Raw genomic sequence first — 55202 nt, 5'->3', positions numbered from 1 at the left:
TTTCGTTCCACGATCCTCTCCGGGTCCCCTCCGGATCCCTTCCCGGTATTTCTCGCTTTCCCGCCAGCGGAGGTTTCTGTTCCATGAAGCTCACCGTCGTCGGCTGCTCGGGGTCGTTCCCGTCCGCGGAATCGGCCTGCTCGAGCTACCTCGTCGAGGCCGACGGCTTCCGGCTGCTGCTCGACATGGGCAACGGCGCCCTGGGCGAGCTGCAGCGCCACTGCGGTCTCTACGACCTCGACGCGATCTTCCTGAGCCATCTGCACGCCGACCACTGCATCGACATGTGCGCGTACTTCGTGGCGCGCTACTACCGGCACGACGGCGGCCGCTGCGACCCGATCCCGGTCTACGGCCCCGAGGGCACGGAACACCGCCTCACCACGGCCTACGCCGACACCCCGTCGGCCTCCTCCATGAGCGAGGTCTTCGACTTCCACACCGTCAAGCCCTCCACCTTCGACATCGGCCCGTTCACGGTGCACACCGAGCGCGTGGCCCACCCCGTCGAGGCGTACGGCATCCGCGTCGAGCACGGCGGCAGATCGCTCACCTACTCCGGCGACACCGGCGTCAGCCCCGTGCTGGAGGAACTCGCTCGCGACACCGACCTGTTCCTGTGCGAGGCCGCCTTCACGCACGGCAAGGAGAACATCCCCGACCTCCACCTCAACGGCCGCGAGGCGGGCGAGGCGGCGGCCAGGGCGGGCGCACGCAAGCTCGTGCTGACCCACATCCCCCCGTGGACCGACCCCCAGGTCAACCTGGCCGACGCCCGCACGGCGTTCGACGGCCCGGTGGAACTGGCGGCGCCGAGAGCGACGTACGAGATCTAGACCGCACGACGGCTGCGGCCGGACCGCACGAGATGCAGGCCGTACGAGGTTCAGGCGTACGGCACAGGAAAGGCCCCCGGGGTTTCCGGGGGCCTTCCTCGTGCTCGGGGTGTGACCGGGCGCGGTGTGGGCTATGCCTTCGTGAGGTCCTCGAGCTCCTCCTCGGGCTCGCGGCCCGGGGTGGGGAGGTCGAACTTGGCGATGGCGAAGCGGAAGACGGTGTAGTAGATCGCGGCGAAGACCAGGCCGATGGGGATGATCAGCCAGGGCTTGGTGGCCAGGTTCCAGTTCAGCGCGTAGTCGATGAAGCCCGCGGAGAAGGTGAATCCGGCGTGCACGCCGAGGGCCCAGGTGATCGCCATGGACAGGGCGGTCAGCACCGCGTGGATCGCGTAGAGCACCGGGGCGATGAACATGAACGAGAACTCGATGGGCTCGGTGACGCCGGTGACGAAGGAGGTCAGGGCGAGCGAGATCATCATGCCCAGGACGGCCTTGCGGCGCTCGGGGCGGGCGGAGTGCGCGATGGCCAGGGCGGCGGCCGGGAGGCCGAACATCATGATGGGGAAGAAGCCGGACATGAACTGACCGGCGGTCGGGTCGCCCGCGAAGAAGCGGTTGAGGTCGCCGTGGACGACGTCGCCGGCCGAGTTGGTGAAGTCGCCTATCTGGAACCAGGAGACGGTGTTCACGAACTGGTGCATGCCGACCGGGATCAGCGCGCGGTTGATGAGACCGAACAGAGCAGCGCCGAACGCGCCGAGACCGGTGATCCACTCGCCGAAGTTCGAGATGCCCTCGCCGATCGGCTCCCAGATCAGGCCGAAGAAGACGCCCATGAGCGTGCCGACGAACGCCATGATGATCGGCACGAGCCGGCGGCCGTTGAAGAAGCCGAGCCAGTCGACCAGCCGGGTGCGGTGGAAGCGCTGCCAGATCACGGCGCTCAGCAGACCCATCACGATGCCGCCGAGGACACCGGGGTTGTTGTAGGTCGCCGCGAGGTCCGCGCCCGTCTGGACCTTCGCCTCGGTGACCGGGAACGCCTTGAGCACGTTGCTGTAGACCAGGAAGCCGACCAGGGCGGCCAGCGCGGTGGAGCCGTCCGACTTCTTGGCGAAGCCGATCGCGACGCCGATACAGAAGAGCAGGGGCAGGTTGTCGAAGATCGCGCCGCCGGCCGTGGCGAACACCGCCGTGACCTTGTCGGGCAGGTTCAGCTTGTCGTGGACGTCCTGCTGGCCGAAGCGGAGCAGCAGGCCCGCCGCAGGCAGCACGGCGATGGGCAGCTGAAGGCTGCGGCCGACCTTCTGCAGACCCTGGAACAGGCCGGATCCCCACTTCTTCGCGGGGGCCGCCGTAGGCGCGGTGGCGGTGCTCATAGACTTCCTCCATCGGGTGGTGGTCTACACCACTCAGTGGTGTAGACCTGTTGTACACGATGGAGCCGATATAAGGAACCCGTCAAAATCGCAACCGGAGCGCTACGCGCCGTGCCGGATCTTGAGGGTGGGAGACGGGCCCGAACCCGGCCCGAAGCGGGAGCGGTTCAGGCCTTGGTGACGTCCTCGTGCTCGCCCTCCGGCTCGCGCCCCGGAGTCTTCAGATCGAACCTGGTGATCGCGAAGCGGAACACGACGTAGTAGACGGCGGCGAAGCACAGCCCGATCGGGACGATCGCCCAGGGGCGCGTCGCGAGGTTCCAGTTGATGACGTAGTCGATGAGCCCGGCGGAGAAGCTGAAGCCGTCGTGCACCCCGAGCCCCCAGGTCACCGCCATCGAGACGCCGGTCAACAGCGCGTGCACCGCGTACAGCAGGGGCGCGACGAACAGGAACGAGTACTCGATCGGCTCGGTGATGCCGGTGACGAACGACGTCAGCGCCACCGACGTCATCAGCCCGCCCACCTCCTTGCGGCGGCTCGGCCGGGCGCAGTGGGTGATGGCGAGCGCGGCCGCGGGCAGCGCGAACATCATGATCGGGAAGAAGCCCGACGTGAACTGCCCCGCGCTCGGGTCGCCCGCCAGGAACATGTTGATGTCGCCGTGCACCACGGTCCCGTCCGGCTTGGTGTAGCTGCCGAACTGGAACCAGATGGGCACGTTCAGGAACTGGTGCAGGCCGATGACCAGCAGTGCGCGGTTGGCGACGCCGAAGACGCCCGCGCCCCAGGAGCCCGCGTCGCTCAGCCAGTCGCTGAAGCTCTCCAGTCCGTCGCCGATCGGCGGCCAGATCCACAGGCACAGGGCCGCGAAGGCGATCGCCGCGAACGCCATGATGATCGGCACGAGTCGGCGGCCGTTGAAGAAGCCGAGCCAGTCGACCAGCTTGGTGCGGTGGTAGCGGGCCCAGAAGAACGCGGCCATCAGACCGATGACGATGCCGCCGAAGACCCCCGGGTTCTCGTAGGTGAACGCCGTCACCGTCCCGTCCGTCACCACACAGCCCGTGGCGACCGGCTTCGAGCCCTCCGCGCAGTCGTCGGGGAACTGGCGCAGCACGTTGAAGTAGACGAGGAAGCCCGCGACGGCCGCGAGCGCGGTGGACCCGTCGGCCTTCTTCGCCATGCCGATCGCGACGCCCACGCAGAACAGCAGGGGGAGACCGAGCGAGCCGTCGAGCAGCGCACCGCCCGCGCCCACCATCACCTTGGAGACGTCCGTCCACCCCAGCCCGTCGTCCCCGAACACGTCCGGCTGGCCGAGCCGGGTGAGGATGCCGGCGGCCGGCAGGACGGCGATCGGGAGCTGCAGACTGCGACCCATCTTCTGCAGGCCCTGGAACGCGGTGTTCCAGCGCCGGCGTGCGGGGCTGATCCCGAGCTCGGCACTCATGGTTTGGCGACCGCCTGTCAGGTGGTGTAGACCAGCTACGACGATGTGTTGCCGTGACGTCATCTTTCGTTACATGCAACGCAATCGCTAGCGAAGTTGGTCCAACTGTGGGTTACTGCGACAGAGCGGTTCATATCGGGGCTCGCGTCGGTTCGCAGCAGGGATTTCAGGGAGACGGAACATGGCCAGCAAGGCTGAGAAGATCGTCGCCGGGCTCGGTGGCATCGACAACATCGAAGAGATCGAGGGCTGCATCACCCGCCTGCGCACCGAGGTCTCCGACCCCTCGCTGGTCGACGACTCCGCCCTGAAGGCCGCCGGCGCCCACGGCGTCGTCAAGATGGGCACCGCCATCCAGGTCGTCATCGGCACGGACGCCGACCCGATCGCGGCGGAGATCGAAGACATGATGTGAGCGACGCGAGGTGAGCCCCGCGCCCCCTGGCCGGGCGCTCACTCTTCAGGGGCCCTTTCCGGCGCGGGAGGGGCCCCTTCCGCAGGTGACGCTAGGCTCAGCGCCATGTCACGCATCGACGGCCGAACCCCCGAACAGCTCCGCCCCGTCACCATCGAACGAGGCTGGAGCAAGCACGCCGAGGGCTCCGTCCTCGTCTCCTTCGGCGACACGAAGGTCTTCTGCACCGCCTCCGTCACCGAGGGCGTCCCTCGCTGGCGCAAGGGCAGCGGCGAGGGCTGGGTCACCGCGGAGTACTCCATGCTGCCCCGCGCCACCAACACCCGCGGCGACCGCGAGTCCGTACGCGGCAAGATCGGCGGCCGCACCCACGAGATCTCCCGCCTCATCGGCCGCTCCCTGCGCGCGGTGATCGACTACAAGGCGCTGGGCGAGAACACCATCGTCCTGGACTGCGACGTCCTGCAGGCCGACGGCGGCACCCGCACGGCCGCCATCACCGGCGCGTACGTCGCCCTCGCCGACGCGATCACCTGGGCCCAGGGCAGGAAGCTGATCAGGGCCGGCCGCCAGCCGCTCACCGGCACGGTGTCCGCGGTGTCGGTGGGCATCGTGGGCGGAGTCCCCCTGCTCGACCTCTGCTACGAGGAGGACGTCCGCGCCGAGACCGACATGAACGTCGTCTGCACCGGCGACGGCCGCTTCGTCGAGGTCCAGGGCACCGCCGAGGCCGAGCCGTTCGCCCGCGAGGAGCTCAACTCCCTGCTGGACCTGGCGGTTTCCGGCTGCACGGAACTCGCTGTGCTACAGCGCACGGCACTTGATACGGTCCTGGAAAAGTAAAGAGCACGCCAAGGGCGGCGCCGTGCGGGGGCAACCCCGCCGCCGTTCGCGGCGTCTTGGGCAGTAACGCAGTGCGTCGAGGCGGCACATCGGCACCGTGCACCAGCACAGTGCCGGCACGGAGCGCATCGACGCGGTGCATCGACGGGGTGCATCGACGGGGGGCCTCCTGGGGCCTGACGAGGGAGGAACACAGTCATGGCCGAGATGGCCGAGCACGTGCCCGTGAGCCGACGCCAGGGCCGAGGTCGGGGCCGAGGCCGCCGCAGCGCCGTCGCGGCGGCGGTCGCAGCCGTCGCGCTGACCGTGGGGCTGACCGCCACCGGCTGCGACGCCGTCAACAAGGCGCTGGACTGCGTGCAGACCGCCGACGCGATCGCCGACAGCGTCACCGACCTCCAGCAGGCCGTGGAGAACGCGGCGAACGACCCGACGCAGACGCAGGAGTCGCTCACCTCCATCGAGAACAACCTCGACAAGATCGGCGACAAGACCGACAACGCCGACGTCAACAAGGCGGTCGACGACCTCCAGAAAGCCGTCTCCAACGTCCGCAAGGCCGTCGACAACGGCGACAACACCCCCGACCTCAGCCCGGTCACGGACGCGGCGGGCGAACTGACGAAGGTCTGCACGCCGTAACGGGCTCCGGGAGGAATGTGGGGATGGGGATACTGGGCGCATGACCCGCCTGATCCTCGCCACCCGTAACGCCGGAAAGATCACCGAACTGAGGTCGATCCTCGCCGACGCAGGTCTGCCCCACGACCTCGTCGGCGCGGACGCCTACCCCGACGTCCCCGACGTCAAGGAAACCGGCGTGACGTTCGCCGAGAACGCCCTGCTGAAGGCCCACGCCCTCGCCCAGGCCACCGGCCTCCCGGCGGTCGCCGACGACTCGGGCCTCTGCGTCGACGTCCTCAACGGCGCCCCGGGCATCTTCTCGGCCCGCTGGTCCGGCGCCCACGGCGACGACAGGGCCAACCTGGACCTCCTCCTGGCCCAACTGTCCGACATCGCCGACGAACACCGCGGCGCGCACTTCGCCTGCGCCGCGGCCCTGGCCCTCCCGGACGGCACGGAACGCGTGGTCGAGGGCCGCCTCACGGGCGTACTCCGCCACACCCCCACCGGCACGAACGGCTTCGGCTACGACCCGATCCTCCAGCCGGAGGGCGAGACACGGACCTGCGCGGAGTTGTCGGCGGCGGAGAAGAACGCGATCAGTCACCGGGGGAAGGCGTTTCGGGGATTGGTGCCGGTGGTGCGGGAGCTGCTGGGCTGAGCCAACGGAAAAGCCCCGCACCTTTGAATCCAAGGTGCGGGGCTGTGCGGCCGGTGGGATTCGAACCCACACGGGTTTTCACCCAAGGGCTCCTAAGGCCCTCGCGTATGCCATTTCGCCACGACCGCGCAGCCGACATGCTACCGGTCGCGCGGGGCTCGGTTACGCGGACTTTCGCGCTCCTCCTCGACACCACGTACTCGTGATCGCGTGACAGTTGGGGCACAGCAACCGCAGGTTCTCCTGCCGGTCGTCGCTCCAGTCCCCGTTGATGTGATCGACCTCCAGGGTCATGGGCTTGCCGAGCCACTCGGGGCCGATCTGGCAGCCTGCGCACTGCTCCGGTCGGCCCACCTCCATGAGCGCCCGACGCAGGAGATGGGTTCTCGTCCGGCGACTGCCGTCGTGCTGGACCAGGATGTCCGCAGCGCACCGGAACGGCACAGTGCCCGGCCCTCCCCGCTGGTGTGCTTGGCCCAAGAAGTGGGAGGTGTCGAGCCCCTCCTCCTCGACCCAATGGCGGAGCAGGGTGCGCAGCTTGCTGTTGTAGGGCTCCATTCCCATAGCGCGGAGCGCACCCGCGATGGAAGTCGCCTCCTCGACCGCGCGGCGCAAATCCTCGGCGGCCGGCCTGGCAGGTACCGTCCTCGCACCCCTGCTCATGACGCGCGCCCCTTGCCGCGTCCACGGTAACTATCGGTTGTCGAATGGCAGTTGGGACACAGGAACCGCAGGTTCTCCATACGGTTGTCGCGCCAGTTGCCATCGATGTGATCGACCTCCAGCGGCAGTGGATGTCCTTGCCATGCTGCTTCGATCCCACACAGACCGCACTGTTCCAGTACGCCGACGGCGGTCATCGCCCACTTCAGGCGATCGCTCGGGATGCGCCGGGCGGCTCCGCGAGGCTGCTCGACGAGCAGCCCCTCAGGTGTCCGAGGACGCCACGGTTTACCGCGCCGGGTCGGCCCCTGAAAATGCGACGTGTCGATCCCGTACGCCTTGACCGGCGGCTGATGTGCGTGTGGTGGCCGCCGACGACCTCAAGTCCGAGATGCCGCAACACCTCGCACATGTTCGTCGAGGCGGCCGCCGCCGACTCCAGGACCTCCCTCGTCCACTTCACCCCCTCCCGCTCGAAGTGCGACGTATCCACCCCGAGCTTCCTCATTCGCTCCCGGACATAGCCCCGCGTCGAACTCCCCGGTTCCACTCCGAGCCTCCCCAACGCCTCCGACAACGTCCGAGCGCCCCGAGCCGCCTCCTCCAGTCGTTCCCTGGTGTATGCGCTCGCCCCCATCGAAACCCCCTCCGTTCCCCGGCCGCCCGTTCGCAGCCCGTACGGAGTAACGAACCGCTTATCGGACAGTCACGCCCGAAACGTAAAGCGGTCCACGTCGGGGCACTCCGACGTGGACCGTCAGCCGGCGGAGACGGGTTTCAGATCCCCAGGTCCTTGATGATCTTCGCTACGTGGCCCGTCGCGCGGACGTTGTACAGGGCCCGTTCGACCTTGCCCTCCTCGTCCACGACGATCGTGGAGCGGATGACGCCCAGGTACGTCTTGCCGTAGTTCTTCTTCTCGCCGAAGGCGCCGTACGCGTCGAGGACCTTCTTGTCGGGGTCCGCGAGGAGGGTCACCTTCAGGGACTCCTTGTCGCGGAACTTGCCCAGCTTCTCGGGGCTGTCCGGGGAGATGCCCAGGACGTCGTACCCGGCGCCGGTCAGCAGTTCCAGATTGTCGGTGAAGTCGCAGGCCTGCTTCGTGCAGCCGGGGGTGAGGGCCGCGGGGTAGAAGTAGACGATGACCTTGCGGCCTTTGTGGTCCGACAGGGACACCTCGTTGCCGTCGGCGTCGGGGAGGGTGAAGGCGGGGGCCACGTCCCCGGGCTCGAGTCGCTCGCTCATCGGTCCAGCGTAACCGGGGGTCCTGACAGTGCGGGCGCGGCTGGAGCTGACAGACTGTCCAGAACAGGCATCAGCAACCCAGCAACAGGCATCAGCTGACTTCGGAGGCCGTACCGTGGCGGAGACGTCGGACACCAGAACCCCGGCGCAGATCGAGGCGGACATCAGGGCCCGCCGAAACGTGCTGGCGGAGACCTTGGACGAGATCGGGGTGCGGGTGCATCCCAAGACCATCGTCGGGGACGCCAAGGCCAAGGTCGTCGCCAATGTCGACCACACGCTCGGCAAGGCCTACGTCCAGGTCAACCGGGTCGTCAGCGATGTGAGGGCGCAGTTCGTGGACGAGGAGGGCGCGCCCCGCCTGGAGCGGATCGTGCCGGTGGCGCTGGTCGCCGTAGGGCTGGTCGGGCTCCTCGCGTTCGGCGCGCGGCGGCGCAAGAGCTGACCCGGCGGATCTCTCGCGGGGCTGAGACAGGTAGGTTCGAGGCGTGAGCGGTAACAGAAGCGACCACAGCGCCCCCCAGCACGACAAGCTGCCCATCCGGATGCTGCACGACCGCGTGCTCGTGCGGCAGGAGACCGGCGAGGGCGAGCGGCGCTCCGGCGGCGGCATCCTGATCCCCGCCACGGCGGCCGTGGGCCGGCGTCTGGCGTGGGCGGCGGTCGTCGCCGTGGGGCAGAACGTACGGACCGTGGAGCCGGGCGACCGGGTGCTGTACGACCCGGAGGACCGCGCCGAGGTGGAGGTGCGGGGCGTCGCCTACGTGCTGATGCGCGAGCGCGACCTGCACGCCGTCGCCGCGGACCGCTTCGAGGGCTCGGAGGACACGACGGGCCTGTACCTGTAGTTCAGCGCAGTAAAAGGGGCTGGTGACCGTTGTCACCAGCCCCTTTCTCCTGCCCACCTGTTTTCCTGCTCTTTGCTACGTTGGTGAGGAACCCGACGAGACGCGCCGTACCGGGACGCAGGCAAAGACGACTCAACGCCGTCAGTCCACGTCTTGAGTTCCCGTCCCGGAGGTGCCGTCATGGCCTGGGTTCTGCTTCTTCTCGCCGGTCTGCTCGAGGTCGGCTGGTCCATCGGCCTGCTGTGTTGAACTGGGGGACACCCCCAGACCCCCGTACACCCACGGATTCACCCGGCTCGTCCCCAGTCTGCTCACCGGCGGCGGCATCGTCGCCAGCATGCTGCTGCTGTCGCAGGCGGCCCGCACCCTGCCCATCGGCACCGCGTACGGCGTGTGGGTGGGCGTCGGGGCGGCCGGGGCGGCGGTGTACGGCATGGCGGCGCTGGGGGAGCCGGCGACCGCCGCCCGGATCTTCTTCGTGTGTCTGCTGCTGGTCGCCGTGGTGGGGCTCAAGGCGACCTCGGGTCACTGACCTGTGGCTCTGCGGCTGGTGAGCTGGGGTCCTGTGCTGGTGCCGGTGGTCGTGCCCGTCGTACCGCCCGTGGTGCCCGAGCTCGTGGTGCCGTCGGTCGTCGTCCCTCCGTCGGTGGCGCCGCCGTCGGTGGTGGTGCCGGTGGTGGTGCCGCCGTCCGTGGTGGTGCCGCCGTCGGTGGTGGTGGTGCCGGTGGTGGTGCCGCCGTCCGTGGTCGTCGTGCCGCCCGTGGTGGTCGTGCCGCCGGTGGCGCCCCCGTCGGTCGTGCCGCCCTGGGTCTGTCCCTGGGTCTGGCCCTGGTCGGCGTCGCCGGTCGTGGCGTCGTCGCTGGGGGCGTCGCTGGTTTCGTCGTCGGCGGGGGCGGAGGGGTACGCGGACTCCTCGGCGCCGTCCTGGAGCTGGAGGCTGAAGTCGTTCGCCGGGGTGCCCTTCAGGGCGTTCTCGGTGAACTGGGCCCAGATCTCGGTGGGCGCGCCGCCTCCGTTGATGCGGGGCAGGCCCATCACGCCGTTGAGGGACTTGTGGGCGGCCGTCACCGGGTCCTGGCCCATCACCGCGACGACCGTGGCGAGGTCGGGGGTGTAGCCGGCGAACCAGGCCGCCGTGTCCTCCTCGGCGGTGCCGGTCTTGCCGGCGGCGGGGCGGCCCGCGGCCTGGGCGGCGGTGGCGGTGCCGTTCTCGACGACGCTCTGCAGGACGGAGGTCGTGGTGTCGGCGGACTCGCGGCTGACGACCTGGGAGGCCTTGCGCTCGGGCAGGTCGACGACGTCGGCGCCGTCCTTGGTGACCTTGTCGACCAGGGTGTACACGCCGTGCCGGCCGTGGTTGGCGAGGGTGGCGTAGGCCTCCGCCATGTCCAGGACGCTGGCGGTGGCCGTGCCCAGCGCGATGGAGGGGTAGGGCTGGAGGTCGGGGGTGTCGGTGGGCAGGCCGAGCTCGATCGCGGTCTGCTTGACCTTCGTGGGGCCGACGTCGACGGCCATCTGCGCGTACACCGAGTTCACCGACTTGTCGGTGGCGGTGCGCACGCTGATGTCGCCGTAGTTGACGCTGTCCTCGTTCTCGGGGGCGTACGCGCCGCCGCTCCAGCCCTGCACGGGACGCCTGTTGGTGCCGTCGTAGATCGTGTTCGGGGTGATCAGCCGGCCGTCATTGGTCTCGGAGTCGTTCTCGACGGCCGAGGTGAAGACGAACGGCTTGAAGGTGGAGCCGACCTGGAAGTCCTGGCGGGTGGCGTTGTTCGTGTACTGCTTGACGTAGTCGATGCCGCCGTACATCGCGAGGACTTTGCCGGTCTTCGGGTCGACGGCCGCGCCGCCCGCGCGGACGTAGGTGTCGACCTTGCGGTTCTTCTTGTCGAGCTTGTCCATCAGCTTGTCGTTGACGGCGTCGACGAAGGCGTCCTGCTTCTTCTTCTCCAGGCTGGTGGTGATGCGGTAGCCGCCGGCCTCCAGCTCGTCGGAGGTGACGATCTTGTTGTCCTTGAGGTAGTCCTTGATCGCCTGGACGATGTAGCCGCGCTGTCCGGACATCCCGGTGTCGGCGCCGGACGTCTCCTTCGGCGTCGGGAACTTCATGCCGGTGCGCTTGGCCTCGCTCAGCCAGCCCTTGGTGACCATGCCGTCGAGGACGTAGTTCCAGCGGGCCTCGGCGGCCGACTTGTTCTCGGGGTGGGCGATCACGTCGTACTCGCTGGGCGCGTTGAGCAGTGCGGCGAGGTAGGCGCCCTGGGCGGGGGTGAGTTCGGCGGCGTCGACGCCGTAGTAGGCCTGGGCGGCGGCCTGCATGCCGTAGGCGTTGCGGCCGAAGTAGCTGGTGTTGAGGTAGCCCTCGAGGATCTGGTCCTTGGACTCGGTGTGGTCCAGCTTGATCGAGATGAAGAACTCCTTCACCTTGCGCGTGACCGTCTGCTCCTGCGCGAGGTAGTAGTTCTTCACGTACTGCTGGGTGATCGTGGAGCCGGACTGCTTGCCCTTGCCGGTGGCGGTGTTCCAGCCGGCGCGGAGCATAGCCTTGGGGTCGATGGCGGACTCGGAGTAGAAGTCGCGGTCCTCGGCGGCCAGTACGGCGTGCTGGGCGTCCTTGGAGATCTGGGCGAGGGTGACGTTCTCCCGGTTGACCTCGCCGTCGCGGGCGATCTCGGTGCCGTCGGCGTAGAGGTAGACGTTGCTCTGCTTGGTGGCGAGCGCGTTGGCCGGCGGGATCTCGACCATGGAGTAGCCGAGGAAGAACAGGCCGGCGAGGACCGCGACGCCGAAGACGAAGGCGCCGAGCACCATCCGCCAGGTGGGCAGCAGTCGTCGCAAGCCCGTGCGCTTGGGCCGCTTGCCCTTCTTGCCGCCCTCCGCCATACCGCTCTCCTCCTGGCCGCCCACCCGCGGGCCGCTTGCCTCCGGGCGGTTGCGCTCCGGGCTGCCGGCCTCCGGGCTGCCGGCCTCCTGGCCCCTGTGCCCCGGGCCGCTGTGCCCCGGGCCGTTCGTCTCCTGGCCGTTCGCCTTCGCGCCGCTCGTCTCCCGGCCGCTTTGCTCGGGGCCGTTCGCCTCCCGGCGGTTCTCCTGCTGGCTGCTCGCCTCTCGGCTGCTCGCCTCCGGGCCGCCTGAATCCCGGCTGCTCGCCTCCCGGCTGCTCGCTTCCGGGCTGCTCGCCTCTCGGCCGCTGTCGTCCGTGCCGCCTGCCTCGGGGGGGTTGCCGCTCTCCTCGGGCTTGCCGCCTTCCTCGGGCTCTGTGGCTGCCGGGCCCTTGGTCGGCTGCTGCGGCTGCGGCTCGTCACTCATGTGTTGCTCGGACTCCTGATTCGCGTCGTACGTTCCCGTACGGCCTCATACACCTCAAACGCCTTCTGCGCCCCCTGATGAAGACTCTCGCACCAAGCGTTCCGTTCCCGACAATCGGCGCGCGTTCCGTCACACGTCGTGCCCGGAAAACGGTTGGCACCCGACGGCGGCGCAGGACTAGGCTCCTGCGCTTCGGTGTCTAAAGGCGGATCGGGCGTCGCAGAGGCGGAGAGGACGGTTGCCGTGGGTTCGGCGCGGTTGTACGCGGCCGTCGCAGCGGGGGGTTTCAGAAGGTACGCGACCTATCGGGCGGCCACGGCCGCGGGGGTGTTCACCAACACCGTTTTCGGCCTGATCCTCGTCTACACATATCTGGCGTTGTGGGACGAGCGGCCCCAGCTCGGGGGCTACGACCAGGCGCAGGCCGTCACCTATGTGTGGCTGGGGCAGGCGCTGTACGCGACGCTGGCGATCCAGGGCGGCGGTTTCGAGGCCGACCTCATGGAGCGCATCCGCACGGGCGAGGTCGCCGTGGACCTGTACCGGCCGGCCGACCTCCAACTGTGGTGGCTGGCGACGGACTTGGGCCGGGCGCTGTTCCAGCTGCTGGGCCGCGGGGTGATCCCCTTCGCCTTCGGCGTGCTGTTCTTCCCCACTGCGCTGCCCGACGATCCACTGACCTGGCTGGCCTGTCTCACGGCGGTCCTGCTGGCGATGGTCGTCAGCTTCGGGATCCGCTATCTGGCGGCGCTGAGCGCGTTCTGGCTGCTGGACGGCACCGGTGTGCTCCAGACGCTGATGGTCACCGGGATCTTCTGCTCGGGGATGACCCTGCCGCTGAACGTCTTCCCGGGCGCGCTCGGCGAGATCGTCCGCGCGCTGCCCTGGTCGGCGCTGCTCCAGATGCCCGCGGACGTGCTGATGGGGAAGGCGGACCCGTTGCCGACGTTCGCCTTCCAGGCCGGGTGGGCGGTGGCGCTGCTGGCGGCGGGCCGGCTGCTGCAGTCGGCCGCGACGCGCCGGGTGGTGGTCCAGGGTGGCTGAGCACGGCTGCGACCAGGTGACCGCGTACGGCCCTGCCCGGGTGACCGAGTGCGGCGACGGCCGCGTGACCGCATACGGCCGGGCGGCGGAGGGGCTGCGCGCCTACGGACTCATCGCCGGGATGTGGATCCGCTCCACCATGGCCTACCGGGTCTCCTTCGCGATCACCGCGTTCGGCGCGCTGCTGGTGACCGGGCTGGACTTTGTCGCGATCTTGCTGATGTTCTCGCGGGTCGACGCGCTCGGCGGCTACGCGCTGCCCGAGGTGGCCCTGCTCTACGGCCTGTCCGCGACCGCCTTCGGCCTGGCCGACCTGGCGATCGGCTCGATGGACCGGCTGGGCCGACGGCTGCGCGACGGCACCCTGGACGTTCTCCTGGTGCGTCCCGCGCCGGTGCTCGCGCAGATGGCCGCGGACCGGTTCGCGCTGCGCCGCCTCGGCAGGATCACCCAGGGCGCGCTGGTGCTCGGGTACGCGCTGGCGAACGTGGACGTCGACTGGACCGTGCCCAAGCTGTTGTTGCTGCCGGTGACGGTGGTCAGCGGCGGGGCGATCTTCGGCGCGGTGTTCGTGGCGGGCGCGGCCTTCCAGTTCGTGGCGCAGGACTCGGCGGAGGCGCAGTCCGCGTTCACGTACGGCGGGCAGACGCTGTTGCAGTATCCGCCGACCGTGTTCGGCAAGGAGCTGGTGCGGGGGGTGACCTTCGTGCTGCCGCTGGCGTTCGTCAACTGGGTGCCCGCGGCCTATGTGTTGGGGCGGCCGTATCCGCTGGGCCTGCCCGAGTGGACGGCTTTCGCGCCGCCGTTGGTGGCGGTGGCGAGCTGTGCGCTGGCCGGGCTGGCGTGGCGGGCGGGACTGCGGTCGTATCGGAGCACGGGGAGTTGAAGGAGTCGGGGACGGCCATGGAGAGGGAGCCGGGGACGGCCACGGAGAGGGGGCCAGGGATGGCCGCGGAGGCGGAGCCGGGGACGGCCGGGGAGTCGGAGTCGGCGTTCATCGAACTCGACCGCGTCGAGAAGGTCTTCGACGTGCGCAGGAAGACCGGTTTCCTGAAGCGGGAGCGGCGGCAGGTGCGGGCGGTCGACTCGATCTCCTTCCGGGTGGCGCGCGGCGAGATGGTCGGCTACATCGGGCCGAACGGAGCCGGGAAGTCGACGACGATCAAGATGCTGACCGGGATCCTGGTGCCGAGCGGCGGCCGGCTGCGGGTGGCGGGCATCGACCCGTCCCGGGAGCGGACCCGGCTGGCGCACCGGATCGGGGTGGTGTTCGGGCAGCGTACGACGCTGTGGTGGGACCTTCCTCTCATCGACTCCTACCGGCTGATGCACCGCATGTACCGCATCCCGGACGCCCGTTACCGCGAGAACCTCGACCGCCTGGTCGAACTCCTCGACCTGTCCTCCCTGTTGGACGTGCCCGTACGGCAGCTCTCGCTCGGTCAGCGGATGCGCGGGGACATCACGGCGGCCCTGCTGCACGACCCCGAGGTGCTCTACCTCGACGAGCCGACGATCGGCCTGGACGTCGTCTCCAAGGCCCGGGTGCGGGAGTTCCTGCGCGAGCTGAACGCCGAGCGCGGCACGACGGTCCTGCTGACCACCCACGACCTCCAGGACATCGAACAGCTCTGCTCCCGGGTGATGGTCATCGACCACGGGCGACTCGTCTACGACGGGGGTCTCGCCGGACTGCACGAGGCGGGCGAAGGGGAGCGGACCCTGGTGGTGGACCTGGAGCGGGAGCTGCCGCCGATCGAGGCGGGCCCGGCGGCCCGGGTGGTCAAGGTGGACGGGCCCCGGCAGTGGCTGGCGTTCCCGGCGTCGGCGTCGGCGGCCCCGCTGGTGGCGCGGATCGCCGCGGAGTACCCGCTGCTCGACCTGTCGGTGCGCGAGCCGGACATCGAGGCGGTGATCGCGAGGATGCTGTCCGCCATGGGCGACGGCTCACGGGCCTCCGGCAGCTCCGACGCCCCCGTGCCGCCGCCCGGACGGGAGACCGTAGTGCCCGGCGGCCAGAGCTCGTAGGCTGCTGATATGACCGACGACGCAGTCCCGGACCTCCGCGCCTCCGACGCCGATCGCGAGCGGGTCGCCGAGGTCCTGCGGGACGCCCTCGCGGAGGGCCGCCTCGACATGACGGAGTTCGAGGAGCGGCTGGACCAGACGTACCGGGCGCGCACGTACGGCGAGTTGACGCCCATCACCCGGGACCTGCCGGTCGCGGGCGTCACCCCGCCGCCTTCGGTGTCGCCCGCGCTGTCCCTGCGCAAGGACCCGCAGCCGGACGGGAGTTGGGCCGGGCGGATCGTGGGCGGCGAGGGCTCGTCGTCCTGGGCCGTGGCCGTGATGTCCGGCTTCCAGCGCAAGGGCCGCTGGACGGTGCCCCGGCGCTTCACCTGCTTCGCCTTCTGGGGCGGCGGCGAGATCGATCTGCGCGAGGCGAACTTCGCGGCGGGCGAGGTCGAGATCAACTGCATCGCGATCATGGGCGGGATGCAGATCGTCGTACCGCCGGGCGTCGAGGTCGTCGTACGCGGCATCGGCGTCATGGGCGGCTTCGACCACAGTGAGTCGGGCGTCCCGGCGGACCCGGGCGGTCCGCGGGTGATCGTCACCGGGTTCGCCTTCTGGGGCGGGGTCGGCGTCGAACGCAAGCAGACCCGGGAGGCGCGCCGCCGCCAGAAGGACCAGGAGAAGCAGCAGAAACTGGAGCGCAAGGCGGCACGGCGCGAACTGGACGGGCACGCCCCGAGTCCCCTGCCTGATCCGAACGACGGGTCCTGAACGACGGGTCCTGAACGACGGGTCCTAGACGTGGTGACCTAGAGCTCGGCCGGCGCCGACCCCGTCAGCTCGGTCAGGCGCAGGGTCTGGGCCATCGTGCGGTAGCCCCGGTCGTTGGGGTGCAGATGGTCGCCCGAGTCGTAGTCGGGGCGCAGGCTGCGCGGGGCGTAGGGGTCGCGCAGCGCCTTGTCGAAGTCGACGACGGCGTCGAAGACCTTGCCGTCCCGGATCTTCGCGTTGATGCGCTGCCGTACGTCGTCCCGGGCGTCGCTGTAGCCGCGGTGGCCGTGGAACGGCATGAGGGTGGCGCCGACGACCTTGATGCCGTGGGCGTGGGCCCGGTCGACGAGGGCGCGCAGGCCCGTCAGGATCGCGTCGGGGTCGGCGAGGCCCTTGTTGCGCAGGATGTCGTTGACGCCGAGGTCGATCACGACGACCTTGACGTTCGGCCGGCCGAGGACGTCCCGCTCGAAGCGCTTCAGACCGCTGGGGTTGCCCGAGGTCGGGCCCGCTCCGTCGGCGAGGACCTGGTTGCCGCTGATGCCCTCGTTGACCACGCCGTAGCGGGGCGCGCCGGAGCCGTCCGAGCCGCCGGAGGCGTCGGCGACGGCGGTGCGCAGCCGGTCGGACAGCACGTCCGGCCAGCGGCGGTTCGCGTCCGTGCTGGAGGTGGCCCCGTCGGTGAGGGAGTCGCCCAGGGCGACCACGGTCCCGTCGGCCTCGGTGCCGAGCACGTCCAGCGCGGTCAGATACCGCCAGTGGTCCCCGGCCCCGGTGTACGGGGCGCCGGTCACGTCCTCGGTGTGCTCGCCGTCGGCGACGTAGCTGGTCTGGCGGGCGCGCGGGTGGTAGGTGACCGGGCCGGCGGAGGTGGGGGAGTAGATGCTGACGACGACGTCGGAGTCGTACGGCACGGCGACGGCCACCGCGTCGCTGACGGTCTGCCCGCCGGCCGGGACGACGACGGTCGTGGCCCCGCCGAAGGTGAGCCGGCGCAGGGTGTCGGCGGCCACGGCCGGGCCGTCTTCTCCGGCCGCGACGGCGAGTGTGGCGTGGGTGACGGTCAGCGGGCCGGTGCCGTAGAGGTTGGACAGCGTGACGCGGGCGCTCGTCCCGCCGACGCCGGTGTGCACGATGTTGCGGACCGTGCGGTCCGCCGTCCCGGAGGTCTCGGTGCCCGGCTCGCCGCCGACGGGCGAGGCGGCCCAGGCGCCGACCCAGACGCCGGTGGAGGCGGGGACCGCCGCGTCGCGATGCCCGCCGGGCCCGGCGAGGGCGTTTCCGGCGCGCCCGAGACCGTGGTCGGCGGCGACGGAGGCGTATATGGCGACGGACAGGCCCACGACGAGGGCGACGATCGCGGACAGCAGGGCGCTGTGCCGTACATGACGCTCGGCGGCCATGCGGCTGTGGTTCTCCTCGGTGAGGGGAGCGGTGAGGCTCCGGGTCGTGCGGTCATACGTGTGTTCAGGAGTTCACCGTTGAGCTCCCCCGTCTGACAGACGCCGGGAACTCTTGTTCCGTTCCAGGAGTAGGTCAAGTGGGGACAATGACTGCGGGCGGAACGGGTGGAACGGGTGAAGCGGATGGATCGTACGAAATCGGAAGAAAGTGATCAAGAAGGGGAGCCGGTGGGTGTCGTACGCACGATGACGGTCTTCAGTGCCGCAGACGAGGAGAAGCGGCGCGGCGTACGGCGCATGAAGCTCACCGCGACCGGCCTGCTGCTGTTCGTCGCCGTGGTGTACGTCCTCGCCGAGTGGGCCTCCCACCGGGGCGCCGGCGCCTGGGCGGGCTATGTCGCGGCCGCCGCCGAGGCCGGCATGGTCGGCGCGCTCGCCGACTGGTTCGCGGTCACCGCCCTCTTCCGCCACCCGCTCGGCCTCCCCATCCCGCACACGGCGATCATCCCGAACAAGAAGGACCAGCTGGGCGTCTCGCTCGGCGAGTTCGTCGGCGAGAACTTCCTCTCCGAGGACGTCGTACGACAGCGGCTGCGCACCGTCGGCATCGGCAGCCGGCTGGGCGTGTGGCTGGCCGAGCCGGAGCACGCCGACCGGGTGACCCAGGAGCTGGCGACGGCGCTGCGGGGCGCGCTGACGGTGCTGCGGGACTCCGACGTCCAGGCGGTGGTCGGCGAGGCGATCACCCGGCGGGCCGACGCCCAGGAGATCGCGCCCGGCATAGGGAAGATGCTGGAGAAGGTCGTCGCGGACGGCGGCCACCGGCGCGCGGTGGACCTGGTGGTCACCCGGGCGCACGACTGGCTGGTGCTGCACGCCGACTCCGTGATGGACGCGGTGCAGGGCGGCGCGCCCGGCTGGACCCCGCGGTTCGTCGACAAGAAGGTCGGCGAGCGCGTCTACAAGGAGCTGCTGCGGTTCTGCGCGGAGATGCGGGACATGCCCTCCCACCCGGCCCGCGGCGCCCTCGACCGCTTCCTCACCGACTTCGCCTCCGACCTCCAGTCCGACACGGACACGCGCGCGCGGGTGGAGCGGCTCAAGGGCGAGGTGCTGGGCCGCGGCGAGGTCCAGGACCTGATCGCGTCCGCCTGGACCGCCGTACGCTCCATGATCGTCGCGGCTGCGGAGGACGAGCGCAGCGAGCTGCGGCTGCGGGTGCGGGCCTCCCTGCTCTCCCTGGGGGCCCGGATGGCCACCGAGCCCAGGGTCCAGGAGAAGGTCGACAGCTGGGTCGAGGGCGCGGCGGTGCACGTCGTGACGACCTACCGCAAGGAGATCACCTCCCTGATCACCGACACCGTGGCGGGCTGGGACGCGGAGCACACGACCCGCAAGATCGAGGCGCACATCGGCCGTGACCTGCAGTTCATTCGGATCAACGGCACGGTGGTGGGATCGTTGGCGGGGCTGGTGATCTACACGGTGGCGCGGGGCCTGGGGGCGTAGGCCCCCACGGCCCGCCCCTACGGGGTCACTCGGCCCCGTCTCGTACGTCTCGTACGCGCCCTCGGCGACGGAGCAGCAGCAGGCCGCCGGCGAGGGCCGTGACGCCGGTGGCGGCGGTCCAGGCGACGAGGTCGGTGGAGCCGGTGGAGGCGAGGTCGCCGCTCTTTTTGGCGGGGGTCCGGCCGGTGGCAGGGCTCGTGGAGCCGGTGGAGGGGGAGGCGGAGGGCGAGGCGGAGGTCTCGGCCGTCTGGTCCGACGACCCGGTGGTGTCCGAGGTCGAGGTCGAAGCCGAAGCCGAAGCTGACGCCGATGCCGATGCCGACCTGTCCCGGGTGAACGTCAGTGTCCCGAAGCCGAGTTGGTCGTAGCCGCCGCTGTTGGGGCCGTAGTCCCCGCCGCCGCCCTCGGGGGCCGCCTTGGCGGCGATCCGGGTGAGGTAGGGGGCGGACAGTCCCCGGCGCTTGGTGTAGTGGTTGGCGATCATCGCCCAGACGGGCCGGGTCATCGTCGGGTCGACGGCGGCCGCGTCGGAGGCGGTCTCGGTGCCGGACCAGCCCCCGATCGCCCCCTTCCTGCGGGTGTTCGCGGTGTAGGACACGTCACCGCCCAGGCTCCACTTGGCCACGTACTGCGCGCCCTTGAGGAAGCGGCTGTCGTCGTAGCCGTAGAGGTCGACGCCCTGGTTCCAGGCCATCTCGCAGACGGTGCCCATGAGGCCGACGCCGAGCAGCGAGTGCCCCTGGTCGCGGCCGGCCTCCAGCCACTCGGCGAGGCCGTCGTCCTGCACGACGGGGATGGCGTGCCTGACGGAGCCGAGCCCGGAACCGTTCTTGAAGTACTCGACGGCCTGTTCCACCTTGTTTCCGTCGTCGCAGAAGATGCCGGTGGCGAGGACGCAGGCGAGGGCGGTGAGATCCCAGTTGGGCCAGTAGTTGGTGACGACGGCGTTGTTGTGGTCGGTCAGGAAGCTCTCGCTGAGCGGGGAGAAGACGGTGCTCAGCATCTTCTGGAAGCGCTCCAGCTCGAAGTCGGCGCGGTCGCGCACGAGTTCGGCGGCGTTGGCGAACTGGTAGCCGTACAGCCCGGCCGCGAGGAACCGGTCGGCGGACCCCTGCACCGAAGTCAGCTTCGCGGACCAGGCGTTGAGGATCGCCACGGCGGTGTCGGCGTACCCGCTCTCGCCGCTGACGTGATGGCGCAGGCCGTTCTGGTAGGCGGCGTGGATGTCGTTGTAGAGGGTCGCGTAGTTCTGGGGCGAGCCCGAGCCCCGGTACACGATCTCCTGCGGGTTGGCCGTCCAGCCGCTCTGCGCATGCCGGTTGGCGGTGAGCTTGGCGAACCCGGCGGTGTAGGGCGCGGCTCCCGCCTTCACCTTGGCGGCCATACGCGCCAGGTCGGCGTGGGTGTGCAGGAGACCGGGGTGCGTGTAGCGGCCGGCCGCGGCGGCGGGGGATGCGGCGGCGGGGGACGCGGAGAGGGCCGTACCGATCCCCAGGGAGGCGGCTCCCGTCGCCGCGCCCGCGGCCTTCAGCATGCTGCGGCGGCTGATCTGGAGAGGTCCGGGAAGGCGAGGTCGAGTCACATGCATGACAGGGAGACGGGCGGGAGCCGGGGTGATAACGAAAACCGGGCCGTCTACGCCCCGGTCGTCGACCCCGGCCGCACGATCATCAGGATCGTCACGGTCGCCCACAGCAGGTTGAACACGCCGGTGAACATGGCGAGTTGGACGGTGGCCGCACCCGCCCCCCGGCTCTCGCCCTGGTCTCCGCCCTGGCCCCCGCCCTCGAACTCCACGAACGGCTCCTGCCGGGGCAGGACGAGGACGACGAGGGTGAGCGCGGCGAGGACGGTCAACGCGATGGACACGATCAACCAGGGGTCGCCCATCACGCCCATCGCGCCCGCCGTGGCGAACCCGAACACGGGCACGGCGATGCCGACCCCGGCGTACACCCGGCAGATGCGGTGCAGCAGTCGTACGGTCTCGCCCGCGCGTTCGTCGTCGGGCGCGGCCAGGGCCCGGCGCGCGGCGGGCGGGAACATGCTGGCGGCGACGGTGACGGGACCGACCGCGACGATCGCGGCGAGGACGTGGAGGGCGAGGAGGAGCTTGGTCACGCAGCGACGGTAGGCCGTCGTGGTGATCTCGCAGAAGCGGCGGAAATGCCAGGAGCCGACGGATTCTCGCCAGCGCGCCGACGCACTGCCTACGATCGCGCCATGCACACCGTCGCCGTACTGGCCCTGGACGGGGTCGTCCCCTTCGACCTGGCCGCCCCGATCGACGCCTTCCGATGGGCGCGGCTGCCCGACGGGCGGGAGGCGTACCGGGTACGGGTCTGCTCGCCGTCGCCTTCCGGAGAGGTGAGCGCCGGTGCGTTCACGGTGCGGACGCCGTACGGCCTGGAGGCGCTGGCGGAGGTGGACACGATCATCCTGCCCGGGGTCGAGGACCCGCCGGACCCGCTGCCGGCCGGCGTCGCGGAGGCCCTGCGGGACGCCGCGGCGAAGGGCACGCGCATCGCCTCGGTCTGCGTCGGCGCGTTCCTGTTCGCCGCCACGGGCCTGCTGGACGGGCTGCGCGTGACGACGCACTGGATCGCGGCACGGGACCTCGCCGAGCGCTACCCGAAGGTGACCGTCGACCCGAACGTCCTGTACGTCGACAACGGCCAGTTCCTCACCTCGGCGGGCGCGGCCGCCGCCCTGGACATGTGCCTGCACATGGTCCGCAACGACCATGGCTCGGCCGTGGCGGCCCAGACCGCCCGGATGTCCGTCGTACCCCTCGAACGGGAGGGCGGCCAGGCCCAGTTCATCGTCCACGACCTGCCGCCGGCCCCCGCCGGAGCGACCCTGGAGCCGCTGCTTGCCTGGTTGGAGGACAACTGCGCCGGCGGCGATGTGACGCTGGACCAGATCGCCGAGCGGGCGGGCATGAGCACCCGCACCCTCAACCGCCGCTTCCGCGAACAGACCGGCACGACGCCGTTGCAGTGGCTGCACCGGGCACGGGTGCGGCGCGCACAGCACCTGCTGGAGACGACGGCGTACCCGGTGGAACACATCGCCGCCCAGGCGGGCTTCGGCTCCCCGACGGCCTTCCGGGAACGCTTCCGAAGGGTGGTGGGAACGAGCCCGCAGGGGTATCGACGGGCGTTCAGGTCGGGGGCGGGGGCCCCACGGGCAGGGGCAGGGGCAGGAGCAGGGGCGGGAGCAGGGGCGAGGGCGGGTGGTGGAGGGGCGAGGGCGGTAAAGATCATATAAGGTGTCTCGCCGTGGCACGTGCGAACACGTGAACCACAGCACGTACTCGGGGGAGACGCACACGTGAACGCCGTCGGCCGGACCAGGTCCGTGCCCTTCCGCTCCATGCCCAACCCGTTCGCCGTCGCCTCCGCGCTGGCCGAACCCTCCCGCGCCGACCGGGTGGACGACCCTGTCGTCCGCGCCCTGCAGTGGGCCCGTACGGCGGTCGGCGTGGCCGCGACGGTGTGGCTGCTGATGGCCTACCCGTTGAAGGAGGGGCGCGAGAAGTTCGTCATGGGCAAGCTGGAGGACCTGCTGATCGGTTGCGGGATCACGTTCGCGACCGCGTTCGTCGCCGTGACCGTGTTCATCGCGGCCGCGCGCTCACCGCTCGGCCGCGTGTACGCGCGGCGTCTGCCGGGTCCCCTGCTGACCGTGTGCGCGATCCCGCTCAGTGTCGGAGTGTGCTGGTTCCTGATCGAACTGTTGAAGGGCGAGATCATCTCGCTGTCCGACTTCGACTATCACGGCATCCTGTTCAGCATTCTGCTGATCGTGGTGTTCTTCGTCGGCGCCCTCGCCTGCGCCGCCGCGCTGCTCCTGGCGGTCCCCGTCACGGTGGCGGCCCTGGTCTACGGCTTCAACTCCTGCTTTCGCCTCGGCGACGTGCACGACCTGCTGCCGGCCCTGATCTCCCCGCTCCTGGTCTGGTCCCTCTTCGGCCTGGGTCTGTTCGACGACCCGGAGGTGGCCGCCCCGCCCCTGGTCCTCTACACCTTCCTGCTGGGCGGCCCGCTGTCGGTGACCCTGCTGTCGGTGTGGGAGGTACGACGCCTGCGCCGACGCCATGGGGTGACGCTGCGGTCGGCGCTGGGCCGGTAACTCCTGGGGCGGCCTCAGCCTGCACGACGGGCTCTTCGTCCGTACGCCGGTCGGGAACCCTGGTTGGGAGCGCCGGTCGGGAGCACCGGTCGGACACGCAGGTCGGGAGCACCCGTCGGGCACGCCGGTCAGGAGCGCCGGTCGGCGACCGCCCACGAGGCGAGCGCGACGGCCCCGGCCACCCCGAACACGGCGGGCCAGGCGCCCACCTTCTTGGCCAGCGGATGCGAGGAGGCGAAGGCGGCGACGTATGCGGCGGTCAACGCCCCCGCGGCCTTCCCGCCGGCCTGCTGCCGCCACTGCTGCGCGGCCGCGGCTCCCGCGACGGCGAGCACGACCCCGCCGAGCTGCCGCTTCCTCGTCCACCGAGCCACGCCGTACCCACCGACGAGCCCGCTCGCGGCGATCACCGCGCTGGGAACCTTGGCCATGTCCGACTCCTCCTAATGGATCGCTCGCGGTCGCGGGTCGCGGTCGTGTGTACGCCGTGACGGTCGCGATCGTCTACGAGGCTAACGCGCGGCCCGACGGCTTCCCTGAACCTGAGTCGAGCCGTGTCAAGGCAAGGCGCACCCCTGCACACGCACGCACCGAGCCGCAGAACGGAGCCCCAGTTGTCCCTCCGCACCCTCACCACCTCCGACGGCACCCACCTCGCCGACCGCGACGACGAGCCCGCCCCCCTTCTTCCCCCGTCGTCTCCCCCGTCGCCGACGCGGCCCCCGTTCCTGCTCCTCCACGGCCTGGCCGGCCACCTGGGCGAATGGGACGACCTGACCGCCCGGCTCTTCTCCGACGGCCACCGCGCGGTCGTCCCGAACGCGGGCCATGACGTCCACCTGGACCAGCCGGACCAGGTGCACGAGGTGCACGAGGTGCACGAGGCGGTGTCGGCGTTCCTGCGGGACTGGGTACGTTGACCTCACCATGAACGACCAGGAGCCGCCCGAGCACGCGAGATTCGCGACGTATCTCAACGCCCTGAACACGGTCCACCCGGCCGAGGAATCAGGGCTGGTCCGCCGCATCCTCACCGACCCGGACCTCACGATGGCCCGCTCGGCCGTCCTGCGCCACCTCGACGAACGAGCGGCAGCGCTCCACCTCACCCCCGCCTACCTCTCCTGGGCATCCACCATGATCCAAACCATCTCCGGTCACCCTTTCCTGACCCACAGACTCCAGGAATGGACTCTCCTGCGAGACATCTCCCTGAACCATCCCTGGGACCACTCCACGCTGGCCGAGGCATCGGACTGGCTGCACCGCAGACTCACGGAGACCTCGAACATCCCGGCGTCCGCCTACGAGTTCCTGGCAGAACACGGCCGTACGAGGAGGATCCGCAACGCGGCGGCAGCGAAGGCGAGGAAATGCCAGGATGGGCGGCATGACGACGATCGACGGTGAGGTCGCGGCCGGGTTCGAACCGGTACGCGAAGCGTTCGCGGCGAACTTCGCTCAGCACGGGGACATCGGCGCGTCGGTCTGCGTGTACCGGGACGGCCAGCCGGTGGTGGACCTGTGGGGTGGGATCGCCGACCCTGACACCGCTCGTCCGTGGACACGGGACACGCTGCAACTCGTCTACTCGGCGACCAAGGGAGTGACGGCGACCGCGGCGCATCTGCTGTCCCAGCGGGGCGCGTTGGACCTGGACGCGCCAGTGGCCGAGTACTGGCCGGAGTTCGCGGCGAACGGAAAGTCGGACATCCCGGTGCGCCGGCTGTTGTCCCACCAGGCCGGCCTGGTCGCTCTGGACCAACCGGTGTCACTGGCCGAGGCGTTGGCCTGGCACCCGATGACGGCCGCACTGGCCGCCCAGCGCCCCGTGTGGACCCCGGGCACCGCCCACGGCTATCACGGCCGGACCTACGGCTGGCTGGTGGGCGAGGTGATCCGCCGGGTGTCGGGCCGCACACCGGGCCGCTTCCTCGCCGAGGAGATCGCGGCGCCGCTGGACCTGGACTTCTTCATCGGACTGCCCGCGAACGAACGGGACCGGGTCAGCCGGATGGTGTACCAGCAGCCGGAAGTCGACCTCGCCACGGTCCCTCTGGAGGCGATCCCCGAGGAGTTCCGCGAACTGGTCGCCGCCATGCGCGACCCGAACTCGCTCAGCACCAGGGCGTTCGCGGTCACCGATCCGGCCGAGATCGACTTCAACTCGCCCGAGGTGCAGGCCGCGGAACTCCCGGCCTCCAACGGCATCGGCACCGCGCGCGGGCTGGCCCGCATGTACGCCGCGCTGATCGGCGAGGTGGACGGCGTGCGCCTGCTCACCCCGGAAACCCTCGCATCCGCGACCAAGGAGCAGGCCAACGGCCTTGACCAGGTGCTGATGATCCCGAGCCGCTTCAGCTCCGGCTACATGCTCCCCACCGACACCAACCCCATGACCGGCCCGAACGCCTTCGGCCACGCCGGCCGAGGCGGCTCCCTCGCCTTCGCCGACCCGGAGCACGGCATCTCTTTCGGCTACGTGATGAACCACATCATCGAGGGGCCCGACGATGCGCGTGCGGCGTCGCTGGTCGAGGCGGTGCGGAGGTCGCTGGCGTAGGAACTCCCTGCCGTCCCGGCTGTGCCCGATTGCGTGTCGGGCCCGGTCATCACCGCGCCTGGGGGAGCGCCCCTGCCAGAAAGCCGGCCCATGCCTTCGCCGAGACCGTGAGGTGAGGGTGCCCAGGCTGCTTGGAGTCGCGCACGAGCACGCCAGACAGGATGAAGGCGGCCTCCACGCACTCGGTCGTGTTGCCGCCGCTGTACGACGACTTGAACCAGACGGGCTCATGGGCAGGCTGAGGGCCGGCGGACATTACAGCTCCTTGCGGGCGCGATGGATCATGGCGGAGGAGGACTCCATGTCCAACGCTTGTGCCTGGAGGTACTCGAACGCAAGTCTGTAGCGCTCCAGTTCCTCGTCCTTCTCCAGGAAGAGGGAGCCCGTGTGGAAGTCGACGTAGACCACGTCGAGGGCTGGCTCTGAGCCGCCGATGATGACGAAGCTTCCCAGCGCGGCCGCATGGGCCCCCTTGGCGAAGGGCAGCACCTGAAGCGTGATGTGAGGAGACTCGTTCGCTTCGAGCAGTCGGTCGAGCTGCTCCTTCATGACCGGAGGCGACCCCACGACGCGGCGGATCACGGACTCGTCGAGGATTGCCCACAGGCGGAGCGGCTTCGGGCGGACGAGGATCTCCTGCCGCTTCATGCGGATGTCGACCAGCCGCTCGATCTCCGTTGACTCCAGGGGGACTTCGTTGGCCTTCTGCAGCGCTGTGCTGTACGCCCGAGTCTGGAGAAGCCCGGGGACGTAGACGCACGCGAAGTGACTCTCGCGCACGGCTTCGTCTTCAAGAGTGAGCAGCAGGTTCATGCTCTCCGGGATGGAGTCGGCGAAGGAGCTCCACCAGCCTTGCTGCTTGGCGTTCTTGGCGATGCCGATAACGGCGTTGCGCTCGGCGTCCGTTGCCCCGTACTCACGGCACAGCGCGTCGACCACGAGCCACTTCACCGGCCCGGCCTGGGTCTCGTACCGGCTGACCGTGGCCTTGGAGACTCCGACGAGCCGCCCGGCCTCCTCAAGAGTCAGACCCCTGCGGGCCCGCAACTTTCGCATCATCGCGCCCAGTTGGCGGCGGCGGGTAGTGGTCCGTTCGGACATGCGGTTCCCTAAGAATGGTTGGCGGTCCGGGAGGACCGGGTGTGGCTGATGCGGCTCTGTCGTTGATGACTGCGAAGGAATGGCCGCCCGGTCCTCCGGGACGCTCCGACTGCTGATTGAGAACTGCGGTCATCGCTGCTCAGGGACCTGTTGGCGGAGTGTTCTGCGGGCCATGGAAGTGCTGGGCACGGTGGAACGGAGCCACAGACTTGAGTTCGCGGCGAGCACGGATATGGGTCGGCATAGACGCCGGCAAGGGGCATCACTGGGCGGTGGCGGTCGACGCCGACGGCGAGACGCTGTTCTCGACGAAGGTGATCGACGACGAGGTCCAGGTCCTCGCCCTGATCGAGACCGCCCGCGAACGGGCTGAAGAGGTCCGGTGGGCGGTCGACGTCTCCGGCCGGGCCTCCGCCTTGTCGCCGGCCCTGCTGATCGCGCACGGTCAGCACGTCGTCTACGTCCCCGGCCGCACGGTCAACCGCATGTCCGGCGCCTACAAGGGCGAGGGCAAGACCGACGCCAGGGACGCCCGCGTCATCGCCGACCAGGCTCGCATGCGGCCCAAGGACTTCACCGCGTTGAGTACGCCGCCGGAGCTGGTCTCGACACTCCAGGTGCTGACCCGTTACCGGGCCGACCTGATCGCTGACCGCGTCCGGCTCATCAACCGGCTTCGGGACCTGCTGGTCGGTATCTGCCCCGCCCTGGAGCGGGCCTTCGACTGCTCCGCGGCCAAGGGCCCGGTGGTGATGCTGACCGAATACCAGACCCCGGCCGCTCTGCGCCGGGTCGGGGTCAGACGCCTGACGGCCTGGCTGGAACGGCGCAAGGTCCGCAGCGCCGGCGATGTCGCGGCCAAGGCCGTGGACGCGGCGCAGTCCCAGCAGATCGAGCTGCCCGGGGAGAAACGGGCTGCCAAGCTGGTCTGCGACCTCGCTCACCAGCTCCTGGCCCTGGACGAGCGGATCAAGGACAACGACCGGGACATCCGCGAGACCTTCCGCACCGACGAACGCGCCGAGATCATCGAGTCGAGGCCCGGCACGGGACCCGTCCTGGGCGCCGAGTTCATCGCCATAGTCGGCGACCTGTCCGGCTACCGCGATGCAGGCCGCCTCGCCTCCCACGCCGGCCTCGCTCCGGTCGCCCGGGACTCGGGCCGCCGCTCCGGCAACTACCACCGGCCAAAACGCTACAGCCGACGCCTGCGGCACGTCTTCTACCTGGCAGCCCAGACCGCCATGATGCGGCCCGGTCCATCTCGCGACTACTACCTCAGGAAACGCTCCGAGGGGCTGCTGCATACCCAGGCGGTGCTCGCACTCGCCCGGCGCCGGGTCGACGTGCTCTGGGCGATGCTGCGAGACAAGAGGCTGTTCACCTCCGTCCCACCAGCGACCCAAGCCGCTTGAGAGACTCATCGGTCACCACGAGCGCTTGACTTCGTCATTGAGTAATCCGATCTCCGGACGGCGATACCCCGAAGGGGAGAAAATCGGGCTACGGCCGTCCGGCTGACGTCGCGGAGTCTTGGTGCCTCCGGAACCCGACATTGAGTAGGACGCCGGGGACCCTTCGTCAGGCACCCGGAAGTGTTGCCACGAGCATGCGAATCAGATTCTTTTGCCTGGTCGGTCCCCGCTGGACGGCTGCCGCACAACCGCACTACGCGGGAGGGGAGGACCGGGGCATGGACGTGGTCCACGAGCGATGCGCCGGAATCGACATCGGCAAGGCGGACGTGAAGGTCTGCGTTCGCGTCCCGGGGCCGGGCAAGCGCCGGCGCAAAGAGATCCGTACGTTCCTGACGATGACCTCCGACCTGCTGGCCATGCGTGACTGGCTTCTGTCTGAGGGCGTCACGGTGGTCGGCATGGAGGCGACCGGTGCGTACTGGAAGCCGGTGTTCTACCTGCTGGAGAACGACATCGAGTGCTGGCTTCTCAACGCCCGGCACATGAAGAACGTCCCGGGCCGCAAGACCGACGTCGCGGACTCCGAATGGATCTGCAAGATGGTCGAACACGGCCTGGTGCGGCCCTCGTTCGTGCCGCCGCCGGCCATCCGCCAGCTGCGGGACCTGACCCGCTACCGCACCGAGGTCATCCGCGAACGCACCCGCGAGGCCCAGCGACTGGAGAAGCTCCTCGAAGACTCCGGGATCAAACTGTCCGCGGTCGTCTCGGATCTGCTGGGCAAGTCCGCCCGCGCGATGCTGGAGGCACTGATCGCCGGGGAACGCGACCCGCACGTCCTCGCCGAGATGGCGAGGGCGAGCATGCGTGCCAAGCGTCAGATCCTCGCCCAGGCGCTGACCGGCCAGTTCACCGACCACCACGCCTTCCTTGCACGGACCATGCTGGACCGCATCGACGCGGTCACCGCGACCGAGGCCCGCCTCAGCGAGGAGATCGCCCGCCGGCTCGCCCCGTTTCGCCGTCAGATCGAGCTGCTGACCACGATCCCGGGCGTCAGCACCCGCTCGGCAGAGATGATCCTGGCCGAGATCGGCGCGGACATGGCCCGCTTCCCCTCGGCCGCCCACCTCGCCTCGTGGGCCGGAATGTGTCCGGGCAACCACGAGTCCGCCGGCAAGCACACCTCCGGCAAGTCCCGGCCCGGCGACCCGTGGCTGAAGAACGCGCTCGGACTCGCCGCCACCGCCGCGGCCCGCAGCAAGAACACCTACCTCGCCTCCCGCTACAAACGCATCGCGATCCGCCGCGGCAAGAAGCGGGCCCTGGTCGCCGTCGGCCACACGATCCTGACCTCGATCTGGCACATGCTCACCAACGACGCCGAGTACGCCGACCTCGGAGCGGACTACTTCCTCCAGCGAACCGGCCGGGCACGCCAGACGCGGCGCCTGGTCAGCCAGCTCAACATGCTCGGTTATCAAGTGTCCCTCCAATCAACGGAACCGGTCTGAACTGCGGCGTTGGGAGATTTTCGAATCAGATTCCTTCGTCATGAGCCGGGCGGCACGCCCGGAGATCCTCATCAGGCTAGGCAGCCGGCAAGGGTCTCACCGTTCACTCGATGGATTCTCATGAGAAGTTACACAGTGAGACTTCTCCATGCCATGCTCGCTCTTAGATCGCTACGCAGTGCAGCCGTACGGACACGGCAGGCGCAGCATGTGCGTGGCTGGGAGGGAGGAGTGGCCATGCCTGGCTACGAGATCACCGAACCCCGACTCCGCTGTGTCCTGCCGTTCGAGGCGGTGCCGGCGGAGGTGCGCCTGCTTCGGAGGGCAGTCGCCAAGCAACTGAACCGGTGGGGTATGCCCGTCGCGGTCGACGAAGCGGAGCTGCTCGTCACGGAACTGGCCACCAACGTCGTCAAGCACGTCGGCGAAGGCGTGTCGGCGACGCTGGTCCTTGAGTGGAGGGAAGAGCGACTGCGCCTGGAAGTCCATGACAAGAGCCAGTCGCTGCCATCCCTCAAGATGGCCGACTGCGACGACGTGTGCGGCCGCGGCCTGCACCTGCTGGCGTCGCTGGCAGTCGAATGGGGAACGGTGCTGACGGCAGCGGGTAAGGCGGTCTGGTGTGAGATCTCGACCGGCGTGGGATCCGCTTGCCGACGCATCGAAAGGGCTGCGGCGGCACTGGAGAACTATCAGGGCGCCGACACGGCCGGCGCCCTGCGGGGGAGAGGCGGCGACGCCTGCTTCGCCGAGTCTGCAGTCGAGTTGATCGCAGATCTGCTCCACTGGACCGCTGCCCGCGGTCATGATCCTGACGACCTCCTCGATCGAGCGCAGATGCACTACGAAGCCGAAGCGGACGTGGCCTAGGGGGTGACTTCGGGCCCTGACCTGCGGATCAACTGCCGCAGATCGGTAGGTGTGCGCCAGGACTCCCCCGGGCTGGATCGGTGACACATGCGGTGGCAGTTGGAGCACAGACATGCCAGGTCGTCGAGCTTGGTCTCTCGGGTTCCGGAGACGTGGAGCGGAGTGACGTGGTGCACTTCGATGTAGCCCTCGCCCAGATCCCCGTAGGCGCGGGCGAAGTCGAAGTCGCATACCTCGCACCGGAGCGGGCCCCCGCCGCTCCGCGCCTGGGCGATCTTCTGATTGCGCAGCTTCGGATTCCGCTCGCGGGCGAGCGCCCAGCGGGCGAGGAGGCGTCCTTCGATGGCGCTCGCGCCCGTCTCGTCGACTTCGTCGGGCTGCGGTGCGATGAGATGCAACTCGCCTGTGCCGATGCCCTCTTCGATGGCCTCGGCGGCCTGGAGCATCTCGGACTCACGCTCGGAGAAGGCGTCGATCATGAGCAGTGTGGGCTTGCCGCACCGGGTGGCCTTGCCGGCGTAGAGCTTGTGATTGGTCGTGAAGTCGGTGGTCTTTCGGCTGACGCTGTCGGGAGACCGGAAGCTGGGCAGCGCGAGTACTTCCGGCTCGTGGATCGGCAGCGAGCGGAGCAGGTCAGACAACTCCTGGACCCTGAGATCGCTCGTCCGCAGCTCGCGCCAGCCGTTCTTCACGACGAGGGCTCCGGCCAGTACGAGTTCGTCCTCAGTCCACGCAGGTATCCGCATGCGCAATATCGTATGAGTGTTCGGTGGTAGGGGTGGTGCGATTTTTCGTGAGCCGTGCGGCTCAGAGGTTCTCCGGAAGCAGGATCTTCAGGGACTGGTCGGCCTCGGCTGTTTCGATCCGGGCGTTGTACTCGGTCAGAAGCTCGCGCAGCCGCTCCCGTACCCCGCTCTTCGAGAAGCCGCCTACTTCCTCGATGTTCGTTCCGATGAAGTCCTCGATGGACTGGATGGCGACGCGGTCGGCCAGGTCGTAGTTCTCGGCGAGCTGGACCGCGGCGGCGACGCGGCCTTCGGGGACGAGGACGCGGGGGCGGTATCCGTGGTTCAGGTTGTCGACGCAGCGGTCGAGGAAGACCTTCTCGCCCGGCGACATGGTGACGTGGATCGCGGTGTCGCCGATCTGGTAGTCGCCGGCGCGGCCGGTCTGGACGTCGGCGGTGGTGTAGCTCTCGACGTTCACGTCCTCGCCCGGGAAGCGGATCTTCAGCTTGGCGCCGACGAGGTGCTGGGCGATCGCGCCTGCCGTGTTGCCGCCGCGCACACGGCCGGCCTCTATGAGGGCTGCGACGGTGGTGCGGACGGGGTTGTCGGGGTTGATCTCGGCCTCGATGCGCTTGCGCCCGAAGAAGTCCTCCTGGACCCGTTCGACGAACCACTGTTGGAGCAGCGCGGCCAGCGTGGTGCGTTCGAGGTCGGTGAGGGCACCCAGGTCGGCCTCGTCTCCCTTGGTGTTGAGGAGATCGGCCAGGGAGTTGGCGTGGTCGAGGGTCGCGCGGGAGGTGCGGCCGCCCTCGCTGGTGAACTTGCGCTCCTCGCCGTGTTGGGCGAGCAGCTTCTGGGCCTGCTTGCCGCTGGCGGTCTTCACCTGGGATCGCGTTTGGTAGTGCTCGGGCTTGAGGGGGAAGTGCTCGGCCAGGAACTCCGTCATGTACAGGCCCGCGCACATGACGTTGGAGTTGACGTTGTCCCTGGAGTCGCGCTGCTTTTCGTACCAGTCCCCGAGCGCGTCTATGAGTGTTTCCGCCGCCTCCTCCACTAACGCGCTGACGGTGTTCGGCGACGACGAGGCGACCATGGGCTACTCCTGGCATACGGGACGGTGGGGCGGTGGATGGCCGGCGGCACGGCAGGCGGACACGGCAGCCAGTCGTCTCCGCATGCTGGCAGGCGGCCCGGGGCTACCGAGAGGCTCCGGCCCGCTGCGCCGGAACCTGCTCGTGGTCCCAAGCGCCGGCGAGCAGCGGATGGAGATAGTGCTCGGCGAGCCAGGCCACCGCGTCGACGCATACGGCGTCGCCGAAGCCCATGATCGCCTGGTTGCGCTTGGCGGGGAGGAGGTACTGCGGTGCGCCCATGAGCTTGGCGTACTCCCGGGCCGTCATCCAGCGCACGCGCAGCGGCTGGCCCTTCTGGATGCGGACGACGGCCTGCTTGGAGGAGCCGCCGCGGGCGGTGCGCAGGCAGCCGGCCACGTCGTCGTCGCGGATCTCCCAGGCGGGGACGCCGTTGCGGGTGCGACGGTAGGCGGTGCGGTAGGACGCCTCGGGCTCGCCTGCGAGCCGCTCGACGCGGGCGTTGTTGACGTCCGAGAGCTGACTTGCGAAGTGGGCGACTCGCTTGTCGTCCCACCACTCGACGCCATCGTCCTCGTCGCCGTCGACGAGCTCGGTCCAGCCGGTCGTGCGCAGGGCGGGCGGTTCGACGTCGAGCAGGGTGCGGTGGGTGTCGAGCGCGGCGTCGTCGAGGGCGCGGTCGAGCCAGGAGGGGCGCAGCGCGGTGTCTCGGCGGTCGTCGGCGCGGGGCTTGGCCAACGACTCACGGTTGGCGGCGACGACGAAGAGGCGCGGTCTGGACTGCGGGACGAAGCGACGGCCGTCCAGGGTGACGACGTCGACCCAGTAGCCGAGGGTGTTCAACCGCTTGATGGCGGCCTTCATGTCGGCGCCCTGGTGACTGGTGGCGAAGCCGTTGACGTTCTCCAGCGTGATCACGTCGGGCAGCTTGCCGTCGCGCTCGCCCATGGCCTTGATGACGTCGGTGAAGTCCCAGAACGTGCTCGAGTGCTGTCCCGCCAGGCCTGACCGGCCCCCGGCGAGGGAGAGGTCCGTGCAGGGGAAGGAGGCCCAGGCCAGGTCGACGCGGCCGGGCGCCGAGGCGGAGCCCATGTCGCCGGCGATCTCACGGACGTCCCGCAGGACGTAGTGATCCTCGGGGTCGCCGAAGTGACCCCTGTACATCTCGTGTTTCTGGGCGTCCAGGTCGTTGGCCCACGTGACCTTGAACCCTCCGGCGCGCTCCAGACCCAGACGGGCGAGGCCGATTCCGGCGAAGAACTCGGCGACCTCGAAGACCGCGGAGGCGGCGGTCGAGGCGGTGGAGTCAAGATCAGAGGGGAGAGCTGTGGTCACCCGGCCGATGGTACGGGAGGGGTCGGACAATTCTCTGGAGTACCCCGAGACGCAGGTGCCGCGCCCGCACTACGGTGTGGTCATGGACGGGGAAGAATCCGAGGTCGCAGGCGGCGAGAAGGGGACGAAGACAGGGGGTCGCGGTCGCGCCCGGGCATCCCATGCCTCGCCGGTCGAGAAGGACTCTCCAGCCGACACGACCTCCGTGACCGCCAAGGCCTCGTCAGCCGCCAGGACCCTGCCGGCCGCCGACGCCTCCCGGGCGCGGGCGCGGTCCGAGGAGTCCTGGGCTTCGTCCGACGGCGTGCGGGCCAGCATGCGGGCGAACAAGAGCCGCGACACGAAACCGGAGCTGGCGCTGCGGCGGGCGGTGCACGCGCGCGGGCTGCGCTACCGGGTCGCCGCCCGCCCGATCAAGGAACTGCGCCGCACGGCGGACCTGGTGTTCACCAAGGCGCGGGTCGCGGTCTTCCTCGACGGATGCTTCTGGCACGGCTGCCCGGAGCACCACACCGTCGCCGTGCGCAACGGCGGCTACTGGGCGTCGAAGGTGGAGCGCAACCGGGCGCGGGACGTGGACACGGACCGGCGGCTCGAAGAGGCGGGCTGGTCGGTCGTACGGGTGTGGGAGCACGAGGACCCGCTGCAGGCGGCGGCCAAGGTGGAGAAGACGGTGGCCGAGGCGCGGCGGGCGCTGCGCCGGGGAACGGCGACTCCTCCAGGGGGCTCGGAAGACGAGGACTGACCGTGGGCGTCAGCGGCCGGCCTCTTCGCGGGCCGGGGGGCGTCGGGCCAGGCCAGGCGCGCTGAAGTCCGCGGACGGCTTCAGGTCGGCTGCCCGCCAAGCGGTCGCGGGGGGTGTGAGCAGGGCGGACTGCTCCCAGAAGAAGGCGGCGGTGTCCTCGGGGACGACGGCGCGCAGCGCGCGCGGAGTGAGCTGTCGTACGTCTGCGATGTGGCCGGGGTCGAGAACGTCGGCGCTGAACGCGCAGGAGTGGAACACGACCTGCACCAGACGCCAGGTGTCGGGGCGGCGCTGGGCCGTCTCGAACTCATGACGGGTGAGGTGGAAGCCTTCTCGCGTCTCCGGTCCGGCCCCCTTCACCTCGATCTGCGCCGGCGGCGGATCGCACACCTCCACGTCGTAGCCGTAGGCGTCGGAGACGAGGGACACCTGCACGGCGTCGCGGCCCGCTCGGCGCAGAGCCGAGAGGACCACCGTCTCGGCGGCCGCTCCCAGACGCTCGCGCCACGCCTCCTCGTCCGCCCGGCGCTGCTGGACGGCGACGCCGAGCAGCAGGGCGTCCAGCTCCGGCTCCAGCCAGGCGAGCGCCTTGAGGTCGGCCGCGGGGACGTAGTCGCGCACGACGTGGCCCGAGCGGACCGCCAGGGCCAGCCAGGACGGAGGCGAGGCCGCCAGCAGCACGCGCGCCGTCGCCCGAAGGGCGCCGGACTCCAGGCCGGCGAGGACGCGCAGCGGCGCCGTCGGCCGTATGCCTGCGTCCGTCGCCTGGGCGAGTCCCCGCCGGACCAGGGCGCGAGCCGTCGCGCGCAGGTCCAGTGAGCGGGCCCAGTAAGGAGCTTGGGCCGCGGCCGCCTGTGCCCATGCCTCTACGTCGGTCCGCGGGGCGCGGGCTGCGGCGTCTGCCAGCAGCAGCGTGCCGAAGGCCAGGCCGTGGCTCGGGAGCAGCGTCATGACCGGCGCTGGAGTGCTCGCAGCAGCGCCGTCGCGTCGTCGTCCACGACGGCGGGGACGCTCTCGTCGGTGTCGGGCTCGGGCAGGGCGGCGGTCACCAGACCGGGATCGTTCATCAGCTGGGACAGGACGACGATCTTGTCGCGGAGCCTGCCGTTCACCGTCTCGTCGATGCTGTCGTCGCTGAGCAGCAGCGTGAAGCGGGTGACGACGTCCTCGCGCAGCCCGAGGCGGTGGATGCGGTCCTGGCTCTGCAGATAGTGACCGGCGTTGAACGTGCGGTCGAGGTACACGGCCTGATGGCACCAGTGGTGCAGGCTGATGCCCTCACCGCAGGCGGCGGGGTTCGCCAGGAGCACATGGCAGTCGGGATCGTTGCGAAAGCGGTCGAACTCCGCGTCCCGGGTCAGGGCGCCGGGCGGCGCCCCGTCGGCGGGGCGCACCCCGCCGTGGACGACCGCCGGACGGAACTCGCCCAGGGCGCTGCTCAACAGCTTCAGGTTCCGTACGAAGGTCGACCAGACGAGGACCTTCTCGCCACGTGCGGCCGCTCCTTCCACGATCTCCCGGACCCTGTCGTACTTCCACGGCGACTCGTAGGCGGCGTACTGCCGCAGCAGGTCCGCGAGCGCCTCGTCGCCGCGCAGTTCGAGCGGCGGATGGGCGAACTCCGACTGGTCGTGCTCGTCGGAGCCGGCGACCAGCAGCGCCGGGTTCGTCGCGGCCTCCAGCAGGTACATCATGATCCGCCCGAGCCTGCTGAAGTCCCGCCGGTCCTTCACCGCCAACGCGAACTCGCCCCGGTAGCGGCCCTCCAGCGCTTCGTAGATCGCCTTCTGCAGGCGCCCCATCGGCTCCGCGACGATCTCGAACTCGGTGGGAGGCAGCCCCAGCCTGGACTTCGGGGTGCGGACGAAGTACCGGTGGATGGCGGCGCTGGTCTCGGCCACGACGTCGGGGTCCCGTCCGTTCGACTCCGTGTACGCGCCGCGGGGCAGGATCTTGCGGTCCTGCCCGGGGTAGAGGAAGCGCATGGGCGCCACCAGGTCGTTCGCGCCCTGCGGGGCCGGGGTGCCGGTGAGCACGTCCCGGCGGCGGGCGGCGAAGGCGAGGTCGAGCACGGCACGGCCGTGCACCCCGGCCTCGCCCTTCTTGATGCGGTGCGCCTCGTCGAGCACGACCTGGGTGGGGCGCCGGCTGATGTAGGCGCGGATGCGGTCGTAGTCCGAGGCGACTCGGTTGTAGTTGGTCAGCAGGATGTCAAGGTCGTCCCGCAGCAGGGTGCGCGGCCCGGCATGGACCTCCAGCACGGGCTTCGGGCTGAGGCATACGGCCGCGTCCTCCTTCCACGCCTGGAACGCGGCGATCGGGCCGATCACCAGAAGCTGCTCGACGTCGCCGCGCGCCCGGTTCAACGCGAACCCGGCGAGCGCGACCGTCGTCTTGCCCGCGCCGGGCACCGAGAAGTCGGCGCCGTGCGGGAGGCTCGTCAACCGGGCCAGGTTCTCCAGCTGGAACGGCTTCAGCTCGCGTCGGAACCCGGCCGCGGCGAGCTCGGCCGCGAGATCCTCCGGGGCGACGACGGACGTGTCCTCCAGGACCCTGGCCCGCTTCTTCCTGTCCTCGGCGAGCGCGCGCAGCTGTCGGCCGAGCTCGTCGCCGAACTCGATGCGCTGGTGAAAGCGCCGACGGGCGTCCGCGACGGCCTCCAGCTCGGCGAAGAAGACGTCGACGCGGGATTCGATCACGTCGTGCGAGCCGCCCACCACGCCGCGCTGCAGCGCCTCCTGCAGCAGCGCCCAGGCGCCGGGGTTCGCTCCCTCGTGCCGGCGCAGGACGACGACCGGGCGGACGTGCACCTCCAGTTCGGCAGAGATCACGAAGTCTCCCGGATCTTCGCGACGAGCTTGTCGATGCGGTCGATCTCGCCCTGGAAGGCCTCCTCGTCCCAGGCGGAGTGGGCGCGCGCCCTGCGCAACAGGGCCGGGATGCGGTCGAGCTCCTTGAAGGCCTTGTCCGCCCTCTGGAACGGCGCCTCCACCGCGTCCTGCTCGCGGTTGCGCTCGTCAGCCTCGCGCGCAGCGCTGGAGACCACGCCGGACAGGCTGTTCAGGACGCTCTGCATGGGAACAGAGCCGCCGTCGGGCAGCTCTACGACGGCCTCGGGGCGCCGGGTGACGACAAGGCGCAGGACGTCCTCGACGACCGACCCCCGAGGCGCGTCCTCGCCCATGAGGTCGCTCAACAGGTCGTCCTCGTCGACCTCGGCCCGCGCGGTCCTCGCCGTGTCGACGATCGCCGCGAGCCCGGACTCGCCCTCCAGCTCCCTGTCGACCAGCGCCTGCGCGTCCTCGCACCGCAGATGCCTCAGCTGGCGGTAGTTGACGCCGGAGAGCACGCCCAGGAAGTAGGCGGTCTTCACGCCCTCGGCCTCGGCGCGCGGCTTGTTGCGGATGTACTTCGCCAGCTCGTCGAAGGCGGTCTCGTTCTCGGTGAAGTCGATGGGCAGGCGCGTTCCCTGCGACTGGTTCACCAGCTGCTGGACCAGCAGCAGTTTCTCGTACTGTCCCTGCACGTCCTTCTTGGCGCGGTGCATGCGCTTGGCGGTCTGATCCCAGTCGCGGCCGGACAGCTCGTAGAGCTCCTCGATCATCATCGCCTCGTTGATCCAGGAGTAGTCCTCGCGGAAGTCCCGGGCGACCTGGAGCTCGGCCTCCAGCGTCAGGATCTCCTCGGCGGTCGCGTCTGAGGGCAGCACGAGGCAGCGCACGTAGCTGAACTGCAGATGGCCCTCGCGCTTCAGCGTGCGCAGGGCGGCGGTCCTGCGGTTGCCGTTGATCAGCACACCGTCGGCCGTGACGATGGCCGGCTCCTGCTGACCACGCGCCAGCAGGTCCTCCTTCAGCTGGCCGAACTTCGACTGCCCGGCCAGGATGGTGAGCTGCCACTCCTGCGCGGTGGGGCCGAGCGGGTCGGCGGTGAAGAGGTCGTCCTGTCCCTGCCGTTGGGCCTCTCGCTGCTGCTCGGCCTTCGTGCGGTGGTTCTGCGTGGAGAGGCGGACCCATTCGGTCTCGAGCTCGACGAGGCGCAGGCTCTTGTCCGTCCGAGGCCAAGCCGACAGCGGGACGTCGCCTATCGACGTGCGCGCCGTCAGGTAGGCGCGGCGGTCGGGATCGCCCATCGGGGTGTTCACAGCTCAGCTCCTGTACGTCGTGACTCGGGCGGGGCCGAACCGTGAGGTGATCACGGTGCGCTTGGTGTCGCGCTCGCCCGATTGGAAACCCACATGGCCGGTGAAAAAGGGGGCCTTCTCAGGGGGAATGCCGAAGGCGCCGAGCAGCAGTTCGGGGAAGCGGCGCGGTGTCGCGCCGTTCCAGTTCCAGGACCGCCCGTCCGGCTGGTGGTCCGGCATCACGTAGATGCACGGCGGCGGCACGCTCTGGCCGCCGAGGTCGACGGCGTACTCCGACTTCGGGCACGGCCGGCTTCTGGCGCCGCACAGGCCGCTCTGGAAGATCACCCCGTCCAGCATCCGCCGGGGATCCGAGAAGAACACCTTGCGCAGGCGGCCGACGCCCTTGGCCACGTCGCTGCCGGGGTGGCGGGTCATGCCGTCGCTGACCCACCACAGGTAGGTCTCCTCCGCCCAGTCGGGCACCTGCCAGTTCACGCTGCTGTGCACGCCGTCCGGGGCGCCCTTCTGGATGACGGCCACGTCCCCGAGGCCCTTGACGGCCAGTCGGTAGACGGTGTCGGCGCCCTTCTTCGGCACCTCGAGCGCCGTGGCGATCCCCCGGTCCACGAGTCCGTGCAGCAGTGACACCAGGAAATCGCGACGGGGAGCGTTGTCGGCGCTCTTACGGCCCCGGATCCGCTCGATGGCGGCGGGCAGGGCGGCGGAGAACTCCTGCTGCGTCAGCCCATGGCCGTGAAGTAGCTCGGGATGGGCGCCCAGGTTCTCGATGAGACGGGCGACGGAGTCCACCACCGTGGCCGGCGGGACTCCCGCATGGCGGCAGGGCGCGGCGTCGTCGTTCTCCATACTGCTCAATCCCCCCTGTTCGTTCCGGCCTTGACGCCTCGCACGAGACAGGAAGGCCGTTGCGCACACGCAGGCCACGGACCGACCTGCGCCCCCATTCTCGCGCCCGCGGCAGGCCGCGATGGGCGTTCATGATCGGTCGTGCCCGGCGTGCGGGGCAAGCGGCGAACAGGGCGAACGGGCCGACCACCAGTCGAAGTCGGTGACGGCCGTTGTTCCAGCTCCCCTCCTCTACGCTCCGTGACACCCCCCATAACCCCGCCCCGACCCACACCAACACTCCGCCCCCCGCTCCGGCGGCCAGGCCACCGCCCGCCCCCGCGCCGCCAAGGTCGTCGCGTACTGCGGCAGCAGCTCGGACTCTCCCGGGGAAGCCAGCTCGGAGGCGGCGAACGCCTCGTAAGAAGGCACCGTCCCTGTCACGATCCCCAGGTTCGGAGTCCCCGAGGCGGCCAGTTCCCTCAGTGACGCCTCTATCGTCGCGAGGTGCTCCTCGTGGGAGGGGTACTCCACCGCCAGGAAGGGATACGCGGCGACCAGTTCGGCCAGTTCGCCCGCCGGCCAGTGCAGGACCGCCACCGGGAACGGGCGGGACAGTTCCTCCCGGTACGCGCCGAGCTCCGCTCGGAGGCGGGAGATCTCGGCTGCCAGCTCCGCCGGGTTGTCCGAGCCGAGGGACCAGACGCGCTTGGGGTCGTGCAGCTCGTCCAGGGAGACGGGGGAGGAGTGGAGGGTGTCGGCCAGGACGTCCCAGTCGTCGTGGGCCGCGCCGAGCATCCGCCGTACGCGGTGGCGGCCGAAGAGGAGGGGGTGTGCGGAGTGGGGCGGCTCCGCCGCGTCCGTCAGGAGCAGCGTCACGCCTTCCGTGAACGTCTCCTGCGCCGCCTCCAGCTCGTCGTGGGACTCCAGGGACTCCGCGACGATCACCCAGGGCGCCGGGTCCCGCGGGGCGGCCGCCCGGATTCCCTCGATGATCGCTCTGGCCTCGGCCTCGTGGCCGTACTCCCACAGGTTCGAGGCCTTCAGCGCTCGGACCAGGTGAGGACTCTCCAGGCTCTCCGGACCGTCCGAGGCGGAGGTGGACGAGGAGGACAGGAGACGGTCGTACAGGGTCGTTGCGGCGGGGCGGTCGCCGGCCAGTTCCAGGTGGGCCGCGGCCTGCAGCAGCAGGGCCTCCGCGTCCTCGGGATACCGGCCGGCGGTCCGCTCCAGGCGTGCCGCTTCGGCGGTGTGGTCGACGTTCTCGGCAGGCGTGTCGGGGCGCATGGGTGACACGGTAGCGCCGCCCGCCGACAAAAGTGAGGGAGCTGCAGGCCAGGGGCCCAGTTCCCCCTCACTCCGTCCCACGGGTCCTAGATCGTCACCCCGTCCACCTGAAGCGTCTGCACCGCGCCCGCCGCGAACGGCACGCTGATCGTCTTTCCGCTCAGGGACGTGTCCGAGTGGGCCGTGTAGAGGTCCCCGGAACCGCTTGTCACGGTGTTCCAGCGGGGGACCGAGCCGGACGAGCCGCCGGTCACGGTGGTGAAGCGGGAGAGGTCGAAGGTCAGGGTCTGGGCCGAGGTCGACGTGTTCGCGGCCACGATCACCAGCCTCTTCGCCGTCTTGTCGATCGCCGCCACCGCGTAGCTCACGCCCGTGTCGAGGATCGTCATGCCGGGGCGGATGTGGCGGCTGAACTGGGCCATCACGTAGTACTTCGTCGTCACCGCGCCCGCGGCGAGCGTGCTCGCGTCGTACGCGATCATCGCCCAGTTCGTCGACGGGTCCATGACCTGCCAGTAGACCCAGGCCGTCGGGTGCAGCCAGCGGAAGTCGTAGAGCAGGTTGCTGGCCATCGACAGGCCCGTGCCGTCGTTGTCGCCGGTCTCGGAGTTCCACAGGGCCTTGCCGGCCGTCGTCACCACGTCCGTGTAGAGCAGGTCCCGGCGGCCGCCCGAGCCCTGGTAGCCGTGGACGTTGACCCGGTTCACGTACCCCTTCGTCGTCGACGAGAACGAGTTCCACGTCGTACGGGCCAGGTCGTAGTTCGTCTCGTCCGAAGCGGAGATCTTCGTCGCCGTCAGCCCGCGCTTGTCCAACTCGCTGCGCATGTAAGGGAGTACGGCCGACTGGACCGTCGCGTCCATGTGGCAGCCCTCCTGTGTGCCCGTCGCCGTCCACCAGGACGAGGAGGGCTCGTTGAAGGGGTCGACCGTCGCGAAGTTCACGCCCCAGTTCGACTTGGCGTACAGGGCGACGGCGGCCAGGTGGGAGGCGTGCTGGCGGTAGTTCCAGGACTGGAGGTTGTTGCCGCCGTCGGAGGCGCCGGAGGGGTTGTGGTTCAGGCACATCCACCACATGGGGGAGTTGGCGAACAGCTCGGTCGTCGCGCCCCGGGACACCGCCTTCTGGAGCATCGCCCGCTGGTTGGCGTCGGCCGTCCAGTCCCACGCCGACGACGTCGGGTCCTCGTTGTTCCAGTCCTGCCAGTAGCCCTCGATCTGCTTGAAGCCGGGGATGTTGGCGGAGGCCGCCATGCTGGAGCCGCTCACGGTGTTCCAACTGCACGCGCCCAGGTTGTAACGGGCGATGTTCAGTCCGAGGCCGGGCAGCGTCTTGCCGCCGTACGACACCGAGTTCGTCGTGAAGAAGATGTCGGCGAAGTCGTTCCGGGCGCCGAAGACGTTCGCCCACCAGGCGAGGGAGGTGCCCCAGCCCTCCCAAGTGCCGTACGTCGTCGACGGGTTGACGGAAATCGTCGCGTCGGCGTGGGCGGTGCCCGTCGCGAGGGCGCTTCCGAGGAACGCTCCGCCCGTGGCCGCCAGCAGTGTTCTGCGTCGGATCATGGCTTCTCCGCTTCGATCGACTGCCGGTCGTCCCCGCCGGCGTCATCGGGCTGGTCCGTGCGTCAGGAAGCATCGGGTGTGGTTCGCGGTGTTGTCGAGAGTTCTGACAGCCCTTTCTCAAACCTGTGGAGAAAGGGGGAGGAAAGGTTCGAGGGGACGAACGCGCAGGTCGTGAATGTACGGGTCTGGAGACCTTGCCCCCTTCCCTCTATGGTGCGAGCGGCTCCGCCGAAGAAGCCGAAGAAGCCGAAGAAGCCGAAGAAGCCGAAGAAGCCGAAGAAGCCGAAGGAGGCATGCCTGTGCGCAGAGTCGTGGAGCACGGCGCCCTGCGTCGGCGTGCCCGCCGCCGACGGGTCCTGTGGAGCGGGGCCGAAGTCCTGGTCACCGCCGGAGTGTTGGTCCTGCTCCTCGTCGTCCATCAGCTGTGGTGGACCAACCGGGAGGCCAGGCAGGGCGCCGAGCGGCAGGTCGAGGCGCTGGAACGGCAGTGGGGCACCACGACGACCGGCGACGACCCCTCCGATGCCGATGCCGAGTCCAGTTCTGACGCCGATTCCGGTGCCGGTCCCGCCGACCGCTCCGATTCCGGCTCGGCCGCCACCCGACCCTCCGACTCCGCACAGCAGTCGACCACCCCCCGCCCCTCCCGTGCCTACGCCGTCCTCGCCGTCCCCCGTCTCCGCCTCCGCGTCCCCGTCGCCGAGGGCACCAGCAAGCGGAACGTCCTCAACAAGGGGTACGTCGGCCACTACACCGGCACCCAACAGCCGGGAGAGGCAGGCAACTTCGCGCTCGCCGGGCATCGCAACACCCACGGCGAGCCCTTCCGGTACCTCAACCGGCTGCGGCCGAAGGACACCGTCGAGGTGGAGACCGCGGAGGCGACCTACACCTACGTCGTGGACAGGGTCCTGCCGCAGACCTCACCCCGCGACTCGGGCGTGATCCGGCCCGTACCGCGCTCGCTCAGCCATCCCTCCTACGGCTACGACGCTCCCGGCCGCTATCTCACCCTCACCACCTGCACACCGGAGTACACCTCCCGGTATCGTCTGGTGGTGTGGGGGAAGTTGACCTCCACGCGACCTAGGGGATGACCGGACCTCAGGGATGACGGGGCCTCGGGGATGACGCGACACCGGGGATGACGGGACAGGGGGAGAGAACATGATCCGCAGCCGCACCGCCTACTCCCTCCTCTCCCTCTCCTTCGTCCTCGGCGTGCTGCTGCTCGACGCCGGCAGCCTCTCGGCCACCGTCGCGCTCGCCGCGACCGCCGCCGCCGGGTCCGCGCTCGCCGTCTGCACCCTCGTCGCCGCGCGCAGCGCGCCCGCCGTGCCGCCCACCCGGGTGCGTACGGCCATCAGGGACCGGGCCCGCCGTACGGCCTTCCTGCCGCAACGCGACCCCGACGCCTCCGGCCGGCCCCGACCCAGGGCCCCCGGCCACGCCCTCCCGACGACCGTCGCGTAGGGCACTCCCACTCGCCTGTGACCCCGCGCGGGTCGTCATGCCGCCGTCCACCCCTGGAATTCCGGCACGACGAGACCCCCGGAGGGCTCCTCACCCATGTCCGTGTCCATGTCCGGCTTCGCCGCCCTGGTCGAGCACCTCGCCGACCTCCTCCACCCCCTGTTCGGCGCGTCCGCCGCGGCCGCCGCGATCGTCCTGTTCACCGCTCTCGTACGACTCCTCGTGCACCCCCTGTCGCGGGCGGCCGCCCGGGGACAGAAGGCGCGTACGGCGTTGCAGCCGAGGATCGCCGAGCTGCGGAAGAAGCATGCGAAGAACCCCCAGAAGCTCCAGCAGGCGGTGCTGGACCTGCATGCCGAGGAGAAGGTGTCGCCGATGTCCGGGCTGCTGCCCAGCCTCTGCCAGCTGCCCGCCTTCTTCCTGCTCTACCACCTCTTCTCCAGCTCCTCCATCGGCGGCGGGGCCAACGAACTGCTCGGTCACCAGCTGCTCTCCGCGCCCCTCGGCGACCGCTGGACCGACGCGCTCGCCGGCGACGGGGCGTTCGGCGCGGCGGGGCTGGTCTACCTCGGGCTGTTCGCGGTCGTCGCGGTCGTCGCGTCCGTCAACTTCGTACGGGCCAGGCGGGTGCCTGCGCCTCAGGCGGCCGTCGGCGCCGAGGTGCCCGGGCTCGGCACGGTCGCCAAGGTCATGCCGTTCCTGTCCTTCTTCACCCTGGTCACCGTCGCCGTCGTGCCGCTGGCCGCCGCGCTGTACGTGATCACGAGCACGACGTGGAGCGCGGTCGAGCGGGCGGCGCTCTACCGCTGACGGTCCGGCGTCGGCGTCGGTGTAGGCGCCGCTGACGGTCCAGTACGTGAACCGGGTATTGCGGAGCGGACGTTCAGCTTGGAGGATCGGCCAGTCATCCGATGGCTGCACCCGTCGGCGGACGATCCGCGATCGAGGGAGATGGTGACCATGAAGCTGCTGCGAGTCGGTACGGCGGGCGCGGAGCGCCCCGCGCTGCTCGAGGCCGACGAGACGCTGCGGGATCTGTCGGGCGTCGTGGACGACATCGACGGGGCGCTGCTCGCCGACGACGTGGCGCTCGACCGGGTCCGGGCCGCCGCCGACTCCGGCGAGCTGCCCTTCCTGGACCCGACCGGGCTGCGGATCGGGCCGCCGTTGGCGCGGATCGGCAAGATCGTGTGCATCGGGCTGAACTACCACGACCACGCCCGTGAGACGGGGGCCGAGCCGCCCGCCGAGCCGGTGATCTTCTTCAAGGCGGCGGACACGGTCGTAGGGCCGTACGACACCGTCCTCGTGCCGCGCGGGTCCGCCAAGACCGACTGGGAGGTGGAGCTGGCGGTCGTCATCGGACGTACCGCCCGCTACCTGGGGTCGGCGGAGGAGGGGCTCGCGCATGTCGGCGGGTACGCGGTGGCGCACGACGTGTCCGAGCGGGAGTTCCAGATCGAGCGGGGCGGCACCTGGGACAAGGGCAAGAACTGCGAGACGTTCAATCCGCTGGGGCCGTGGCTGGTGACGGCGGAGGAGGTCGCCGACCCGCAGGACCTGTCCCTCAGGCTCTGGGTCAACGGCGAGCTGAAACAGGACGGGACGACCGCGGAGCAGATCTTCTCGGTGGGGGAGGTCGTGCGGTACGTCAGTCAGTTCATGACGCTGTATCCCGGGGACGTCATCAACACCGGGACGCCGGCGGGCGTCGCGCTGGGGCAGCCGGAGCCGAAGCCTTATCTGCGGGCGGGGGATGTCGTCGAGCTGGAGATCGAGGCGCTCGGACGTCAGCGACAGGAGTTCAAGAACGCCTGAGGCGGATGCCCGAGCCCCGCGCCCCGGACAGGCCCTGAGGGCAGGTTCAGCCCAGGTACTTCTCCAGGAACAGTTCCAGTGCCTCCACCACGAACCGGTGGTCCTCCAGTTGCGGTAGGCCCGAGACCGTCACCGCGCCGATCACGCCGACGCCCTCGACGTTGATGGGGAAGGAGCCGCCGTGGGCCGCGTACTCGTCGGGGTCCAGGCGGGAGGAGTCCTCGAACGTCGTGCCATTGGCCCGGTAGCGGGAGCCCACGAGGTAGGAGGACGCGCCGTAGCGCTCGACCACCCGGCGCTTGCGGGCGATCCACGCGTCGTTGTCCGGGGTCGAACCGGGCAGCGCCGCGTGGAAGAGCTGCTGGCCGGCGCGGTGGATGTCGACGGCGACCGGCGCCTGCCGTTCCCGGGCCAGCTCCACCAGCAGGGAGCCGAGCGCCCAGGCGTCGTCGTGGGTGAACTGCCGGAAGACCAGCCGCCGCTCCTGACCCTGGAGCTCCTCCAGGGTCGGGGTGATCTCCGGGGTGAACTTCGGGGTCATCTCGTGGGTCGTGCGAGTCGTGTGGGTCCCGTGGTTTGCCATCACAGCGTCACCGCCACTTGCTCTCGTGCCGAACGGCGCGCCGCCTCCAGTACGTCGAGGGCGGCGGCCGCCTCCTGGGCGGTCACCGGGTTCGGGCCGCCGTCGATCAGTGCCTTGGCCACCGCAGCGTAATAGGCGGGGTAGTCGCCGGGGAGGGTCTGTTCGGGTCGTCCGCCGCCGGTCAGCGGGGAGTCTCCCGCGCCGACCCGGCCCCACAGCTCCTCGCCCTCGGTCCCCCAGTCGGCCGTCGTGCCGGGGCGCAGCCCCTCCCGCAGGGCCGCCTCCTGCGGGTCGAGGCCGTACTTCACATAGCCCGCCCGCGAGCCGAGCACCCGGAAACGCGGGCCGAGTTGGGCGGTCGTCGCGGAGACGTACAGGTGCGAGCGGACGCCGCTGGCGTGGGTGAGCGCGATGAACGTGTCGTCGTCCGTCTCCGCGCCGGGTCGCCGGACGTCCGCCTCCGCGTACACGGAGGCCGCCGGACCGAACAGCACGAGCGCCTGGTCGACGACGTGACTGCCGAGGTCGTAGAGCAGACCTCCGATCTCTTCCGGGTCGCCGGACTCCCGCCAGCCGCCCTTCGGCTGCGGCCGCCACCGCTCGAACCGCGACTCGAACCGCCATACGTCGCCCAGCTCGCCCTCGTCCAGCAGCTTGCGGAGGGTCAGGAAGTCGTTGTCCCAGCGGCGGTTCTGGAAGACGGAGAGGAGCAGTCCGCGCTCCTCGGCGAGGGCGGCCAGCTTCCGTGCCTCGGCGGCGGCGCCGGCGACCGGCTTGTCGACGACGACCGGGAGGCCGGCCTCGAGGGCGGCGGCGGCGAGCGGGACGTGCGTCTTGTTCGGGGACGCGATGACGACCAGGTCCAGCTCGTCGGCCCGGGCGAGGAGGTCGTCGGGGGCCGCGGCGAGGCGCACGTCGGGGAACTCGGCGCGGGCCTGCTGCTGCCGCTCGGGGTTCGAGGTGACCACCGTGTCGAGGGCGAGGCCCTCGGCGGCGGCGATCAGCGGGGCGTGGAAGACGGAGCCCGCGAGGCCGTAGCCGATCAGGCCCACGCGGAGGGGAGTGTCGCCAGTGGTGCGTCCAGTCATGCGCTCTACTTTCGCAACGCTGTTGCCAAAGTGCAAGCAGGGGGGACAATGGGAGCGTGAACAGGACGGACGGAGGCGTCAACCTATTGGCCCTGCGCAGCCACAACACCGCGCTCGTGCTCGACCTGCTGCGCGCGGCCGGACCCGACGGCATCAGCAGGCTCGAACTCGCCGAGCGCACCGGCCTCACCCCCCAGGCCGTCAGCAAGATCACCGCCCGGCTGCGGGAGGAGGGGCTGGCGGCGGAGGCGGGCCAACGCGCCTCGACCGGAGGCAAGCCGCGGACCGTGCTGCGACTCGTCCCCGAGGCGGGACACGCGGTCGGCGTCCACCTGGACCGGGACGAACTGCGGGCGGTCCTCGCCGATCTGGACGGGAGCGTGGTCGGCGAGCGGCGCGTGCCCCTGGACCTCGGCGCGGGGGCGGAGTCGGTCCTCGGGGTGGTGGTGCGGGAGGTCGAGGGGGTGGTAGGGGAGGTGCTCGGGGGCGCTCAAGGGATCTTCGGGGATGCGGAGGACGGCCTCGATGAGGACGGTGTCGCCGCCTCACTCCTCGGTCTCCTCGGCCGCCTCGGTCTCCTCGGCGTCGGCGTGGCCCTCCCCGGCCCCCTCGACCACGCCCACGGCGTCCTCCACCGGCTCACCGGCTTCCCCGAGTGGGACGGCTTCCCCCTGCGGGACGTGCTCGCCGGGCGGCTCGGGGTGCCGGTCGTCGTCGACAAGGACACCAACGCCGCCGCGCTCGGACTCGCCGTCGGCGGCGAGCGCGGCTCCTTCGCCTACCTCCATCTCGGTACGGGGCTGGGGGCCGGGCTGGTGATCGGCGGGACCGTGCACCGGGGGGCGCGGACCGGTGCGGGGGAGTTCGGCCACCAGGTCATCCAACTGGACGGACCGCCCTGTTCCTGCGGCAGCCGCGGCTGCGTCGAGGCCCTGTGTCTGGCGGCCATCGAGCGCGGGGACGTACGGGAGGCGGCGCGTGTCCTCGGCGAGGGCGTCTCGAACCTCGTCGCCCTCCTCGACATCGACCTCGTCCTGCTGGGCGGCCGTACGATCGAGGCCGCGCCGGAGCCGTTCGTGCGCGGGGTCGCCGCCGTCCTCGACGCCCGTGCCCGTCGCGAGGGGGCCTCGGACGGCGCCGTACCGGTCCGGCTCGCCCCCGGCGGGGCCCGCGGAGTCGCGGAGGGCGCGGCCCAACTGCTGCTGGCGCCGGTGTTCGGCCGAGCGGACGGCTGAGGGCGAGTGGGTGGCTGGGGGCGAGTGGAGGGCTGGGGTCGAGCGGGCGGCTGGGGTCTGGTGGAGGGCTGAGGCAGGCCGGCCCGCGCACCCACGCCGGTGCCGCTCCCTGGGTTGCCCTCCCTGGATTGCCCCCTGGGCTGCCCCCCCGGGTTCACCCCCCTGGGATGGCCTCCCCCTCCGCCGAACGGGCGGATTCGCACGGCCGTACGGAGCGGCGTCGCCCCGCGTCCGCTTCCCTCGGGCAGGCTCACGTGTTCATGCGACTGTGCACGCCCGTCACCCTCTGCCTTGCCGCAGCCGCCGTCCTCCTCCCCGTGCCCGCGTACGCGGAAGCCGGCCCTTCCTGCGCCGGTCCGGACACCGGCGCCTTCCCCCTCACCACCCGGCTGCACGGCGGCCCCGACTCCTACCGGGCCGGCGGCGGATACGGCACCTGGTACCTCGACCTGACCAACACCACGCGCCGCACCTGCGCCGACGTCCACCCGGTCGTCGTCCTGGTCGACGCCGAGCGCGCCCTGAAGCCGTCCCAGCCGCACCTGGAGTACTACGCCGACGGCCGACCGCAGCCCGTCCGTTTCGAGACCACCGACGAGGACGAACTCGTCGGCGCGTTCACGAGCGGCCCCGGCTTCACCGTCGCCCCCGGCCGCACCGTCACCGTCGAGCTGCGCCTGGCCCTCACCTCGGACACCGCCCCCAACGACGTCACCGTCAACGCGGCCGTCGTCCAGCGGCACGGCGACGACGGCGACTGGGTGGGCCAGTCGAACGACTACCGCTTCTCCGTCGAGGCCGACCCCCGTCCCGACTCCACCCCCGAGCCGGACGCGGACGACTCGGCCTCCACCGCCGCCCCCGAGCCGGACGACTCGGCCTCCACCGCCGCCTCGGGCGCCCCGGACGCCGGCCGTCTCACCCTCGCCGACGAAGCCGCGGAACTCGCCCGCACCGGCCTTGCCTCCCCCGCCGGTCTCACCGCCGCCACCTGCTGTTTCCTCGCCGCCGGGGCCGCCCTGCTGCTGTCCCGCCGACGCCGCTGAGCCCGCCCTGTGTCCACCCCCGCGACCACCCCCGCGCCCGCCCTCTGTCCGCCCCTGTGTCCGACCCGTAGTCGGCCGTTCCCTCAAGATCGGGCCTGTGATTAGGCTGGGGCGGACGCAGCGACCGCGTCCCCGCGCAGCAACCGCGTACTCGCGTACGGCAGGGAGATCCCGCACATGGCAGACCGCAAGCCCATCGAGTCGTGGCTCACCGACATGGACGGTGTGCTCATCCACGAGGGTGTGCCGATCCCCGGCGCCGACGCCTTCCTGAAGAAGCTGCGCGAGTCCGGCAAGCCGTTCCTGGTCCTGACCAACAACTCGATCTACACCCCGCGCGACCTGCACGCCCGGCTGCAGCGCATGGGCCTGGACGTGCCGATCGAGAACATCTGGACCTCCGCCCTGGCCACCGCCAAGTTCCTGGACGACCAGCGGCCCGGCGGCACGGCGTACGTCATCGGCGAGGCGGGCCTGACCACCGCGCTGCACGACATCGGCTACATCCTCACCGACCACGAGCCCGACTACGTCGTCCTCGGCGAGACCCGCACCTACTCCTTCGAGGCCATGACCAAGGCCGTACGGCTGATCCAGAACGGCGCCCGTTTCATCGCCACCAACCCCGACGAGACGGGCCCGTCCACCGAGGGTCCGCTGCCCGCGACCGGCGCGGTGGCCGCGCTGATCACCAAGGCGACCGGCAAGCACCCGTACTTCGCGGGCAAGCCGAACCCGCTGATGATGCGCACCGGACTGAACGCCATCGGCGCCCACTCCGAGACCAGCGCGATGATCGGCGACCGCATGGACACCGACGTACTGGCCGGCATCGAGGCCGGAATGCAGACGTACCTGGTGCTCACCGGCCTGACCCGCCCCGAGCAGGTCGAGAACTTCCCGTACCGCCCGTCGAGGATCGTCGACTCGATCGCGGACCTCGTCGACCGGATCTGACCGGGCCCAAACCCCGAAGAGGCGGAAACCGACCCGTTCGGAGCAGTGAAACCCCGCTGAGGATGCGAGAGCGGTCCCCGCGGGGGAGCCTCCAGATAGCTGGAGGTTCACGATGCGTTCACTGAAAGTCACTCTCTGTGCGGGTGCGGCCGTCGCCGTGGCGACGCTGGCCCCCACGGTCTGCACAGCCCCCATGGCCCACGCCGCGAACGGAGGCGGCAGCGTCACCGTGACGCCGTCGACCCCGTCCCCTGGCGTCGAGGTCGCCCTGCGGGTCAGCGGCTGCGGCGGTCGGACGGCCACCGCGGCCTCGGAGGCCTTCGTCGCGGACGCGACACTCGTCTCCGCGGGCGGCACGGGCGGCACGGGCGACGCCGGCGGCGCGCTCGTCGGCGAGACCCGGGTCCGCTCCTCGATCGAGCCCGGCTCCTACGACGTACGGATCACCTGCGTCGACTTCCAGGTGAAGGGCCGGATCAAGGTCGTGGCGGCGGCGTCGTCGCAGTCGTCACGACCATCGCAGTCGCCTCAGCCGTACGAGCCGACCGCACCCGCCTCTCCCGTCGCGCCCGTGCATGCGGGCGGTGGTGGGGCCGCGCCGCTCGCCGTCGTCGACGAGGCGCGCGCGGAGGGGCCCGGCACCGCGCAGGCGGTCACCGGACTGGTGCTCGCGGGCGTCGCCGCAACCGTCGTGGCGTTCCGCAGCGCCCGCCGGAGCCGCAGGACGGGCTGACCCATGGCCGACCGCGAACGCTCCTCCGGGCGCTTCCTCACCGGCGTGGCCTGGGCGATGCTGCTGCTCGGGCTGTGGCTGTGGGGGCGCGAGGTGACCGACGTACGGCGGGGCATATCCGCGCCGACCACGGGTGACGTGGCCGCGGTGGGCCGCCCGGCGGACGCCGAACTGCCGCCCGCGGCACAGCCGTTGGGGCAGGCGCTGCCGCAGCGCATCGACATCCCCGAACTCGGCGTCCAGGCGCCGGTCGTGGCCCGCGGCCTGGACACGCAGGGCGCGATCGACCCGCCGCCCTTCGATCAGGCGGGCGTCGTCGGCTGGTACGCGGCCGGCGCGAAGCCCGGGGCCAAGGGGGCCGCGCTGATGGTCGGGCACGTCGACACCGAGACCCGGCCCGCCGTCTTCTACAAGCTGAGCACGATGCACGCCGGCGAGACGATCCGCGTGATCCGCGACGACGGGAAGGTCGCCGAGTTCACCGTCGACGACGTCGAGGTCGTCCAGCGCGACCGCTTCGACGCCCGCCAGGTCTACGGGACCCGCCAGTCGGACCGCGCCGAGCTGCGGCTGATCACCTGCGGCGGCTCCTTCGACCGGGCGAGCCGCAGCTACACGGCGAACGTGATCGTGTCGGCGTATCTGACGGGCACGGCCCTCTGACACGACGTCGGCCCGACGTCGGCCCGACGTGCGCCCGACGTGAGCCCGTTGTCACCTCGACGCCGCCGCCCTCGCGACGTCACCGGGCCCGGTCGGCGGCCTGCTCCCCCGGAAACCGTCGACCGGGCCGGTCCTCGACCGCGTGCGCACGGGCCGCGGGAGTGACCCGGCGCCGGCGCGGGAGGCTGCGCAGAGCTGGAGCCGGCAGGCCGACTGTAGGACGGAACGAACCCCGGAGCCTAGAGGGCGGTCACGCGGACACGAACGAAGGCCCCTCGCTTTCACGAGAGGCCTTCGGTGTCTGTGCGCCGCCAGGGACTCGAACCCCGGACCCGCTGATTAAGAGTCAGCTGCTCTAACCAACTGAGCTAGCGGCGCCTGCTGACGCGACAACTCTACAGGACCTCCGAGGGTGCCCCCGACCGCCGGCCGGGGAACCTGACCGTCGGCCCGGGGAAGGGAAGCCGGGAAGGGCCGTCAGAGGGGTCGGGTACATCATTCGGACCGTCAGCATGCGCGCCGGGAAGACAGTTGAGAAACTGGCGGACGTGCACAGTCGCGGACATTTCCATCTGGAGTGTGAGGGGAATCGCATGGCGACTCCGGTATTCGAGGAATTCGATCCCGCGAGCGACTGCGACTGCCCCGGATGCGTTCAGCGGCACCGGGTGAGTCCGTATTCCCCGTCGGCCCCTTTCGGCGGTCGCCCGGCCGCCCACCGGGCCGTGATCGTCGCCGCGGCGGCCGCCGCCGCGCTCGGCGCCGGTCATGCGGCGCCCGCCCTCGCCGCCTCGCACACCCCTGCCCGGCCGGGCGTTCCCGCAGGTGACGAGCCCGACACCCCGCAGGGGGGCAAGGCTCCGCTGCACGGTCCGGGCGGGCAGCCCGCGATGCCGCCGGGGCACGCGGGCCCGGCGGAGACGCCCGCGACGACCCGCGCGGACATCATCAGACGGGCCAAGGAATGGGTCGCGCAGAAAGTGCCGTACAGCATGGGCGCCTACTGGTTCGACGGTTACCGGCAGGACTGCTCGGGCTTCGTCTCGATGGCCTGGAACCTGGCGGGGAACGAGTGGACGGGCACCCTCGACCAGTACGGCACGCGGATTTCCAAGGAGGAACTCCAGCCCGGCGACATGCTGCTGTTCCACAATCCGTCCGACCCCCAGAAAGGGTCGCACGTCGTTCTGTTCGGCGGTTGGACGGACTACACCCACAGTTACTACATCGCCTACGAACAGACCCGTCCGACCGCCCGCCGCCAGGCGACTCCCTATGCCTACTGGAGTCACTCCGACAGCTATCTCGCCTACCGCTACAAAGGGGTCACGACGGGGGTCCAGGAGCCGGCCGTCGCGGACGGCGACAAGCCCGACGCCGACGCCGGGGACGCCGACGCCGGGAACGCCGACGCCGGGGACGGCGACAAGCCGGACGGCGGCCCCGGGGCGACGGCGACCCCGTACCCCGGGCCGTCGTCCTTCGGCCCGGGCGCGAACAACGCGTACGTCACCCTGCTCGGCCGGCTCCTCATCGAGCGCGGCGCCGCCCGCTTCTACACCTCGGGCCCCGGCCCGCGCTGGTCGGACGCCGACCGCCGGGCCACCCAGGCGTTCCAGCAGGCCCAGGGCTGGCGGGGCGCGGACGCCGACGGACTGCCCGGCCCGAAGGCGTGGGCGCTGCTGGTGACCCACCGGGGCAGGGACATCGGGCCCGGCACGCCTGCCGCACCGGCCGTACCCGCTGTACCGGCCGTACCCGCTGTACCTGCCGTGCCGGCCGAGAACACCCAGGGGGCCGGGGGCGTCACGTCCCCCGTGACCGGGGCCGCGGGCCCGCCCGCCCCGTCCTCGGCCCCCCGCGTCCCCGCCTATCCGGGCCGGGCCGTGTTCCGGCCCGGCGCGCACGACGTCCACGTCACCCAGCTCGGGAGGCAGCTGGTGAAGAAAGGATTCGGCAAGTACTACGCAAAGGGTCCGGGACCCCGCTGGGGCGAGGCGGACCGGCGTGGCGTCGAGGCGTTCCAGCGCACCCAGGGCTGGCGCGGCGGCGCGGCGGACGGCTACCCGGGCCCGGAGACCTGGCGGCGACTGTTCTCGTAGACCCGACGACCCGAAGACCGACGCTCACTGTCATGGCGTATCTGGCGCGGAGGCTGGAGGCACGCATGAACACGACCAACACGACCGGTTCCCCCACACCCGAGCCCGAGGGGTCGTCCCGGCCCGCGCGGCTCATCCAGAACGAGGCCACCACCGAGATCCCCGTCCACCTGCTGTTCCGCGACGACGCCGAGCCGCGGCCGGTGCCGCTCGAGCCCGCCGTGGTGGGCGGCCGGCCGGGAACCGGGGAGCAGCCGCGGCTGCGTCGGCCGGCGCAGCAGGCGAAGGCGCGGCCGCTCGCGCAGGTCGACCCCGAGCTGGTGGAGCGGCCCGCGCGGGTGCTGCCCGGCGTGGTGGGAGTGCTCGCCGGGACCTGCGGGGCGGTCGGCTGTGTGGCCGCATCGTGGTGGGCGGGCGTGCTGCCCCCGCTCGCGGTGGAGGCGCTGCAGCTGCCGGAGTGCGCAGGGGCGGGACTCGGCCCGGTGCAGTGGGCGGCGTACGCGGGCGCGGGAGCCCTGGGGCTGTTCGGCTTCGGCGGGCTCGCGCGGGGCCGGACCGGGCGGGCCTGGGTGCTCGGCCTGTTCGGCCGCTACCGGGGGACCGTGCGGCGGACCGGCCTGCTGTGGGTCAACCCGTTGCTGCTGCGCCGCCGGGTCGACGTACGGCTGAGGCACTGGCGCAGCGAACCGATGCCCGCCGCCGACCGCAGCGGGGTCGCGCTGCGGGTGGTCGTGCTGGTGGTGTGGCGGGTGCGGGACACCGCGCGGGCCACGCTGGGCGTGGAGGACCACGAGACGTATCTGCGCGAGTGCGTCGAGGCGGCCCTGGCCCGGATCTCGGTGGAGACGCCGGGGGCTCCGCGCAGTTCGGTCGAGGCGGCGGGGGAGGCGCTGACCGGGCTGGTGGCGCGGGACGCGGGCGCGGTGGGCCTGGAGGTGTTCTCGGTGCAGCCGGTCCTGGTCGAGTACGCCCCCGAGGTCGCCCCCGCGATGCACCGCCGCCGGATCGCAGCCCTCGACGCCCAGCACCGGGCGAGCGTGCTGACCTCGGTGGTCGACTCGGTGGAGGACACGGTGACCCGGCTGACCATGCGGGGGCTGGTGGAGCTGGACGACTACGAGCGCAAGGCGCTGGTGAAGGACCTGACGGTCGCCTTCTGTGCGG

Annotated in this window: 54 protein-coding genes, 2 tRNA genes, 2 pseudogenes and 1 riboswitch (1 of these 59 only partly in view); of the genes and pseudogenes, 33 read left to right on the top strand and 25 right to left on the bottom strand. The window is 70.6% G+C overall.

Features of this window, described 5'->3' with window-relative positions; translation table 11 throughout:
* The first annotated feature begins 83 nt into the window (after positions 1-83).
* Entirely contained in the window at positions 84-836 is a 753-nt protein-coding gene (locus OG562_RS16070; RefSeq protein WP_266397984.1) for an MBL fold metallo-hydrolase, read from the top strand.
* Positions 837-967: 131 nt separating this feature from the next.
* Here OG562_RS16070 and OG562_RS16065 read toward each other — a convergent pair whose 3' ends face one another.
* Both OG562_RS16065 and OG562_RS16060 read right to left on the bottom strand, forming a co-directional pair.
* Positions 968-2218: a PTS transporter subunit EIIC gene (locus tag OG562_RS16065; protein ID WP_266397983.1), complete on the bottom strand. Its 1251-nt coding sequence runs from the start codon at positions 2216-2218 to the stop codon at positions 968-970.
* A 167-nt stretch (positions 2219-2385) separates the two neighbouring features.
* Positions 2386-3672, bottom strand: coding sequence for a PTS transporter subunit EIIC (locus tag OG562_RS16060; RefSeq protein WP_266397980.1), 1287 nt, complete (start codon positions 3670-3672; stop codon positions 2386-2388).
* 181 nt (positions 3673-3853) lie between these two features.
* Here OG562_RS16060 and OG562_RS16055 point away from each other — a divergent pair, with 181 nt between their 5' ends.
* The 4 genes from OG562_RS16055 (at position 3854) to rdgB (ending at position 6215) form a co-directional block, all read left to right on the top strand.
* A complete protein-coding gene (locus OG562_RS16055) occupies positions 3854-4087 on the top strand; it encodes a glucose PTS transporter subunit EIIB (protein WP_037888512.1) in 234 nt (77 codons plus the stop codon).
* A gap of 105 nt (positions 4088-4192) precedes the next feature.
* The gene (gene rph, locus OG562_RS16050; RefSeq protein WP_266397975.1) at positions 4193-4930 is read left to right on the top strand and encodes a ribonuclease PH; all 738 of its coding nucleotides are present in this window, start codon (positions 4193-4195) and stop codon (positions 4928-4930) included.
* Between the two features lie 207 nt (positions 4931-5137).
* Positions 5138-5572, top strand: coding sequence for a hypothetical protein (locus OG562_RS16045; protein ID WP_266409290.1), 435 nt, complete (start codon positions 5138-5140; stop codon positions 5570-5572).
* 40 nt (positions 5573-5612) lie between these two features.
* Positions 5613-6215 (top strand): RdgB/HAM1 family non-canonical purine NTP pyrophosphatase, encoded by a 603-nt coding sequence (gene rdgB, locus OG562_RS16040; RefSeq protein ID WP_266397972.1) that lies wholly within the window; start codon positions 5613-5615, stop codon positions 6213-6215.
* Between the two features lie 45 nt (positions 6216-6260).
* Here rdgB and OG562_RS16035 read toward each other — a convergent pair.
* The 4 genes and pseudogenes from OG562_RS16035 to bcp all read right to left on the bottom strand — a co-directional run bounded on the left by OG562_RS16035 (position 6261) and on the right by bcp (position 8123).
* Positions 6261-6343 (bottom strand) — tRNA-Leu (locus tag OG562_RS16035).
* A gap of 34 nt (positions 6344-6377) precedes the next feature.
* On the bottom strand, positions 6378-6779 hold the full coding sequence (locus OG562_RS16030) for an HNH endonuclease signature motif containing protein (protein WP_323187517.1): 402 nt from the start codon (positions 6777-6779) through the stop codon (positions 6378-6380).
* 95 nt (positions 6780-6874) lie between these two features.
* Positions 6875-7515 (bottom strand): annotated as a pseudogene (locus OG562_RS16025) (HNH endonuclease signature motif containing protein).
* Positions 7516-7655: 140 nt separating this feature from the next.
* Positions 7656-8123, bottom strand: a complete 468-nt coding sequence (gene bcp / locus OG562_RS16020) for a thioredoxin-dependent thiol peroxidase (RefSeq protein ID WP_266397969.1) — start codon at positions 8121-8123, stop codon at positions 7656-7658.
* 115 nt (positions 8124-8238) lie between these two features.
* Between bcp and OG562_RS16015 the strand changes: the two genes are divergently transcribed.
* The 3 genes and pseudogenes from OG562_RS16015 to OG562_RS16005 all read left to right on the top strand — a co-directional run bounded on the left by OG562_RS16015 (position 8239) and on the right by OG562_RS16005 (position 9503).
* On the top strand, positions 8239-8568 hold the full coding sequence (locus OG562_RS16015) for a DUF3618 domain-containing protein (protein WP_266397967.1): 330 nt from the start codon (positions 8239-8241) through the stop codon (positions 8566-8568).
* Positions 8569-8668: 100 nt separating this feature from the next.
* Positions 8669-8971, top strand: coding sequence for a co-chaperone GroES (locus OG562_RS16010; protein ID WP_266409289.1), 303 nt, complete (start codon positions 8669-8671; stop codon positions 8969-8971).
* 64 nt (positions 8972-9035) lie between these two features.
* Positions 9036-9108, top strand: a riboswitch (guanidine-III (ykkC-III) riboswitch).
* 43 nt (positions 9109-9151) lie between these two features.
* Positions 9152-9503, top strand: a pseudogene (locus tag OG562_RS16005) (multidrug efflux SMR transporter).
* On the opposite strand, the gene OG562_RS16000 reads toward OG562_RS16005, so the two are convergent.
* Positions 9497-11854, bottom strand: coding sequence for a transglycosylase domain-containing protein (locus tag OG562_RS16000; RefSeq protein WP_266409288.1), 2358 nt, complete (start codon positions 11852-11854; stop codon positions 9497-9499). The pseudogene OG562_RS16005 and the gene OG562_RS16000 sit on opposite strands and share 7 nt — an antisense overlap.
* A 666-nt stretch (positions 11855-12520) precedes the next feature.
* Here OG562_RS16000 and OG562_RS15995 point away from each other — a divergent pair.
* The 4 genes from OG562_RS15995 to OG562_RS15980 all read left to right on the top strand — a co-directional run bounded on the left by OG562_RS15995 (position 12521) and on the right by OG562_RS15980 (position 16108).
* Positions 12521-13321, top strand: coding sequence for an ABC-2 family transporter protein (locus OG562_RS15995; RefSeq protein WP_266397965.1), 801 nt, complete (start codon positions 12521-12523; stop codon positions 13319-13321).
* Between the two features lie 121 nt (positions 13322-13442).
* Entirely contained in the window at positions 13443-14207 is a 765-nt protein-coding gene (locus OG562_RS15990) for an ABC transporter permease (RefSeq protein ID WP_266409287.1), read from the top strand.
* A gap of 59 nt (positions 14208-14266) precedes the next feature.
* Positions 14267-15349: an ATP-binding cassette domain-containing protein gene (locus OG562_RS15985; protein ID WP_266397963.1), complete on the top strand. Its 1083-nt coding sequence runs from the start codon at positions 14267-14269 to the stop codon at positions 15347-15349.
* 9 nt (positions 15350-15358) lie between these two features.
* Positions 15359-16108: a DUF1707 domain-containing protein gene (locus tag OG562_RS15980; protein WP_266397961.1), complete on the top strand. Its 750-nt coding sequence runs from the start codon at positions 15359-15361 to the stop codon at positions 16106-16108.
* Between the two features lie 38 nt (positions 16109-16146).
* Here OG562_RS15980 and OG562_RS15975 read toward each other — a convergent pair whose 3' ends face one another.
* Positions 16147-17511 carry an SGNH/GDSL hydrolase family protein gene (locus OG562_RS15975; protein WP_266397959.1) on the bottom strand — a complete coding sequence of 455 codons (1365 nt, stop codon included), beginning with the start codon at positions 17509-17511 and terminating at the stop codon, positions 16147-16149.
* Positions 17512-17694: 183 nt separating this feature from the next.
* Between OG562_RS15975 and OG562_RS15970 the strand changes: the two genes are divergently transcribed.
* Positions 17695-19020 (top strand): DUF445 domain-containing protein, encoded by a 1326-nt coding sequence (locus OG562_RS15970; protein ID WP_323187516.1) that lies wholly within the window; start codon positions 17695-17697, stop codon positions 19018-19020.
* Between the two features lie 25 nt (positions 19021-19045).
* Here the strand turns inward: OG562_RS15970 and OG562_RS15965 are convergent, their stop codons facing one another.
* Both OG562_RS15965 and OG562_RS15960 read right to left on the bottom strand, forming a co-directional pair.
* Positions 19046-20554, bottom strand: coding sequence for an alginate lyase family protein (locus OG562_RS15965; RefSeq protein ID WP_266397954.1), 1509 nt, complete (start codon positions 20552-20554; stop codon positions 19046-19048).
* Positions 20555-20655: 101 nt separating this feature from the next.
* Positions 20656-21141, bottom strand: coding sequence for a hypothetical protein (locus OG562_RS15960; protein WP_266397952.1), 486 nt, complete (start codon positions 21139-21141; stop codon positions 20656-20658).
* A 102-nt stretch (positions 21142-21243) separates the two neighbouring features.
* On the opposite strand from OG562_RS15960, the gene OG562_RS15955 reads away from it, so the two are divergent.
* Positions 21244-22290, top strand: coding sequence for a GlxA family transcriptional regulator (locus OG562_RS15955; protein WP_266397950.1), 1047 nt, complete (start codon positions 21244-21246; stop codon positions 22288-22290).
* A 63-nt stretch (positions 22291-22353) separates the two neighbouring features.
* Positions 22354-23154 (top strand): hypothetical protein, encoded by an 801-nt coding sequence (locus OG562_RS15950; RefSeq protein WP_266397947.1) that lies wholly within the window; start codon positions 22354-22356, stop codon positions 23152-23154.
* A gap of 128 nt (positions 23155-23282) precedes the next feature.
* On the opposite strand, the gene OG562_RS15945 is transcribed toward OG562_RS15950, so the two are convergent.
* The gene (locus OG562_RS15945; RefSeq protein WP_266397946.1) at positions 23283-23585 is read right to left on the bottom strand and encodes a hypothetical protein; all 303 of its coding nucleotides are present in this window, start codon (positions 23583-23585) and stop codon (positions 23283-23285) included.
* Positions 23586-23768: 183 nt separating this feature from the next.
* Here OG562_RS15945 and OG562_RS15940 point away from each other — a divergent pair, with 183 nt between their 5' ends.
* From OG562_RS15940 to OG562_RS15930, 3 genes are read left to right on the top strand one after another with little or no spacing between them, the layout of a single operon-like run.
* Complete coding sequence (locus tag OG562_RS15940; protein ID WP_266397943.1) at positions 23769-24074, top strand: hypothetical protein; 306 nt, start codon at positions 23769-23771, stop codon at positions 24072-24074.
* Between the two features lie 7 nt (positions 24075-24081).
* The gene (locus tag OG562_RS15935; protein ID WP_266397941.1) at positions 24082-24564 is read left to right on the top strand and encodes a hypothetical protein; all 483 of its coding nucleotides are present in this window, start codon (positions 24082-24084) and stop codon (positions 24562-24564) included.
* Positions 24545-25717 (top strand): serine hydrolase domain-containing protein, encoded by a 1173-nt coding sequence (locus OG562_RS15930; RefSeq protein WP_266397939.1) that lies wholly within the window; start codon positions 24545-24547, stop codon positions 25715-25717. The genes OG562_RS15935 and OG562_RS15930 overlap by 20 nt, the downstream gene beginning before the upstream one ends.
* Positions 25718-25766: 49 nt before the next feature.
* On the opposite strand, the gene OG562_RS15925 is transcribed toward OG562_RS15930, so the two are convergent.
* A complete protein-coding gene (locus tag OG562_RS15925) occupies positions 25767-25973 on the bottom strand; it encodes a DUF397 domain-containing protein (protein ID WP_266397936.1) in 207 nt (68 codons plus the stop codon).
* Positions 25973-26818: a helix-turn-helix transcriptional regulator gene (locus OG562_RS15920; protein WP_266397933.1), complete on the bottom strand. Its 846-nt coding sequence runs from the start codon at positions 26816-26818 to the stop codon at positions 25973-25975. The genes OG562_RS15925 and OG562_RS15920 overlap by 1 nt, the downstream gene beginning before the upstream one ends.
* A gap of 209 nt (positions 26819-27027) precedes the next feature.
* On the opposite strand from OG562_RS15920, the gene OG562_RS15915 reads away from it, so the two are divergent.
* From OG562_RS15915 to OG562_RS15905, 3 genes are all read left to right on the top strand, one after another.
* Complete coding sequence (locus OG562_RS15915; RefSeq protein WP_266397930.1) at positions 27028-28233, top strand: IS110 family transposase; 1206 nt, start codon at positions 27028-27030, stop codon at positions 28231-28233.
* Positions 28234-28511: 278 nt separating this feature from the next.
* Positions 28512-29750 carry an IS110 family transposase gene (locus OG562_RS15910; RefSeq protein ID WP_266397928.1) on the top strand — a complete coding sequence of 413 codons (1239 nt, stop codon included), beginning with the start codon at positions 28512-28514 and terminating at the stop codon, positions 29748-29750.
* 237 nt (positions 29751-29987) lie between these two features.
* Entirely contained in the window at positions 29988-30620 is a 633-nt protein-coding gene (locus OG562_RS15905) for an ATP-binding protein (RefSeq protein WP_266397925.1), read from the top strand.
* Here OG562_RS15905 and OG562_RS15900 read toward each other — a convergent pair.
* From OG562_RS15900 to OG562_RS15890, 3 genes are all read right to left on the bottom strand, one after another.
* A complete protein-coding gene (locus tag OG562_RS15900) occupies positions 30617-31366 on the bottom strand; it encodes an HNH endonuclease (RefSeq protein ID WP_266397923.1) in 750 nt (249 codons plus the stop codon). The genes OG562_RS15905 and OG562_RS15900 overlap by 4 nt on opposite strands.
* 61 nt (positions 31367-31427) lie before the next feature.
* A complete protein-coding gene (locus OG562_RS15895; RefSeq protein ID WP_266397922.1) occupies positions 31428-32441 on the bottom strand; it encodes a DUF4928 family protein in 1014 nt (337 codons plus the stop codon).
* A 103-nt stretch (positions 32442-32544) separates the two neighbouring features.
* Positions 32545-33774, bottom strand: a complete 1230-nt coding sequence (locus OG562_RS15890) for a DNA cytosine methyltransferase (protein ID WP_266397921.1) — start codon at positions 33772-33774, stop codon at positions 32545-32547.
* Positions 33775-33856: 82 nt separating this feature from the next.
* Between OG562_RS15890 and OG562_RS15885 the strand changes: the two genes are divergently transcribed.
* The gene (locus OG562_RS15885; RefSeq protein ID WP_323187515.1) at positions 33857-34519 is read left to right on the top strand and encodes a very short patch repair endonuclease; all 663 of its coding nucleotides are present in this window, start codon (positions 33857-33859) and stop codon (positions 34517-34519) included.
* A gap of 9 nt (positions 34520-34528) precedes the next feature.
* Here OG562_RS15885 and OG562_RS15880 read toward each other — a convergent pair whose 3' ends face one another.
* The 6 genes from OG562_RS15880 to OG562_RS15855 all read right to left on the bottom strand — a co-directional run bounded on the left by OG562_RS15880 (position 34529) and on the right by OG562_RS15855 (position 42340).
* Positions 34529-35470, bottom strand: coding sequence for a DUF3883 domain-containing protein (locus tag OG562_RS15880; protein WP_266397920.1), 942 nt, complete (start codon positions 35468-35470; stop codon positions 34529-34531).
* On the bottom strand, positions 35467-37350 hold the full coding sequence (locus tag OG562_RS15875; protein ID WP_266397918.1) for a DEAD/DEAH box helicase: 1884 nt from the start codon (positions 37348-37350) through the stop codon (positions 35467-35469). The genes OG562_RS15880 and OG562_RS15875 overlap by 4 nt, the downstream gene beginning before the upstream one ends.
* A complete protein-coding gene (locus tag OG562_RS15870) occupies positions 37347-38663 on the bottom strand; it encodes a ParB N-terminal domain-containing protein (RefSeq protein WP_266397915.1) in 1317 nt (438 codons plus the stop codon). Before OG562_RS15870 ends, OG562_RS15875 begins: the two co-directional genes overlap by 4 nt.
* 3 nt (positions 38664-38666) lie before the next feature.
* The gene (locus OG562_RS15865; RefSeq protein ID WP_266397914.1) at positions 38667-39512 is read right to left on the bottom strand and encodes a hypothetical protein; all 846 of its coding nucleotides are present in this window, start codon (positions 39510-39512) and stop codon (positions 38667-38669) included.
* A 231-nt stretch (positions 39513-39743) separates the two neighbouring features.
* A complete protein-coding gene (locus tag OG562_RS15860; RefSeq protein ID WP_266397912.1) occupies positions 39744-40778 on the bottom strand; it encodes an SEC-C domain-containing protein in 1035 nt (344 codons plus the stop codon).
* 86 nt (positions 40779-40864) lie between these two features.
* Entirely contained in the window at positions 40865-42340 is a 1476-nt protein-coding gene (locus OG562_RS15855) for a beta-1,6-galactanase (protein ID WP_266397911.1), read from the bottom strand.
* A 293-nt stretch (positions 42341-42633) separates the two neighbouring features.
* Between OG562_RS15855 and OG562_RS15850 the strand changes: the two genes are divergently transcribed.
* The 4 genes from OG562_RS15850 (at position 42634) to OG562_RS15835 (ending at position 45631) form a co-directional block, all read left to right on the top strand.
* A complete protein-coding gene (locus tag OG562_RS15850; protein ID WP_266397909.1) occupies positions 42634-43437 on the top strand; it encodes a class E sortase in 804 nt (267 codons plus the stop codon).
* Positions 43438-43507: 70 nt separating this feature from the next.
* On the top strand, positions 43508-43813 hold the full coding sequence (locus OG562_RS15845; protein ID WP_266397906.1) for a DUF6412 domain-containing protein: 306 nt from the start codon (positions 43508-43510) through the stop codon (positions 43811-43813).
* A gap of 108 nt (positions 43814-43921) precedes the next feature.
* Positions 43922-44623 carry a YidC/Oxa1 family membrane protein insertase gene (locus tag OG562_RS15840; RefSeq protein WP_266409285.1) on the top strand — a complete coding sequence of 234 codons (702 nt, stop codon included), beginning with the start codon at positions 43922-43924 and terminating at the stop codon, positions 44621-44623.
* 150 nt (positions 44624-44773) lie between these two features.
* Positions 44774-45631: a fumarylacetoacetate hydrolase family protein gene (locus OG562_RS15835; protein WP_266397904.1), complete on the top strand. Its 858-nt coding sequence runs from the start codon at positions 44774-44776 to the stop codon at positions 45629-45631.
* Positions 45632-45677: 46 nt separating this feature from the next.
* Here OG562_RS15835 and OG562_RS15830 read toward each other — a convergent pair whose 3' ends face one another.
* Positions 45678-46172, bottom strand: a complete 495-nt coding sequence (locus tag OG562_RS15830; protein ID WP_266397902.1) for a heme-degrading domain-containing protein — start codon at positions 46170-46172, stop codon at positions 45678-45680.
* Between the two features lie 41 nt (positions 46173-46213).
* Complete coding sequence (locus tag OG562_RS15825) at positions 46214-47302, bottom strand: Gfo/Idh/MocA family oxidoreductase (protein WP_266397899.1); 1089 nt, start codon at positions 47300-47302, stop codon at positions 46214-46216.
* Between the two features lie 56 nt (positions 47303-47358).
* Between OG562_RS15825 and OG562_RS15820 the strand changes: the two genes are divergently transcribed.
* From OG562_RS15820 to OG562_RS15800, 5 genes are all read left to right on the top strand, one after another.
* Positions 47359-48537, top strand: coding sequence for an ROK family transcriptional regulator (locus tag OG562_RS15820; protein ID WP_266397896.1), 1179 nt, complete (start codon positions 47359-47361; stop codon positions 48535-48537).
* A 254-nt stretch (positions 48538-48791) separates the two neighbouring features.
* Positions 48792-49583: a hypothetical protein gene (locus OG562_RS15815; protein WP_266409284.1), complete on the top strand. Its 792-nt coding sequence runs from the start codon at positions 48792-48794 to the stop codon at positions 49581-49583.
* Between the two features lie 177 nt (positions 49584-49760).
* Positions 49761-50540 (top strand): HAD-IIA family hydrolase, encoded by a 780-nt coding sequence (locus OG562_RS15810; protein ID WP_266397893.1) that lies wholly within the window; start codon positions 49761-49763, stop codon positions 50538-50540.
* A gap of 112 nt (positions 50541-50652) precedes the next feature.
* Positions 50653-51273, top strand: a complete 621-nt coding sequence (locus tag OG562_RS15805) for a hypothetical protein (RefSeq protein ID WP_266397890.1) — start codon at positions 50653-50655, stop codon at positions 51271-51273.
* Positions 51274-51276: 3 nt separating this feature from the next.
* Positions 51277-51936, top strand: a complete 660-nt coding sequence (locus tag OG562_RS15800) for a class F sortase (RefSeq protein WP_266397887.1) — start codon at positions 51277-51279, stop codon at positions 51934-51936.
* A 304-nt stretch (positions 51937-52240) separates the two neighbouring features.
* Here the strand turns inward: OG562_RS15800 and OG562_RS15795 are convergent.
* Positions 52241-52314 (bottom strand) — tRNA-Lys (locus OG562_RS15795).
* A 215-nt stretch (positions 52315-52529) separates the two neighbouring features.
* Between OG562_RS15795 and OG562_RS15790 the strand changes: the two genes are divergently transcribed.
* Complete coding sequence (locus OG562_RS15790) at positions 52530-54038, top strand: peptidoglycan-binding protein (RefSeq protein ID WP_266397884.1); 1509 nt, start codon at positions 52530-52532, stop codon at positions 54036-54038.
* Between the two features lie 65 nt (positions 54039-54103).
* Positions 54104-55202, top strand: partial view of an SPFH domain-containing protein gene (locus OG562_RS15785; RefSeq protein ID WP_266397882.1) — the 5' portion only. 23 nt of this gene lie beyond the right edge of the window; only the first 1099 of its 1122 coding nucleotides appear in the window; the start codon lies at positions 54104-54106; its stop codon lies beyond the right edge, outside the window.

Origin of the sequence: Streptomyces sp. NBC_01275, assembly GCF_026340655.1 — a bacterium.
Classification (GTDB): domain Bacteria; phylum Actinomycetota; class Actinomycetes; order Streptomycetales; family Streptomycetaceae; genus Streptomyces.
The sequence above is the reverse complement of the archived record's forward strand: the minus strand, read 5'-3'. Positions and strand labels throughout refer to the sequence as shown.

Coding starts and splice junctions, on each gene's coding strand:
- OG562_RS16070 (WP_266397984.1), top strand. CDS start 84: ATGAAGCTCACCGTCGTCGGCTGCTCGGGGTCGTTCCCGTCCGCGGAA.
- OG562_RS16065 (WP_266397983.1), bottom strand. CDS start 2,218: ATGAGCACCGCCACCGCGCCTACGGCGGCCCCCGCGAAGAAGTGGGGA.
- OG562_RS16060 (WP_266397980.1), bottom strand. CDS start 3,672: ATGAGTGCCGAGCTCGGGATCAGCCCCGCACGCCGGCGCTGGAACACC.
- OG562_RS16055 (WP_037888512.1), top strand. CDS start 3,854: ATGGCCAGCAAGGCTGAGAAGATCGTCGCCGGGCTCGGTGGCATCGAC.
- rph (WP_266397975.1), top strand. CDS start 4,193: ATGTCACGCATCGACGGCCGAACCCCCGAACAGCTCCGCCCCGTCACC.
- OG562_RS16045 (WP_266409290.1), top strand. CDS start 5,138: ATGGCCGAGCACGTGCCCGTGAGCCGACGCCAGGGCCGAGGTCGGGGC.
- rdgB (WP_266397972.1), top strand. CDS start 5,613: ATGACCCGCCTGATCCTCGCCACCCGTAACGCCGGAAAGATCACCGAA.
- OG562_RS16030 (WP_323187517.1), bottom strand. CDS start 6,779: ATGGGAATGGAGCCCTACAACAGCAAGCTGCGCACCCTGCTCCGCCAT.
- bcp (WP_266397969.1), bottom strand. CDS start 8,123: ATGAGCGAGCGACTCGAGCCCGGGGACGTGGCCCCCGCCTTCACCCTC.
- OG562_RS16010 (WP_266409289.1), top strand. CDS start 8,669: ATGCTGCACGACCGCGTGCTCGTGCGGCAGGAGACCGGCGAGGGCGAG.
- OG562_RS16000 (WP_266409288.1), bottom strand. CDS start 11,854: ATGGCGGAGGGCGGCAAGAAGGGCAAGCGGCCCAAGCGCACGGGCTTG.
- OG562_RS15990 (WP_266409287.1), top strand. CDS start 13,443: ATGTGGATCCGCTCCACCATGGCCTACCGGGTCTCCTTCGCGATCACC.
- OG562_RS15985 (WP_266397963.1), top strand. CDS start 14,267: ATGGCCGCGGAGGCGGAGCCGGGGACGGCCGGGGAGTCGGAGTCGGCG.
- OG562_RS15980 (WP_266397961.1), top strand. CDS start 15,359: ATGACCGACGACGCAGTCCCGGACCTCCGCGCCTCCGACGCCGATCGC.
- OG562_RS15975 (WP_266397959.1), bottom strand. CDS start 17,511: ATGGCCGCCGAGCGTCATGTACGGCACAGCGCCCTGCTGTCCGCGATC.
- OG562_RS15970 (WP_323187516.1), top strand. CDS start 17,695: ATGGATCGTACGAAATCGGAAGAAAGTGATCAAGAAGGGGAGCCGGTG.
- OG562_RS15965 (WP_266397954.1), bottom strand. CDS start 20,554: ATGCTGAAGGCCGCGGGCGCGGCGACGGGAGCCGCCTCCCTGGGGATC.
- OG562_RS15955 (WP_266397950.1), top strand. CDS start 21,244: ATGCACACCGTCGCCGTACTGGCCCTGGACGGGGTCGTCCCCTTCGAC.
- OG562_RS15945 (WP_266397946.1), bottom strand. CDS start 23,585: ATGGCCAAGGTTCCCAGCGCGGTGATCGCCGCGAGCGGGCTCGTCGGT.
- OG562_RS15935 (WP_266397941.1), top strand. CDS start 24,082: ATGAACGACCAGGAGCCGCCCGAGCACGCGAGATTCGCGACGTATCTC.
- OG562_RS15930 (WP_266397939.1), top strand. CDS start 24,545: ATGACGACGATCGACGGTGAGGTCGCGGCCGGGTTCGAACCGGTACGC.
- OG562_RS15925 (WP_266397936.1), bottom strand. CDS start 25,973: ATGTCCGCCGGCCCTCAGCCTGCCCATGAGCCCGTCTGGTTCAAGTCG.
- OG562_RS15920 (WP_266397933.1), bottom strand. CDS start 26,818: ATGTCCGAACGGACCACTACCCGCCGCCGCCAACTGGGCGCGATGATG.
- OG562_RS15910 (WP_266397928.1), top strand. CDS start 28,512: ATGGACGTGGTCCACGAGCGATGCGCCGGAATCGACATCGGCAAGGCG.
- OG562_RS15905 (WP_266397925.1), top strand. CDS start 29,988: ATGCCTGGCTACGAGATCACCGAACCCCGACTCCGCTGTGTCCTGCCG.
- OG562_RS15900 (WP_266397923.1), bottom strand. CDS start 31,366: ATGCGGATACCTGCGTGGACTGAGGACGAACTCGTACTGGCCGGAGCC.
- OG562_RS15895 (WP_266397922.1), bottom strand. CDS start 32,441: ATGGTCGCCTCGTCGTCGCCGAACACCGTCAGCGCGTTAGTGGAGGAG.
- OG562_RS15885 (WP_323187515.1), top strand. CDS start 33,857: ATGGACGGGGAAGAATCCGAGGTCGCAGGCGGCGAGAAGGGGACGAAG.
- OG562_RS15880 (WP_266397920.1), bottom strand. CDS start 35,470: ATGACGCTGCTCCCGAGCCACGGCCTGGCCTTCGGCACGCTGCTGCTG.
- OG562_RS15865 (WP_266397914.1), bottom strand. CDS start 39,512: ATGGAGAACGACGACGCCGCGCCCTGCCGCCATGCGGGAGTCCCGCCG.
- OG562_RS15860 (WP_266397912.1), bottom strand. CDS start 40,778: ATGCGCCCCGACACGCCTGCCGAGAACGTCGACCACACCGCCGAAGCG.
- OG562_RS15855 (WP_266397911.1), bottom strand. CDS start 42,340: ATGATCCGACGCAGAACACTGCTGGCGGCCACGGGCGGAGCGTTCCTC.
- OG562_RS15850 (WP_266397909.1), top strand. CDS start 42,634: ATGCCTGTGCGCAGAGTCGTGGAGCACGGCGCCCTGCGTCGGCGTGCC.
- OG562_RS15845 (WP_266397906.1), top strand. CDS start 43,508: ATGATCCGCAGCCGCACCGCCTACTCCCTCCTCTCCCTCTCCTTCGTC.
- OG562_RS15840 (WP_266409285.1), top strand. CDS start 43,922: ATGTCCGGCTTCGCCGCCCTGGTCGAGCACCTCGCCGACCTCCTCCAC.
- OG562_RS15835 (WP_266397904.1), top strand. CDS start 44,774: ATGAAGCTGCTGCGAGTCGGTACGGCGGGCGCGGAGCGCCCCGCGCTG.
- OG562_RS15830 (WP_266397902.1), bottom strand. CDS start 46,172: ATGACCCCGAAGTTCACCCCGGAGATCACCCCGACCCTGGAGGAGCTC.
- OG562_RS15825 (WP_266397899.1), bottom strand. CDS start 47,302: ATGACTGGACGCACCACTGGCGACACTCCCCTCCGCGTGGGCCTGATC.
- OG562_RS15810 (WP_266397893.1), top strand. CDS start 49,761: ATGGCAGACCGCAAGCCCATCGAGTCGTGGCTCACCGACATGGACGGT.
- OG562_RS15805 (WP_266397890.1), top strand. CDS start 50,653: ATGCGTTCACTGAAAGTCACTCTCTGTGCGGGTGCGGCCGTCGCCGTG.
- OG562_RS15800 (WP_266397887.1), top strand. CDS start 51,277: ATGGCCGACCGCGAACGCTCCTCCGGGCGCTTCCTCACCGGCGTGGCC.
- OG562_RS15790 (WP_266397884.1), top strand. CDS start 52,530: ATGGCGACTCCGGTATTCGAGGAATTCGATCCCGCGAGCGACTGCGAC.